The organism is Ruegeria sp. AA3, assembly GCF_056542905.1.
This window is the reverse complement of record NZ_JBQGAQ010000009.1, coordinates 114,288-171,958: the sequence shown is the minus strand read 5'-3', so window position 1 is coordinate 171,958 and position 57,671 is coordinate 114,288. Positions and strand designations below refer to the sequence as shown.

The 57,671-nt window shown below is 56.3% G+C and carries 50 protein-coding genes and 1 tRNA gene (2 of these 51 cut by a window edge); 23 read left to right on the top strand and 28 right to left on the bottom strand.

Features of this window, described 5'->3' with window-relative positions; all coding sequences use genetic code 11:
- The 6 genes from ade to msrA all read left to right on the top strand — a co-directional run.
- On the top strand, positions 1 to 854 hold the final stretch of the coding sequence (gene ade / locus ACR0JR_RS16175) for an adenine deaminase (RefSeq protein ID WP_480457015.1). It extends 949 nt beyond the left edge of the window; only the last 854 of its 1,803 coding nucleotides appear in the window; its start codon lies beyond the left edge, outside the window; it ends in the stop codon at positions 852 to 854.
- Positions 851 to 2,314, top strand: a complete 1,464-nt coding sequence (locus ACR0JR_RS16170) for an AMP nucleosidase (protein ID WP_480457014.1) — start codon at positions 851 to 853, stop codon at positions 2,312 to 2,314. The genes ade and ACR0JR_RS16170 overlap by 4 nt, the downstream gene beginning before the upstream one ends.
- A 130-nt stretch (positions 2,315 to 2,444) precedes the next feature.
- Positions 2,445 to 2,732 (top strand): HU family DNA-binding protein, encoded by a 288-nt coding sequence (locus ACR0JR_RS16165; RefSeq protein WP_010442901.1) that lies wholly within the window; start codon positions 2,445 to 2,447, stop codon positions 2,730 to 2,732.
- Positions 2,733 to 2,843: 111 nt separating this feature from the next.
- A complete protein-coding gene (locus ACR0JR_RS16160) occupies positions 2,844 to 3,722 on the top strand; it encodes a DMT family transporter (protein WP_480457013.1) in 879 nt (292 codons plus the stop codon).
- 94 nt (positions 3,723 to 3,816) lie between these two features.
- The gene (gene msrB, locus ACR0JR_RS16155; RefSeq protein WP_170542641.1) at positions 3,817 to 4,266 is read left to right on the top strand and encodes a peptide-methionine (R)-S-oxide reductase MsrB; all 450 of its coding nucleotides are present in this window, start codon (positions 3,817 to 3,819) and stop codon (positions 4,264 to 4,266) included.
- Positions 4,263 to 4,775, top strand: a complete 513-nt coding sequence (gene msrA, locus ACR0JR_RS16150; protein WP_480457012.1) for a peptide-methionine (S)-S-oxide reductase MsrA — start codon at positions 4,263 to 4,265, stop codon at positions 4,773 to 4,775. The genes msrB and msrA overlap by 4 nt, the downstream gene beginning before the upstream one ends.
- 24 nt (positions 4,776 to 4,799) lie before the next feature.
- Here the strand turns inward: msrA and ACR0JR_RS16145 are convergent, their stop codons facing one another.
- The 7 genes from ACR0JR_RS16145 to ACR0JR_RS16115 all read right to left on the bottom strand — a co-directional run bounded on the left by ACR0JR_RS16145 (position 4,800) and on the right by ACR0JR_RS16115 (position 16,680).
- The gene (locus ACR0JR_RS16145; RefSeq protein ID WP_480457011.1) at positions 4,800 to 6,803 is read right to left on the bottom strand and encodes a hydantoinase/oxoprolinase family protein; all 2,004 of its coding nucleotides are present in this window, start codon (positions 6,801 to 6,803) and stop codon (positions 4,800 to 4,802) included.
- Between the two features lie 62 nt (positions 6,804 to 6,865).
- A complete protein-coding gene (queG, locus tag ACR0JR_RS16140) occupies positions 6,866 to 7,903 on the bottom strand; it encodes a tRNA epoxyqueuosine(34) reductase QueG (protein ID WP_170780005.1) in 1,038 nt (345 codons plus the stop codon).
- Positions 7,904 to 7,979: 76 nt separating this feature from the next.
- Positions 7,980 to 8,645 carry an FtsZ-binding protein FzlA gene (gene fzlA, locus ACR0JR_RS16135; protein WP_170780006.1) on the bottom strand — a complete coding sequence of 222 codons (666 nt, stop codon included), beginning with the start codon at positions 8,643 to 8,645 and terminating at the stop codon, positions 7,980 to 7,982.
- 58 nt (positions 8,646 to 8,703) lie between these two features.
- Complete coding sequence (gene mtgA, locus ACR0JR_RS16130) at positions 8,704 to 9,444, bottom strand: monofunctional biosynthetic peptidoglycan transglycosylase (protein WP_480457010.1); 741 nt, start codon at positions 9,442 to 9,444, stop codon at positions 8,704 to 8,706.
- Positions 9,445 to 9,482: 38 nt separating this feature from the next.
- Positions 9,483 to 10,403, bottom strand: a complete 921-nt coding sequence (locus tag ACR0JR_RS16125) for a Hint domain-containing protein (protein ID WP_480457009.1) — start codon at positions 10,401 to 10,403, stop codon at positions 9,483 to 9,485.
- A gap of 186 nt (positions 10,404 to 10,589) precedes the next feature.
- Positions 10,590 to 15,122, bottom strand: a complete 4,533-nt coding sequence (gltB, locus tag ACR0JR_RS16120) for a glutamate synthase large subunit (RefSeq protein WP_480457008.1) — start codon at positions 15,120 to 15,122, stop codon at positions 10,590 to 10,592.
- Positions 15,123 to 15,246: 124 nt separating this feature from the next.
- A complete protein-coding gene (locus ACR0JR_RS16115; protein ID WP_480457007.1) occupies positions 15,247 to 16,680 on the bottom strand; it encodes an NAD(P)-dependent oxidoreductase in 1,434 nt (477 codons plus the stop codon).
- Positions 16,681 to 16,909: 229 nt separating this feature from the next.
- Here ACR0JR_RS16115 and ACR0JR_RS16110 point away from each other — a divergent pair, with 229 nt between their 5' ends.
- Positions 16,910 to 17,713, top strand: a complete 804-nt coding sequence (locus ACR0JR_RS16110) for an undecaprenyl-diphosphate phosphatase (protein ID WP_480457006.1) — start codon at positions 16,910 to 16,912, stop codon at positions 17,711 to 17,713.
- On the opposite strand, the gene ACR0JR_RS16105 is transcribed toward ACR0JR_RS16110, so the two are convergent.
- Positions 17,714 to 18,697, bottom strand: a complete 984-nt coding sequence (locus tag ACR0JR_RS16105; protein ID WP_480457005.1) for a complex I NDUFA9 subunit family protein — start codon at positions 18,695 to 18,697, stop codon at positions 17,714 to 17,716.
- A 198-nt stretch (positions 18,698 to 18,895) separates the two neighbouring features.
- On the opposite strand from ACR0JR_RS16105, the gene ACR0JR_RS16100 reads away from it, so the two are divergent.
- Positions 18,896 to 18,982 (top strand) — tRNA-Leu (locus ACR0JR_RS16100).
- A 321-nt stretch (positions 18,983 to 19,303) separates the two neighbouring features.
- Here ACR0JR_RS16100 and ACR0JR_RS16095 read toward each other — a convergent pair.
- A complete protein-coding gene (locus ACR0JR_RS16095) occupies positions 19,304 to 19,834 on the bottom strand; it encodes an SRPBCC family protein (protein ID WP_480457004.1) in 531 nt (176 codons plus the stop codon).
- A 104-nt stretch (positions 19,835 to 19,938) separates the two neighbouring features.
- Entirely contained in the window at positions 19,939 to 20,589 is a 651-nt protein-coding gene (locus ACR0JR_RS16090) for a carbonic anhydrase (protein WP_010442915.1), read from the bottom strand.
- Positions 20,590 to 20,732: 143 nt separating this feature from the next.
- Here ACR0JR_RS16090 and ACR0JR_RS16085 point away from each other — a divergent pair, with 143 nt between their 5' ends.
- From ACR0JR_RS16085 to ACR0JR_RS16075, 3 genes are all read left to right on the top strand, one after another.
- Positions 20,733 to 21,122: a hypothetical protein gene (locus ACR0JR_RS16085; protein ID WP_480457003.1), complete on the top strand. Its 390-nt coding sequence runs from the start codon at positions 20,733 to 20,735 to the stop codon at positions 21,120 to 21,122.
- A 63-nt stretch (positions 21,123 to 21,185) separates the two neighbouring features.
- The gene (locus ACR0JR_RS16080; protein ID WP_480457002.1) at positions 21,186 to 22,568 is read left to right on the top strand and encodes a leucyl aminopeptidase family protein; all 1,383 of its coding nucleotides are present in this window, start codon (positions 21,186 to 21,188) and stop codon (positions 22,566 to 22,568) included.
- A complete protein-coding gene (locus ACR0JR_RS16075; RefSeq protein WP_480457001.1) occupies positions 22,565 to 23,302 on the top strand; it encodes a C40 family peptidase in 738 nt (245 codons plus the stop codon). Before ACR0JR_RS16080 ends, ACR0JR_RS16075 begins: the two co-directional genes overlap by 4 nt.
- Here the strand turns inward: ACR0JR_RS16075 and ACR0JR_RS16070 are convergent.
- The 10 genes from ACR0JR_RS16070 to ACR0JR_RS16025 all read right to left on the bottom strand — a co-directional run bounded on the left by ACR0JR_RS16070 (position 23,299) and on the right by ACR0JR_RS16025 (position 34,211).
- Complete coding sequence (locus ACR0JR_RS16070; protein ID WP_260023624.1) at positions 23,299 to 23,649, bottom strand: DUF2794 domain-containing protein; 351 nt, start codon at positions 23,647 to 23,649, stop codon at positions 23,299 to 23,301. The two genes, ACR0JR_RS16075 and ACR0JR_RS16070, sit on opposite strands and share 4 nt — an antisense overlap.
- A 78-nt stretch (positions 23,650 to 23,727) precedes the next feature.
- Positions 23,728 to 25,392: an ABC transporter permease gene (locus ACR0JR_RS16065; protein WP_480457000.1), complete on the bottom strand. Its 1,665-nt coding sequence runs from the start codon at positions 25,390 to 25,392 to the stop codon at positions 23,728 to 23,730.
- A 105-nt stretch (positions 25,393 to 25,497) separates the two neighbouring features.
- Positions 25,498 to 26,715 (bottom strand): phenylacetate--CoA ligase family protein, encoded by a 1,218-nt coding sequence (locus ACR0JR_RS16060; protein ID WP_480456999.1) that lies wholly within the window; start codon positions 26,713 to 26,715, stop codon positions 25,498 to 25,500.
- A gap of 19 nt (positions 26,716 to 26,734) precedes the next feature.
- Positions 26,735 to 27,568 (bottom strand): ABC transporter ATP-binding protein, encoded by an 834-nt coding sequence (locus tag ACR0JR_RS16055; RefSeq protein ID WP_029622175.1) that lies wholly within the window; start codon positions 27,566 to 27,568, stop codon positions 26,735 to 26,737.
- Between the two features lie 88 nt (positions 27,569 to 27,656).
- On the bottom strand, positions 27,657 to 28,940 hold the full coding sequence (locus tag ACR0JR_RS16050; RefSeq protein ID WP_170471016.1) for an ABC transporter substrate-binding protein: 1,284 nt from the start codon (positions 28,938 to 28,940) through the stop codon (positions 27,657 to 27,659).
- 76 nt (positions 28,941 to 29,016) lie between these two features.
- Positions 29,017 to 30,093 (bottom strand): branched-chain amino acid ABC transporter permease, encoded by a 1,077-nt coding sequence (locus ACR0JR_RS16045; RefSeq protein WP_480456998.1) that lies wholly within the window; start codon positions 30,091 to 30,093, stop codon positions 29,017 to 29,019.
- Positions 30,094 to 30,096: 3 nt separating this feature from the next.
- Positions 30,097 to 30,354 carry a hypothetical protein gene (locus tag ACR0JR_RS16040; protein WP_010442925.1) on the bottom strand — a complete coding sequence of 86 codons (258 nt, stop codon included), beginning with the start codon at positions 30,352 to 30,354 and terminating at the stop codon, positions 30,097 to 30,099.
- A 3-nt stretch (positions 30,355 to 30,357) separates the two neighbouring features.
- Positions 30,358 to 31,344: a branched-chain amino acid ABC transporter permease gene (locus tag ACR0JR_RS16035; protein ID WP_010442926.1), complete on the bottom strand. Its 987-nt coding sequence runs from the start codon at positions 31,342 to 31,344 to the stop codon at positions 30,358 to 30,360.
- 29 nt (positions 31,345 to 31,373) lie between these two features.
- Positions 31,374 to 32,192: an ABC transporter ATP-binding protein gene (locus ACR0JR_RS16030; RefSeq protein WP_170399285.1), complete on the bottom strand. Its 819-nt coding sequence runs from the start codon at positions 32,190 to 32,192 to the stop codon at positions 31,374 to 31,376.
- A gap of 75 nt (positions 32,193 to 32,267) precedes the next feature.
- A complete protein-coding gene (locus ACR0JR_RS16025; RefSeq protein ID WP_170780349.1) occupies positions 32,268 to 34,211 on the bottom strand; it encodes an AMP-binding protein in 1,944 nt (647 codons plus the stop codon).
- Between the two features lie 368 nt (positions 34,212 to 34,579).
- Between ACR0JR_RS16025 and ACR0JR_RS16020 the strand changes: the two genes are divergently transcribed.
- Positions 34,580 to 35,521 carry a sterol desaturase family protein gene (locus ACR0JR_RS16020; protein WP_480456997.1) on the top strand — a complete coding sequence of 314 codons (942 nt, stop codon included), beginning with the start codon at positions 34,580 to 34,582 and terminating at the stop codon, positions 35,519 to 35,521.
- 57 nt (positions 35,522 to 35,578) lie between these two features.
- Here the strand turns inward: ACR0JR_RS16020 and mutT are convergent, their stop codons facing one another.
- The 3 genes from mutT to ACR0JR_RS16005 are packed head-to-tail and all read right to left on the bottom strand — an operon-like array spanning position 35,579 to position 38,054.
- Positions 35,579 to 35,977, bottom strand: a complete 399-nt coding sequence (gene mutT / locus ACR0JR_RS16015) for an 8-oxo-dGTP diphosphatase MutT (protein WP_170471024.1) — start codon at positions 35,975 to 35,977, stop codon at positions 35,579 to 35,581.
- Positions 35,974 to 37,200 carry a bifunctional glutamate N-acetyltransferase/amino-acid acetyltransferase ArgJ gene (gene argJ, locus ACR0JR_RS16010; RefSeq protein ID WP_480456996.1) on the bottom strand — a complete coding sequence of 409 codons (1,227 nt, stop codon included), beginning with the start codon at positions 37,198 to 37,200 and terminating at the stop codon, positions 35,974 to 35,976. The genes mutT and argJ overlap by 4 nt, the downstream gene beginning before the upstream one ends.
- 5 nt (positions 37,201 to 37,205) lie before the next feature.
- A complete protein-coding gene (locus ACR0JR_RS16005) occupies positions 37,206 to 38,054 on the bottom strand; it encodes a peptidylprolyl isomerase (protein ID WP_170780038.1) in 849 nt (282 codons plus the stop codon).
- A gap of 176 nt (positions 38,055 to 38,230) precedes the next feature.
- Between ACR0JR_RS16005 and secA the strand changes: the two genes are divergently transcribed.
- The 3 genes from secA to ACR0JR_RS15990 all read left to right on the top strand — a co-directional run bounded on the left by secA (position 38,231) and on the right by ACR0JR_RS15990 (position 43,551).
- The gene (gene secA / locus ACR0JR_RS16000) at positions 38,231 to 40,948 is read left to right on the top strand and encodes a preprotein translocase subunit SecA (protein ID WP_480456995.1); all 2,718 of its coding nucleotides are present in this window, start codon (positions 38,231 to 38,233) and stop codon (positions 40,946 to 40,948) included.
- A 100-nt stretch (positions 40,949 to 41,048) separates the two neighbouring features.
- Positions 41,049 to 41,969 carry a hypothetical protein gene (locus ACR0JR_RS15995; RefSeq protein ID WP_480456994.1) on the top strand — a complete coding sequence of 307 codons (921 nt, stop codon included), beginning with the start codon at positions 41,049 to 41,051 and terminating at the stop codon, positions 41,967 to 41,969.
- 25 nt (positions 41,970 to 41,994) lie between these two features.
- Entirely contained in the window at positions 41,995 to 43,551 is a 1,557-nt protein-coding gene (locus ACR0JR_RS15990) for a phosphate ABC transporter substrate-binding/OmpA family protein (protein WP_480456993.1), read from the top strand.
- A 3-nt stretch (positions 43,552 to 43,554) separates the two neighbouring features.
- Here the strand turns inward: ACR0JR_RS15990 and radC are convergent, their stop codons facing one another.
- The 3 genes from radC to dnaK all read right to left on the bottom strand — a co-directional run bounded on the left by radC (position 43,555) and on the right by dnaK (position 47,603).
- Positions 43,555 to 44,310, bottom strand: a complete 756-nt coding sequence (gene radC / locus ACR0JR_RS15985; protein WP_170471034.1) for a RadC family protein — start codon at positions 44,308 to 44,310, stop codon at positions 43,555 to 43,557.
- A gap of 159 nt (positions 44,311 to 44,469) precedes the next feature.
- Complete coding sequence (dnaJ, locus tag ACR0JR_RS15980; RefSeq protein WP_010442938.1) at positions 44,470 to 45,621, bottom strand: molecular chaperone DnaJ; 1,152 nt, start codon at positions 45,619 to 45,621, stop codon at positions 44,470 to 44,472.
- A 74-nt stretch (positions 45,622 to 45,695) separates the two neighbouring features.
- Positions 45,696 to 47,603, bottom strand: coding sequence for a molecular chaperone DnaK (gene dnaK / locus ACR0JR_RS15975; RefSeq protein WP_170471036.1), 1,908 nt, complete (start codon positions 47,601 to 47,603; stop codon positions 45,696 to 45,698).
- A 214-nt stretch (positions 47,604 to 47,817) separates the two neighbouring features.
- Here dnaK and ACR0JR_RS15970 point away from each other — a divergent pair, with 214 nt between their 5' ends.
- Complete coding sequence (locus ACR0JR_RS15970; protein ID WP_480456992.1) at positions 47,818 to 48,420, top strand: alpha-ketoglutarate-dependent dioxygenase AlkB family protein; 603 nt, start codon at positions 47,818 to 47,820, stop codon at positions 48,418 to 48,420.
- Here ACR0JR_RS15970 and ACR0JR_RS15965 read toward each other — a convergent pair.
- On the bottom strand, positions 48,417 to 49,244 hold the full coding sequence (locus ACR0JR_RS15965; RefSeq protein ID WP_480456991.1) for an ABC transporter permease: 828 nt from the start codon (positions 49,242 to 49,244) through the stop codon (positions 48,417 to 48,419). The two genes, ACR0JR_RS15970 and ACR0JR_RS15965, sit on opposite strands and share 4 nt — an antisense overlap.
- 122 nt (positions 49,245 to 49,366) lie before the next feature.
- Here ACR0JR_RS15965 and cysQ point away from each other — a divergent pair, with 122 nt between their 5' ends.
- The 7 genes from cysQ (at position 49,367) to ACR0JR_RS15930 (ending at position 57,260) form a co-directional block, all read left to right on the top strand.
- Positions 49,367 to 50,164 (top strand): 3'(2'),5'-bisphosphate nucleotidase CysQ, encoded by a 798-nt coding sequence (gene cysQ, locus ACR0JR_RS15960; RefSeq protein WP_480456990.1) that lies wholly within the window; start codon positions 49,367 to 49,369, stop codon positions 50,162 to 50,164.
- The gene (locus ACR0JR_RS15955) at positions 50,164 to 50,964 is read left to right on the top strand and encodes a 3-deoxy-manno-octulosonate cytidylyltransferase family protein (RefSeq protein WP_170542589.1); all 801 of its coding nucleotides are present in this window, start codon (positions 50,164 to 50,166) and stop codon (positions 50,962 to 50,964) included. The genes cysQ and ACR0JR_RS15955 overlap by 1 nt, the downstream gene beginning before the upstream one ends.
- Positions 50,961 to 51,944: a UDP-glucose 4-epimerase GalE gene (galE, locus tag ACR0JR_RS15950; protein ID WP_480456989.1), complete on the top strand. Its 984-nt coding sequence runs from the start codon at positions 50,961 to 50,963 to the stop codon at positions 51,942 to 51,944. Before ACR0JR_RS15955 ends, galE begins: the two co-directional genes overlap by 4 nt.
- The gene (locus tag ACR0JR_RS15945; protein ID WP_480456988.1) at positions 51,941 to 52,987 is read left to right on the top strand and encodes a glycosyltransferase family 2 protein; all 1,047 of its coding nucleotides are present in this window, start codon (positions 51,941 to 51,943) and stop codon (positions 52,985 to 52,987) included. Before galE ends, ACR0JR_RS15945 begins: the two co-directional genes overlap by 4 nt.
- 149 nt (positions 52,988 to 53,136) lie before the next feature.
- Positions 53,137 to 54,123, top strand: coding sequence for a glycosyltransferase family 2 protein (locus ACR0JR_RS15940; protein ID WP_480456987.1), 987 nt, complete (start codon positions 53,137 to 53,139; stop codon positions 54,121 to 54,123).
- Positions 54,120 to 55,820 carry a DUF5927 domain-containing protein gene (locus ACR0JR_RS15935; RefSeq protein ID WP_480456986.1) on the top strand — a complete coding sequence of 567 codons (1,701 nt, stop codon included), beginning with the start codon at positions 54,120 to 54,122 and terminating at the stop codon, positions 55,818 to 55,820. The genes ACR0JR_RS15940 and ACR0JR_RS15935 overlap by 4 nt, the downstream gene beginning before the upstream one ends.
- Before the next feature lie 6 nt (positions 55,821 to 55,826).
- Positions 55,827 to 57,260 carry a nodulation protein NodH gene (locus tag ACR0JR_RS15930; protein WP_480456985.1) on the top strand — a complete coding sequence of 478 codons (1,434 nt, stop codon included), beginning with the start codon at positions 55,827 to 55,829 and terminating at the stop codon, positions 57,258 to 57,260.
- A 1-nt stretch (position 57,261) separates the two neighbouring features.
- Here ACR0JR_RS15930 and ACR0JR_RS15925 read toward each other — a convergent pair whose 3' ends face one another.
- A protein-coding gene (locus tag ACR0JR_RS15925) for a L,D-transpeptidase family protein (RefSeq protein WP_170542577.1) crosses the window boundary here: on the bottom strand, positions 57,262 to 57,671 show its 3' portion. Its footprint extends 109 nt past the window's final position; only the last 410 of its 519 coding nucleotides appear in the window; the start codon falls outside the window, past its right edge; it ends in the stop codon at positions 57,262 to 57,264.

The window sequence follows — 57,671 nt, the reverse complement described above, 5'->3', positions numbered from 1 at the left end:
TCGCGCTTCAAATGGCTACCATTAACACCGCGACTCACTTTGGGTTGGAACGTGAGATCGGCTCGATAACACCGGGTCGGCTAGCCGACATTATTCTGAGTTCTGACCTGACCAGTTTGCCAATCGAAACGGTTATTGCGCGGGGCCAGGTCGTGGCTGAAAACGGAACGGTGACAGTCGACTGTCCGCATCTGGATTGGCCTGCCAAGGCACGGAACACTGTCCATCTGGGACATGAGCTGTCTTCGACCGATTTTGAGATCAACGCCCCCGCTGGCGCCAACCGCGTCATGGCCAATGTGATCGGCGTCGTCGAGAATCAAGCCCCAACCCAGGCGCTGAAGTCAGAATTGCCCATTATCGAAGGGCTTGTTGAGGGCGAAGGCGAGGTTTGCCAGATCGCGTTGGTTGAACGCCACCGCGCCACGGGCGGGGTGACCAACGCCTTTGTGTCAGGTTTTGGGTATCAGGGCAAAATGGCCATGGCCTCGACCGTGGCGCATGACAGCCACCATATGATCGTTGTCGGCACTGACCGCGAGCAGATGGCTCTGGCTGCAAACCGACTGGCGGAAGTGGGCGGCGGCATCACAATCTTTCGGGACGGTGAAGAACTGGCGCTGGTTGAATTGCCCATAGCGGGCCTGATGTCCGACAACCCAGCCGCAGAAGTTGCAGCCAAAGCCGAAAAGATGGTCGAGGCGATGAAAGCCTGTGGCTGTGAACTCAACAACGCATATATGCAGCATTCTTTGTTAGCCCTAGTCGTGATCCCTGAACTGCGGATCTCAGACCTTGGGCTGGTAGACGTACGCACATTTGAAAAGATCGACCTTCTGGAACCCCTTGCATGACAACTATCCAAACCCCTGACGTTCCCAACCCCGAGAAATTTACAGACCCGCTGGCCGCTGTCGCGCGCTTGGAAGAGCTTTATGAACAAGCGACAAAGTTCCTGTGCGACAAGTTTGCTGACACGCTCAAAAATGGCGCTCCTACCGAAAGATTCCGGGCGTTCTACCCTGAAATCCGGATCAGGACCTCTTCCTACGCACAGGTCGACAGCCGACTAAGCTTCGGTCATGTATCCGAACCGGGCACGCATGCGACAACGGTCACCCGGCCCGATCTGTTCCGGTCATATCTGGCCCAGCAAATCGCACTATTGATCAAGAATCACGATCAGCCGGTAACAATTGGAGCCTCTGAGACCCCGATCCCGGTGCATTTCGCCGTGGCCAACAACCCGGATCTGGTGGTTCCGCACCAAGGCGCAGCCGGTTTCACGTTGCGTGATGCGTTTGATGTGCCCGATCTGAACACAACCAATGACGACATCGTAAATGGCATCAACGAGACTGAGAACGAGGCCGAGCCTCTGGCGCTATTCACCGCCCAGCGCGTAGATTACTCTCTTGCGCGGCTGTCGCATTACACCGCAACGGACCCGAGCCATTTCCAGAACCACGTTCTGTTCACAAACTATCAGTTCTACGTCTCTGAATTCGAAAACTATGCGCGCGCGCAATTGTCCGATCCCGACAGCGGCTATACCAGCTTTGTCTCGACTGGAAATGCCGAGATCGCTGATCCAGAAGCGGCAATCGAACAGCCGTTGAAACTGCCGCAAATGCCAACCTACCACCTGAAACGCGCGGATGGGTCTGGGATCACGCTGGTCAATATCGGCGTCGGACCATCGAATGCCAAAACGGCCACCGACCACATAGCGGTTCTGCGCCCGCACGCCTGGTTGATGGTTGGTCACTGCGCCGGTCTGCGCAACACGCAGGCACTGGGAGATTTCGTACTGGCACATGCCTACCTGCGCGAGGACAAGGTGCTGGACGACGACCTGCCCGTCTGGGTGCCGATCCCACCGCTGGCCGAAGTCCAGGTCGCTCTGGAACAGGCTGTGGCCGAGGTAACTGAGTTGGAAGGCTACGAGCTGAAACGCATCATGCGGACAGGCACCGTCGCCTCCGTCGATAACCGCAACTGGGAGCTTCGCGATCAGTCCGGGCCGGTGCAACGGCTCAGCCAGTCCCGTGCGATTGCGCTAGATATGGAAAGCGCGACTATTGCTGCAAATGGCTACCGGTTCCGGGTGCCTTACGGCACATTGCTCTGTGTCTCGGACAAACCTCTGCACGGTGAATTAAAGCTTCCCGGCATGGCTTCGGCATTCTATACAACTCAGGTCAGCCGCCATCTGGCTATTGGAATCCGGGCGATGGAACACTTACGCGGCATGCCGCTAGAACGCTTGCACAGCCGGAAATTGCGTTCGTTCGACGAAACGGCCTTTCTCTGAAGCAAAAAAGCAACGAATTCCCCCTATTTTTGGGGTTTCTGGTGCTACTATTCGTTGTGTTCGGCCACAATATCCCGTTACAGTTACGCGGTGAGGCCCTATAGATCGGGCACGTTAAGGAGACCAAGAAATGGCAAAGCCTATGACAAAGACTCAGCTGGTGGCTGCTCTCGCTGAGGAAATGGGAACTGACAAGAAATCCGCAAATGCCGCGCTGGAGGCCATGACCGGCCTGATCACCCGCGAAGTTTCGGCCGGTGGCGCCGTCACCCTGCCCGGCGTTGGCAAAATCTACTGCCGCGAGCGCCCCGAGCGCATGGTGCGCAACCCTGCGACCGGTGAGCAGTTCAAGAAAGAGGCTGACAAAGTGGTCAAGATGACCATCGCGAAAGCCCTGAAGGACAGCGTCAACGGCTAAATCACCGTAGACAGATCACAAGATCGAAGGGGTCGCCACCGGGCGGCCCCTTTTCCTTGCGGTTGTCACGAAAACCGGTGACAGTCGCCCCGAATTTCCAAGGAGGCCGAAATGGATCTGCGCGCCATCGCTATGGGGCTTGTGTTTGCCCTGATCTGGTCATCGGCCTTTACCTCGGCACGGATCATTGTTGCCGATGCCTCACCCCTGTTCTCGCTTGCGCTGCGGTTTCTCATTTCCGGAATGCTCGGCGTGGCGATCGCGCGCGCCATGGGACAGAGCTGGAATCTGACGCCTGCCCAATGGCGCGCCACAATCCTATTCGGAATCTGTCAAAATGCCCTTTATTTGGGTCTGAATTTCTTCGCCATGCAGACCGTCGAAGCATCGATGGCCGCGATCATAGCATCAACCATGCCGTTGCTTGTCGCCTTGGCTGGATGGCTGCTGCTAGGCGAAAAACTGCGTCCGGTGGGTGTCATCGGTTTGTTTGCAGGCTTTGCCGGTGTTGCCTTGATCATGGGCAGCCGGATCGGAGCTGGCATCGACCTGTTTGGGGTCATGCTCTGCGGGTTCGGGGCACTTGCACTCACTTTTGCTACGCTGGCGGTGCGCGGAGCGACATCTGGCGGCAATTTCATGATGGTGGTGGGGCTGCAAATGCTTGTGGGTGCAGCGGCGCTGTTCGCCGCCGCCCCGATCTTTGAAATCATCCACATCCACCCAACCGTTCCGTTTATACTGGCTTTTACTTACACCACGCTGTTCCCCGGCCTTTTGGCCACGCTGATCTGGTTCCTGCTGCTGGACCGGATCGGCCCGATCCGTGCTGCAACCTTCCATTTTCTCAACCCGGTCTTCGGTGTTGCCATAGCGGCCCTCCTGCTGGGTGAAAAATTGGGGCCACTTGATGCGATCGGTGTACTGATCACCACATTGGGTATTTTGGCCGTGCAATTGTCACGCCAACCCGTCGCCAAGCTGGCCTAAGATCGCGCACGACTGCGCGAGCCGATGTAACAAGTCTTTGCTTTCCCCGTTAGAACCCCAATTATTGGTCGAAACCAATAGAATCGGAGGAGCCATGTCTCGATTCACCAAGGACCCCGAGGCCATCGCCGCCCTTTCGCCGGAGGAGTTCCACGTCACTCAACGCAGCGGGACCGAACGCCCGGGCACAGGCAAACTGTTGAACAACAAGGAACCCGGCATCTATGTGGATATCGTCTCGGGGGAGCCATTGTTCGCGTCGACCCATAAGTACGAATCCGGCTGTGGCTGGCCCAGCTTTACCAAACCCATCGTACATGAACATGTCGAAGAGTTTCGCGACACCACCCATGGCATGATCCGGACCGAGGTCCGCTCGAAGCACGGCGATAGCCACCTGGGCCATGTCTTCCCCGATGGCCCGCGCGAACATGGTGGGCTACGCTATTGCATCAATTCCGCCTCGCTGCGGTTCATCCATCGCGACGATATGGAGGACGAGGGCTATGGCGAATTCCTGATCCATGTGGAGGAAATCAGATGACCGATGAACGCGCCGTTCTGGCCGGAGGCTGCTTTTGGGGCATGCAGGACCTGATCCGCAAATTGCCGGGCGTGTCCCGCACCCGTGTCGGATACACCGGCGGTGACGTACCCAACGCCACCTATCGAAACCATGGCACCCATGCAGAGGGAATCGAGATTTGGTTCGACCCGGCACAGATCACCTATCGTGAAATGTTGGAGTTCTTCTTCCAGATTCACGACCCCACCACCTTGAACCGTCAGGGCAATGATCGCGGCATGAGCTATCGCTCAGCGATCTATTATGTTGACGAACCCCAGAAACAGGTAGCCGAAGACACGATTGCCGATGTGGATGCCAGCGGTATCTGGCCCGGCAAAGTCGTGACCGAGATCGAGCCTGTCGGAGATTTCTGGGAAGCCGAGCCCGAACATCAGGATTATCTGGAACGTATCCCGAACGGATACACTTGCCACTTCCCGCGCCCGGATTGGGTGCTGCCAAAACGCTCCAGCGCGGCTGAATAAGGACGCCGGTAGCCCCTGCCGGGGCTACCCCACCGCCACCCGAGGCCGTCCGCTGGCCTCGACCGTGACCGACGCCTCGACAAACACCTCCTGCGCCTCAATTTTTGCGGTGCGAATGTCGCGCTCGACCGTCACTCGAATATCCTCGGCCCCTGCTTCGCGCACAGCACCTTCAGCCTCACCACGCAAAGCTGTTTCAAGTACCTTCAGGGCAGCGCTTGAATCCGAGAAATCTTGTGGCCCTTCTTCCAGATGCACCCGATAGCGGCCTTCAGCGGGAGACGTGACAGTGCCTGACCGGCGCAGGGTCATCCGACCAACGACCGCTCCGATAGCGTTCGCAACACCAGCGTGTTCAGGCAGGATCATATTGCAATGCAACCGCTCACCTACGGCAGGGTAATAGCTGGGTGCCGAGGCCCCTAGGCCCACCACATCGACATTCATTGCGGTATCCAGCGCGATCAATCCTCGGTGTTTGGCAAGACCACGATGGGTTAGTACGTGCCGCGCGAGTTCCTGCGGTGCAAGACCAAAACCGTCGACCTCTTCCGCAAAAGCAGCCTCTAACAAAGTCAATGAGGTTTGTTCGGTCAATTGATCAACGATCATCTGCGCCAGCGCCTCAGGTGATCTCGCCAGCGTTTCTCCAGATCCAACCCGCTTGCGTGTCATTAGCTCCAGTGCCTTGTGTGCCGCCTTAGCATCCCAGTCGTCCAGACGACCCAGAACATGGCTCGCGTCTGAGGGCGTGACACCGGAAACCTGAACAATCCCACGATCGACCAAACGCGTCAGCGCGCCATGTTCCATCCGTGTCTGCAGCAGTTTACTCAGCGCCTGCACCCCATCGCCCAGCCGGTCCAGCAAGACAGCTTCACGCGGGCCCACGCCTTCAGCCGGGATACCCGCCACCCGCCGCGCAAAACGGGTATCGTGTTCACCCACCGTTGTAGCGCGCAATTGTTCATCCAACTCTGCGTGAACAACCTCTGGTGCTTCGGCAGCGATCAACGAGACCGGAAGCACACGCCGCGGGCCAAGAAAGACACCACCCTGCAATCCTTCGGTCAAAACATGTACTTGGCTGTCCCCACCCAGACCGTGGGTACGCATCGCAACGGCTTCGACCATAGTACGGAAACCGCCAACTTGCGCACCTGCGGGATCAATCGCGGGCTTTCCATCCCGTATCAACGCGACGTCGGTAGTAGTTCCACCGATATCGGAAACCAACGCGTTATCGGCATTCGTCAACCAACGCGCGCCCACAATCGATGCCGCCGGACCGCTAAGGATCGTCTCGATCGGGCGTTCACGCGCCTGTTCGGCACTCATTAAAGCCCCGTCCCCACGCACGACCATCATAGGCGCTGAAATACCTTGTTCTTTCAGTTGGTCCTGCGCCCGCCCGATCAAACGATCAATCATGCCTATCAACCGGGCGTTCAAAACCGCAGTCACAGCCCGTTTTGGTCCATTCAATTTGGCTGACAAATGGTGCGAGCAAGTCACCGGAATACCGGTTCTTTCCGCAACCATCCGTGCAACTTCAAGCTCATGCGCCGGGTTTCGGGTGGCAAATTGTGCCGCAACTGCGTAACCAGATATGCCTTCGTGAGACTTCAAGAAGGCCTCAAGTGCCTCTGTATCCAACGGCTCTTTCTCACCGCCTGCGTGATTGTGCCCACCGGACAGAACCAACGCCGGGTCGCCTTTCAGCGCATCCCGCAACCCATGCTTTTCCAGATCACTTTCCCGAAACCCAACATAAATCAGCGCGATACGCCCCCCCTGGCCTTCGACCAGCGCATTGGTGGCCAGAGTCGTCGAAAGCGATGCCAATCCGATCTGATCTGGCGCGATCTCGGCTTCTGCAAGCACCGCCGAGATGGCCCGACCAACTCCTATCGCCAAATCTGCGCGTGTGGTCAAAGACTTAGCCGAGGCAATCACCTCACGCTCATCCCGAACCAGCACCGCATCTGTATAGGTTCCGCCCGTATCCACACCCAAAGCCAGCGCCATCGGGTCCTCCTTCTGTTCGCCAGAATCGGGTGTAGCGTTTTCCTACGGCGCGTCCAGCCTGTTTACGACAACCTAGACGCCGCCCAGCGCGCAGCATCAGCCACCGTCGGATCAGGATCATCGGTCAGCGTCTGAGCAACCCGCAGCAACGCCGGTACCGCCGAGTTCCCAATCGCATAAAGCACATTCCGCACAAACCGGTCCCGCCCGATCCGCTTGATCGGTGAGCCCGAAAACATCGCTCTGAAAGCCGTGTCATCCAACATCGCCAACTCTGCCAACGACGGCGCCTTCAATTCCTCACGCGCTGCATATCTAATATCGCTGGCAGCGACTGCGAACTTGTTCCAGGGGCAGGCTGCAAGACAATCATCGCAGCCATATATCCGGTTCCCCAGTAGCCCCCGCAATTCTTCATCCACCGGCCCCTTATGCTCGATGGTTAGATACGAAATACAACGACGCGCATCCAGTTGATACGGCGCTGGAAAAGCGTTTGTTGGACATGCATTCAAACAAGCCCTGCACGACCCGCAATGGTCGATCTCAGCCACGTCCGAAGGCAGGTTCAATGTCGTGAATACAGACCCTAAGAAGGCCCAATTGCCCCAATCCTGGCTTACCAGATTGGTGTGTTTACCCTGCCAACCTAACCCAGCTGCCTCTCCCAAAGATTTCTCAGGCACTGGCGCCGTGTCGACAAACACCTTCACTTCACCCCCGCCCTCAGCAATCAGCCAGCGCGCCAATCGCTTCAGGCGTTTCTTGACCAGATCATGATAATCCTTGTTCTGTGCATAAACCGAAATTGCACCCAATTCGGGATACGACAGCACTTCTGCGGGATCATGCTCAGGCGTATAACTCTCGGCCAGCATGATCACGGATCGCGCCTCGGGCCAGAGCGCCGACGGATCCCCGCGCCAATGGCTCCGCTCGGCCATCCACCCCATCTGACCATGATATCCGGCCTGCAGAAATGCCTCTAACCGCTCTGGCACCTGCGGCACGTCCCAAGGACGGCAAACCCGGCAGGCCACAAACCCCTCGGCAAGGGCCTGCTCCACCAATCGTGCCTTCAATTCCGATACGTTCTTCATCTGGCCCTAATTTTCTTCGGGGGTGAATTGGCCCAATGGGCCAAGAGGGGGCAGACAGCCCCCCTTCCCCAACCTATCAGAAATCCAGATCGGCGTAATGCGGCGGCGGCCGGAACCCCGGAACCTGATCCGCCAGAATCGAACGGAACGCCGGTCGGGATTTGATCTTGGCGTACCAGTCCTTCACCGCAGAGCTTCGGTTCCAATCTACGTCCGAAATGTAATCCAGCGCCGACAGATGCGCCGCCGCGGCGAAATCGGCCAATGTCATCTGATCTCCGGCCAGCCAGCGACGGTGATCCAGCAGCCAGGCCATGTAATCCAAATGATACTTGATCGCTTTTGCACCTTCCTTGACGTTCTTGCTGTCCGGATAACCCTGCCCAGTGACCTTCTTGTTCACCCGTTCATAAAGCAGTTTTGAGGTTACCTCGTGATGAAACTTGTCATCGAACCAGCCAACAAGACGCCTGACTTCGTAACGCGCCTCGGGCTTTTTAGGCATCAGGGGCGGCTCAGGACGAGTCTCTTCGATATATTCACAAATCGCGGCACTCTCGGCCATGATCTGACCATCCAATCGCAACACGGGGACCTTGCCCGCCGGATTGCGGCGCAAAAAGTCCGGGTCTTGTTCCCAATATCGTTCTTCGACCAGCTCAACCTCGATCTTCTTTTCAGCCAGGGATAAGCGGACTTTGCGGCAGTAGGGAGAGAGGGGAACGTGAAACAGACGCGCCATGAGCTTCCAATCGAACCAGAGAATACACCACAGCTTTAGCCTCTGACCGGCTTGAGATTCAATCCTCGAAACACTTGGCGCGTCCATCTGCGCGGATGGTGGCCGCTCCATCAAGAATGGACGCTGCACGCCTGCGGGTTCGAACCGAAGGATCGGTAACTGATCTGTTTCGCGGCGAGGGCAGAATTGCTGCAATACGCGCGGCTTGGACCGGCGACATCTTTGCCGCACTCACCCCATAGTATTTCTGTGCCGCCGCTTCGACACCAAACACACCGGTCCCGGTTTCGGCGACGTTCAGATAGACCTCTAGAATGCGCTGCTTGCTCCAGACCATTTCGACTACCGGAGTTATCGAAGTCTCAAGGGCCTTGCGCACCCAACTGCGCCCTTGCCAAAGGAAGACATTCTTCACCACTTGCTGCGTTATGGTCGATGCGCCTCGATTGCCCCCATCTTCCAACGCGTCCCGAATGGCCTCAACATCGAAACCCCAATGCAGGCAAAAATTTGCATCTTCAGCAGCCACTGCAGATCGGGACATGACGGGTGAAATTTCTTCGATGGCGACCCAGTCACGGTCAACCTTTCCCAACCGGCGCCATTCCGACCAGATCGTATGTGTGATCGGAGGGTTCACGACCGAATAAACCAGGATCAACGCAAAAAACGCGACAGCAATACCTAAGACGATTCGCAGCCCCCACCGCCGCATCCGCGCGATGAGGCCTTGCGATTTCTTTGAGCCTGATGCCTTTTTATTCTTACCGCGTGACTTGCGCGCTGCTTTCTTTGCCATGCTTTGCTATACGCCGCAGAGGACGCATTTGAAACGGATTAATTCGACAACATTTGCCCGTCCCGCGGACGAACAACCGGGCGCGCCGTATTGACTGATGCAACACCGCGCACACTCAACTCAGGGAACAGCGCCAGAACTTCACCTTGTGTTCGTTGTTCGGCCTGGGTCAGCGCATGTCCCGGATAGTAACTTTCGCTTTTGGCCCCATTGGCGAACACGATCTCATGCCGGCGGAACAAGAGATGGATATAGTCGACCTCGCCCCCTTCCACCCTTGTCACAGTATCACCGTTCACAAGACAATGCGCTGCGATCAGAACTTCATCATGTCCAAACAGGTATTGCGCACGCCAATCGTCAATAAGCATTCGGTGTTGAGGAGAAACAACCAGCGGCTCGACAAGGCCAAACATCCCGGCCTCAAACCGAACCGGTGCCAGATTACCCTCTGCCGCTACCGTCGTCTGGCCAACCCAAAGCACCGGTTCTGCACCGCTGTCTGCTGTTGTAACAAGATCTCCGGGTTTCAGGTCTTCAGCCAGACGCGGCCCATCTGGCGTATCGATCAGTGTTCCAGGCGTAAAACAAGGTGGGCCAAGTTCGCCCGGGACAATCAGGGGGCCTTCAACATTCACAAATGTCGTCGATACCAGCGTGCCTGCCTGAAGAACCTGACCGTCTGTAGGTGTGAAAACCCGCGTGACGCCGTCCGAAAGATAGAATGTAATACCCACATAGGTGACGTCTCCGACACCGGGAACATTTATCGTCACGGTGTCTCCGGGCCAGGAATCTGAAACCGTTTGCCCGGCGACAGTGTCACCGCCAAAGTCCTCAATCTCGCCATTTTCGTCCTGATCAACCAGATCAAATGTATCGACCGTGATCGCGGAACCGACGGGGGGTGGGTTTGCCGGATCGAAGGAATAAAACTGGTCTGTATAGGTTATCGGCACACCAAAACTCCGCCTCTTTCACATCATTGATTTAGGATCATGCCCGCATTTCCCGAACAAACAATGACCAAAGCTAGGCGTTCCAGACCGAATTGCACAAGAATTAGAAGCCCTGCGCATATGCAAAAGAGAACCCGGCGTGTTGGATTCGACACGCCGGGTAAACCGTTTTCGATATCGCAGATCCTATTCTGCAGGAACCGCTGCGACTTCGGTGGTCAGGGGATGGCTTAGCTTGTTCAGCATCTCCTTGGGGCAGACCTGCAGGAAATGCGTCTTTTCCACTTCCCAGTGCTGCAAAATGTCTGCAGCCTTGCGGCTATTGGTTTCGTCGACATGGCGTTGGATCAGCGTTTTCAGTTGATCCAACCAATGCTCTACCGTGACTGGACAGGTGACCAGGGTCTCGTTGTTCAACAGCGCTTCGGTCTTGCCTTCGGGATTGTACAGATAGGCCATGCCGCCTGTCATACCCGCGCCAAAGTTCGCTCCAATGTCACCCAGGATTACCGCAACACCGCCGGTCATGTATTCACACCCGTTCGAGCCACAGCCTTCGACCACAACAGTTGCGCCCGAGTTCCGAACCGCGAACCGCTCACCCGCGCGACCTGCCGCGAACAGATGTCCGTCGGTCGCACCATACAGGACGGTATTGCCAACGATGGTGTTGTCATCCGCCTTCAACGGGCTGACCTGCGGTGGACGCACGACGATTGTGCCACCCGAAAGGCCTTTGCCTACATAATCATTGGCATCACCTGAGACTTCCAGCTTCAATCCCGGAGCAGCAAAGGCCCCAAGCGATTGACCGGCCGAACCTTGCAGTTTGACATGCAAGTGGTCGTCCTGGAACGTGTTCCGCATCCCAAAGTTCTGGACGATATGGCTGGAGACACGGGTTCCCACGGTCCGATGCGTGTTCTGGACGGCATATGACAGCTGCATCTTTTCACCGTCTTTCAAGAACCGGGCGGCATCGCGCACGATCTCAGCGTCCAGCGTATCAGGCACCGCATTTCGATCCTTATCGCGGTTGTACACGATGTTATGCGCTCCATCGACGGTGATCAGCAGCGGATTGAGGTCCAGATCGTCCAGATGCGCAGAGCCCCGGCTTACCTGAGCCAGCAGGTCTGCGCGACCGATAATCTCATCAACCGAACGCGCCCCTAGGCTGGCCAGAAGTTCGCGCACTTCCTGCGCGTAGAAGGTGATCAGGTTTACGACCTTGTCCGCGTTGCCCGTGAACTTTGCACGCAGGGATCCGTCTTGCGTACAGACACCCACAGGGCAGGTGTTCGACTGGCACTGACGTACCATGATACAGCCCATCGCGATCAATGCAGCGGTGCCGATACCGTATTCCTCGGCCCCCATCATCGCGGCCATGACGATGTCACGCCCGGTGCGCAGGCCGCCATCGGTGCGCAGAGTGACGCGGTCGCGCAGGTTGTTCATGGCCAAAACCTGGTGCGCCTCGGTCAGGCCCATTTCCCATGGCAGACCAGCATATTTGATTGATGTCGCGGGCGAGGCACCTGTACCGCCATTGTGGCCCGAAATAAGGATAATATCCGCTTTCGCCTTGGCCACACCGGCAGCAATTGTGCCAACGCCCGACGACGCAACAAGCTTCACCGTCACCTTACAACGCGGGTTGATCTGCTTGAGGTCATAGATCAGCTGCGCCAGATCCTCGATCGAGTAGATGTCGTGGTGCGGCGGCGGTGAGATCAGAGTCACACCCTTAGTCGAGTGCCGCAGACGCGCGATCAGGTCGGTGACCTTCATACCCGGAAGCTGACCACCCTCACCCGGCTTCGCACCCTGAGCGACCTTGATCTCAAGCTCTTCACATTGGTTCAGATACTCGGCGGTCACGCCAAACCGCCCCGAAGCCACCTGTTTGATCTTGGCCGAGGGGTTATCGCCATTGGGCTCCGGCACGAAGTGTGCAGGGTCTTCACCACCCTCACCCGAGTCGGATTTCGCACCGATCCGGTTCATCGCCACATTCAGCGTCTTATGCGCCTCTGGTGACAGCGCCCCCAGCGACATACCCGGGGTGACAAAACGCTTGCGGATCGATGTGATCGACTCGACCTCTTCAATTGGCACCGGCTTGCCCAGCGGTTTGAAGTCCATCAGGTCGCGCAAATGGATCGGCGGGTTCGACTGCATCTTGGCCGAGTACTGCTTCCACAGCTCATATGAGGCTCTATTACAGGCCATTTGCATCATGTGCATCGAGGTCGCTTCCCACGCATGGGTCTCACCCGATTTACGCGCCTTGTAGAAACCACCGATGGGCAGCACGTCCAGGCCGCTTGCCCAGCCCTTGGCGTGAATCTCTTCGACCTTGACTCGAATGCCGTGGATACCAATGCCGGAAATCCGGCTCGTCATACCGGGGAAATACTCGGCCACCATGGCGCGGCTCAGGCCGACGGCCTCGAAATTCAGGCCGCCGCGATAAGAAGACACGACAGAAATACCCATCTTTGCCATGATCTTGAGCAGGCCCTGATCGATGGCTTCGCGATATCGCGCCACATTCTCGGTCAAGGTGCCATCCAACAGGCCCCGTTCGATCCGGTCTGCCAGAGAATCCTCGGCCAGATATGCGTTCACAACGGTTGCACCGCACCCGATCAGCACCGCGAAATAGTGCGGATCGACGCATTCTGCCGACCGCACGTTGAGCGAGCAGAAGGTCCGTAGCCCCTGCCGTGTCAGATGACTGTGTACGGCGCTGGTGGCCAGAATCATCGGCATCGCCACCTTGTCTGGCCCGGAATGCTGATCGGTCAGCACCAAATGTCCTGCACCCGAACGCACCGCTTCTTCCGCCTCGGCGCGGATGCGGTCCAGAGCCAAGTCCAACTGACCCTCACCCGGGGCAAAACTGCAATCGATCTCGGCCAAAGGAGAGTTGAACTGCCCGACCAGCAACTCCCATTGCGCATTGCCGACAAAGGGGCTTTCCAGAACCACAATCTCAGTCTGGCTGCTATCTTCGTCCAGAACGTTCTTCAGGTTACCAAATCTAGTTTTCAGCGACATGACGCGATACTCGCGCAAACTGTCGATTGGCGGGTTTGTTACCTGGCTAAAGTTCTGACGGAAGAAATGGCTGAGCGGGCGATACTGTTTCGACAGAACAGCCGAAGGCGTGTCATCCCCCATCGAAGCAAGCGCTTCTTTGCCATCTTCCGCCATAGGGGCCAGGATCTGTTCGAGGTCTTCAACCGAGTATCCCGCCGCAATCTGGCGCTTACGCAGTTCTTCGCCCGAGAACATGGGCGCTTCGGTTACGCCTGCAAGCGTTGTATCTAGATCGTTGATCTTGCTGACCCAATCGCCAAACGGCAAGGCGCGCGATAGCTTGTCCTTGATCTGGGTGTCACGGTACAGCTTGCCTTTTTTCATATCCACGGCCAGCAACTGCCCCGGTCCAAGCGCGCCTTTTTCTTTCGCCGACGCCTCATCAATTGGGACCATCCCGGCCTCGGAACCCGCTATGACCAGACCGTCACCCGTTACAACATATCGCATTGGGCGCAGGCCATTCCGGTCCAGTCCGGCACATACCCAACGTCCATCGGTCATCGCCAACGCGGCGGGTCCGTCCCACGGCTCCATGACTGAGTTGCAATAAGAATACATGTCGCGCCAAGCCTGAGGCAGCTCGACTGCCTGCTTTGACCAGCTTTCCGGCACCAGCATGGTTTTCGCCATCGGGGCTGAACGTCCGGCGCGCACCAAAACCTCAAACACCGAGTCTAATGCGGCCGAATCCGACGATCCACCTGCGATGATCGGCTTGATATCCTCGGCATGGTCACCAAAGGTCGCGCTGGCCATGCGAATCTCATGGCTTTTCATCCAATTGACGTTGCCCTTGAGTGTGTTGATTTCACCGTTATGGGCCAGCATACGGAACGGCTGGGCCAGCCACCATTGCGGGAATGTGTTGGTCGAATAGCGCTGATGGTAGATTGCGAACGCGGATTCAAAGCGTTCGTCCATCAGGTCGGGGTAGAACACCGCCACTTGTTCGGCCAGCATCATACCCTTGTAGATGATCGACCGGCAGGACAGCGAAGCCAGATACAACCCTGAGATCCCCGCGGCGGCTGCGGCCTTTTCGATACGGCGGCGGATGACGTAAAGCTCACGCTCGAAGGTCTCTTCATCCACGCCTTTGGAGTTCGAGATCAGGATTTGTTCAATCTCTGGCCGGGTTGCGTTGGCCTTATCACCCAGACAGGTCACATCGACCGGCACATGCCGCCAGCCGTAGATATAGTACCCCATGCGCAGAACTTCGGTCTCTACGATGGTCCGGCAGCTTTCCTGCGCACCAAAATCAGTCCGGGGCAAGAACACCTGACCAACCGCGATCAGTTCGTCCATGTTTGGCTCATGCCCGGTGCGACGAATCTGGTCATAGAAAAACGGAACGGGGATTTGCACATGGATGCCTGCTCCGTCACCGGTTTTGCCGTCAGCATCCACAGCCCCCCGGTGCCAGATCGCCTTGAGCGCATCGATCCCTGCGTCAACAACTTTGCGACTTTTCTTACCGTCAACAGAAACAACCAGACCCACGCCGCAGGATGAATGTTCCTCTTCTTCGGAATAAAGACCATTCTCAGCCATCCACTGACGTTTGGTTTCTTCGGCCTGCACCCAATCTGCGTCAAACTTGGTCATTGGCTGTCTCCTTCTTCCGTCGGCACTCCAAGGTTTCTGAACCTTCGTGGGCGTTCATTTGGCAACGCCTGTCCGTCGAGTATTTAATATTGTGATTGCAGCAGGTGATCTGCCGCCGTTTGTGTCATTCGGCCGCGACGGCAGCTTTGGCGTTGAACCGGTCGATAATCGCGTCAGCACAATCGCGCCCATCGCGGATTGCCCAAACCACAAGCGATGCACCACGCACGATGTCTCCGATCGCGTAAACGCCTTCCATTTCGGTCTCACCAGTCTCGAATGCGGCCTTGATAGTGCCCCACCGAGTCACGGGCAGGTCGGGCTGACCAAACAGAGTGGGTAGGTCTTCGGGTTCAAAACCCAGCGCCTTGATGACAAGATCGGCGTCTTCGACATAATCCGCACCTTCGATCACTTCTGGCGATTGGCGCCCCGATGCGTCGGGCTGACCCAGGCGCATCTTCTGCACCATGACACCTGAAACCTTGTCGTCGCCGGTAAAGCCTTTGGGCGCACTGAGCCATTCAAAGATGACACCTTCTTCCTCGGCATTTTGGGTTTCACGCTGTGACCCCGGCATATTCGCCCGGTCACGGCGATAGAGACATTTGACCGAAGTTGCCCCCTGCCGGATTGACGTCCGTACACAGTCCATCGCGGTATCACCGCCGCCAATGACGACAACTTTCTTACCTTCAGCGTTTAGGCGGCCACTATCAAAATCTTCAACGGCATCTCCAAAACTCTTACGGTTCGAGGCGGTCAGGAAATCGATTGCCTTTTCGATCCCGGTCAGACCGCTGCCCGGCATGGACAAATCGCGGGATTTGTAGACACCTGTCGCAATAATTACCGCATCATGTTTTGCTCGGATTTCTTCGAACTTGGCAGCATCCACATTGCAATTCAGAACAAATTCTACGCCGCCTTCGGCCAGCAAATCATTGCGACGCTGGACAATGTCTTTTTCCAGTTTGAAGCCCGGAATACCATACATCAGCAGCCCCCCTGCGCGGTCATAGCGATCATAGACCGTGACCTGGATGCCCGCCTGACGCAGCATATCGGCCGCGGCCAGTCCGCCGGGGCCGCTACCAATGATGCCAACGCTTTCGCCACGCTCCGCCGCTGGTGCGACGGGCTTCACCCAACCTTTGTCCCAGGCGGTATCGGCTATGTATTTCTCGATCGTTCCAATGGTGACCGTCCCGTGACCCGATAGTTCGATTACGCAGTTACCTTCACAAAGTCGGTCCTGCGGACAAATACGACCACAGATCTCGGGGAACGTGTTGGTCGCCTGGCTGGTCACATAGGCCTCTTCCAACCGTCCTGTAGCGGTCAGGCGCAGCCAGTCCGGAATGTTGTTGTGTAGTGGGCAATGCGATTGGCAATAAGGCACACCACACTGGCTGCAACGACTCGCTTGCTCGGCCGCTTTTTCGGCGGCAAACTCCGCATAGATTTCATCAAAGTCCTCTTTGCGGTCACCAGCGGCACGCTTTTCAGGCATGACGCGTTCGATCTGCACAAATTTCAGCATCGGTTGCTTGGCCACGGGTCAGGCTCCATGAATTGGCTTGCTTGGGTCTCTTTAAGGGAAGTCATTGGGGATGAAAAGTCAAATGTACTGACCTATTATTAGAAAATTTTGGTGATTTGGCGTGTTGGGGCGAAATTTTGTCCGGAAAATAGTCCCGATTCGGACCTATCTATGCGCTTTCCTTTCTCGCAACACGCTTATACCCATTGATCACAACAAGCAGACCACAACACCGGCAGAGCAGATGAGTCTTTTTCACTTGATTCTTGTGGCGATTATCCAAGGCGTCACCGAGTTCTTGCCGGTCTCATCCTCGGGCCATCTGATCCTGCTTCCGGGCCTGTCCGGCGCAAGTGACCAAGGCCTGGCGATCGATGTCGCTGTTCATCTGGGTACGCTTGGTGCCGTGGTTCTGTATTTCTGGTCAGATGTGAGGCAGGCGTTGGCCGGTCTGCCAGAAGTTTTGACCGGGCGAATTGATACTCCCAGGGCACAGCTGGCCTTCGGATTAATCGTGGCCACCATTCCAACCGTTATTGTCGGCGCGATTCTGTACCTGTCGGAGCTTCAGCAATCCCTGCGCTCAATCGCGGTCATCGGCTGGACGATGCTGGGATTCGGATTGCTGCTGTACTGGATGGATCAGAAAGGCGCGCAAACCAAACATGCCTCTGATTGGGGCATAAGAGATGCAGTGATAATGGGGCTATGGCAGGTGCTGGCGCTGGTCCCGGGGACCTCACGGTCTGGGATTACCATCACGGGTGCACGACAACTCGGGTATACACGGGAAGATGGGGCCAGGATTGCGATGCTGATGTCTATTCCAACAATATTGGCCTCGGGAGCCCTTTTGTCGGTTGACGTCATCCAGGATGCTAACTGGGATTTGGCGAAGGACGGAGTCATCGCGGCAGCGTTTGCATTTGTTGCCGCACTGCTGGCGTTGAGCCTGATGATGCGCCTGTTGCGCAGCGTCAGTTTCACACCTTATGTAATCTATCGCGTGATCCTTGGGGCGATCCTGTTAGTTATCGCCTATTCCTGATCAGATACGCAGATTCTTGGCTGAGTTCTGAATATCGTCATATTGACCCGATGGGCGGAATTTCCAGAGATATTCCGGCAATATCGAATCCAGTGTTGCGGGCTCAATCCCAAGATCCACAAACCCCTTGGCATCTTCTGCCACGACGTTATCGCGCCGCAGGTTTCTAACCTGGTCGCGGGTTAGGATATTGTTTGGGAACAACTGGAAACTAACAAACTTTACGATATCCAGTACGCCCGCCATGATTTTGGCTGCGAGGAATGGCATGCCTATGATGATCCGACGACGATGGATCACTTCGAGCATCTGCTGCATCAAGCCACGAAAGCTCTTAACCTCAGGACCGCCAAGCTCATAAACCCCTGCAGTGGCCTTACCCAAAACACCCTGAACAGCGGCCTGTGCAACATCATCCACATAGACCGGCTGAAACTTGGTGTCGGCTCCGACAAGAGGCAGGAATGGGCTCATGCGCGTCATTCCTGCAAATCGGTTAAAGAACTGATCCTCGGTCCCGAAGATTATCGAAGGGCGCAGAATAACAGCCCCCGGCATGTGTTGCAGAACATTCGCCTCGCCCTGGGCTTTGGTGCGTGCGTATTCGCTATCAGAATCCAGATCGGCGCCAATGGCGGAGATATGAACCATGCGATCGACATCGTTCGACGCAGCCAGGCGGGCGATCCGTTCGGCCCCGTCGGCCTGCACCGCGTCAAACGCATTTTTGCCTAGCTCATTCAGGACACCGACGCAGTTGACCACAGCATCGACACCATGCATCGCCGAAGCAACCGAAGCATCGTCGCGGATATTGCACAGTATGGGCTCAACTTGCCCGACCGCGCCATACGGTCGCACAAACATCGCCTCATTGGGTCGCCGTACAGCGACCCGAACACGCCAGCCTTCGGCTGCCATGCGCCGAGCGATATATCGGCCGACAAAGCCCGATCCACCGAAAATCGTGACCAGTTTGGACATGATGGCGCTCCTGCTGTCTGGTTCTGATCTGATCTACCGCCCAACCGCTCGACGGACAAGGCGCAATAACGCCGCGCATCCGCGAAAATCCAATGCGTGTATCCCCGTCAGGGCGAGACACTAAAAAACTTTCAAAAAACGCCCCGAATCCGGTTGACGCCTACCGCCAGTCGGCTTAAACGCCCCTCCACGACACCTGCCCAGGTGGCGGAATTGGTAGACGCGCTAGCTTCAGGTGCTAGTGTCCGTATGGACGTGGAGGTTCGAGTCCTCTCCTGGGCACCAAATCTTTCCCACATGGATGTTCACAAAAACTCAATTTGATTGAGGTTTTGATCATTATTCAGGTGCTCTCCCGAACAAAAGTCACGACTGAAGCCAATGCCGGACATCTGTAAATATACTCGTTCCCCGTTTTGAGACGAACCCGCATTGTGAGCGGGTCGGTTGAGCAGCCGGTTGTCATCTCAACCTTTTCAAAGTTGCCTGGTCATCGCCGAAATTCTGATTGCTGATAACACAATGAATCCAAAAGGTGTTTTTGCCGCAATGCCGCTGAATTCACGAGAACCAATCTCGCGCTCGATTCAACGTCTCGATTTAGCGCTATCCCTCAACCAGTGCCTTAAGGTTCTCAAGCCCGCGCTCGTAATCGCCACCGACCCAGTTATCCATCATCAGGCCCATCCAGCGGGAGATAGGGTTCATTCCCAACTCAGACACGAAACCCCAGGTAACCTGCGTACCTGCACCTTCGGATTGCAATGCGAATGTAGCCGTCGCAGTCCCCATCGGGCCAAAGTCGAGGGCGGTTTTGACGGACTGATCGGGGGTGCTTTCAATAATTTCCTGTGATCCAGTGCCCACCTGCGGATTGTCTGAGCTCCAGTTCAATGTATTGCCAACCCCAGCATCCGGGCCGCTGTAACTGAGCTTGGTTTCGGGATCACGCGACAGCCACGGCGACCATTTCTCGGTCTCCTGCATCGAATTAACATAAGGGAATATCATGGCGGCCGGGGCGTCGATCGTGATGCTGCGCGACACCTCGGCTTTACCTGGCAGCAGGTAGGAAACCCCAACCAGTGCCAGAATGATAAGAAGAAAGGCGACGAGGATACGTTTAATCAATCTCATAGAAATGGTCCGAATCCAATTGAACTGGATGGACTATATCAAAAAACAGCGCAGAATCAGAGGACCGATCTGCGCTGTTTAGCGTCAAGCAATGAATGACGTGCCTATACCACGACGAATTTCTTTTCCTGCGGATCATAACTCTGCAACCCGCCTTCTCCGATATCGGTCCAGAGCCCATGCAGGCTGAGTGAGCCTTCTTCGACGGCGGAAGATACAAAAGGGAAGGTCATCAGGTTTTCCAGCGAGGCGACCACGGCCTGACGCTCGAATTGCCGGGCTTGTTCGGTGCTGTCTTCGACATCGGCAACCAGCTCGTATTTAGGCTTGAGGATATCCATCCAACGTCCGACGAAGCTGTCTTTCGCCTCAAGCTGCGGAGCCTGCCCCTTGCACATGTCGATACAGCCCTGCACGCCGCCACATTGAGAATGACCCAGAACTATCAGATGCGCGACCTTCAGCGCCGTTACCGCATATTCAATTGCCGCGCTGGTGCCGTGGTGATCCCCGTCCGGTGCGTAAGGTGGCACCAAGTTGGCGATGTTACGGTGAATGAAAAACTCACCCTGATCGGCACCGAAGATCGAGGTCACATGCACCCGGCTGTCGCAGCACGAAATGACCATTGCGCGCGGGCGCTGTCCCTCCGTCGCCAATCGCCGATACCAGACCTGATTCTCGGAATAGGTGGTCGCCTTCCAGCCGTGATACCGTTTCACCAGATAGGTCGGCAAAGGTTTGGCAAATTTCATTCTGATGCCCCTGTTGTTTTGACTGGATCGCTCTGTACCCTGAATTCTCACAAAATTCGAGACATTATCCCGCTGCTCTGCAAGGAATTGCAAAGGTATTTCAAAGCAGAATTGTAGCGTGCCGTGGGGGCATATCAACTGGGGTGAATGTGGTGGACAAGATTATCACGCTTGAACAGAAAGAATCCGTGCGTCTGGACCCGGACCGCCTGAACAGCCTGTATCATCAACTTGGTGACAGCAATGCGATGGATGTGCTGTGCAGAACAGTAGAAGAACTCGCTCTGCGCCTGTCCAATTGCGAAAGGTTCTGGCGGAAACACGATTGGACTGGGCTGCGCAAATGCGCCAAATCATTGGTGGCCATATCCGAACAGATCGGCATGACAGCATTGGCCCGTGTCGCGGGTGACGTCGTGCAATCGGTTGATGTCGGCGATGCTTTAGCAACAGGTGCCACGCTATGCCGTCTGATCCGGGTTGGCGAGCGTTCGCTAACCGCCATCTGGGATCAGCAGGATCTATCGGTCTGAGAGGGGTTGCGGGGACGCCGCAGACAGATAGTCTGTGCGGAACTTCAACCAGCCGAGGCCCGTATGACCCTGTCCTTTGCCCCCGCTACTGACCCGTCTCTGCCTCTATATGTTCTGCAGCAATCCGAATTGGCGGGCTGGCTGGAAAATCAGCCGGATCACGTGCACTCATGGGTTTCGGCGGATGGTTTTTCTGCCGCACTTGGTCAAACGGTTTTGGTACCCGGCCCAGATGGTAAGCCTGAATTTGCCCTTGCGGGATATGGCAGCGCGGCAAAACGAGCGCGCAAACGGTTTCCCTTGGCCGCAGCGGCGGAATCGTTACCAAAAGGAACCTATCGCATAGCCTCGGGCATTCCGGCGAACGTGCTTGAAGCTGAATGCTTTGGCTGGCTGATGACCGGGTACGCGTTTGATCGCTACGCCGCGCAAAGCGCTGCAAATGCCGCGTTGGTTGCACCCGAAGGTTTGGATGCCAAACGGATCGAGATCATGGCAAAATCCGAGGCCTTAATACGGAATTTGGTCAACACTCCCGCTGCGGATATGGGCCCCACGCAATTGCAACAAGCCATTGAGGACCTGGCGCAGGAGTTCGATGCAGATGTATCGGTCATCAGTGGCGAGGCGCTGTTGGACCAGAACCTTCCAATGATCCACGCGGTCGGACGCGCAGCGGAACAGGCGCCTCGGCTACTGGAGATGAATTGGGGTGACAGCGGCCCGAAACTGACATTGGTTGGCAAAGGGGTTTGTTTCGATACCGGAGGGCTGAACCTGAAACCAGGTGCCTCGATGGGGTTGATGAAGAAAGATATGGGTGGAGCAGCCAATGTGCTGGGTTTGGCCCGTATGATCATGGCGCTCGGGTTGGAATTGCAGCTGAGGGTGTTGATCCCAGCTGTCGAGAACTCGGTTGCGGGCAACGCATTCCGTCCCGGTGATATATTAACCGCGCGAAATGGAATGACCGTAGAAATCAACAACACCGATGCCGAAGGACGGTTGGTTCTAGCCGATGCGCTGGCGCTGGCACATGAGGGCGCGCCCAATCTGCTGATATCGATGGCCACGTTAACCGGTGCAGCAAGGGTAGCGTTAGGGCCCGATTTGGCACCGTATTATACCGATGACAACAAGGCAGCCGAAACGCTGGCACGGGCAGCAGAAACTGTCGCAGATCCGGTCTGGCGCATGCCATTCCATGAGCCCTACGAAGCTATGATTGAGCCTGGCATCGCCGACCTCGACAACGCGCCATCCGGTGGGTTTGCGGGGTCGATCACCGCAGCGCTATTCCTGCGCCGGTTTGCTGATGATAGTCGTTACATGCATTTTGACATCTATTCCTGGCAACGTAGTAAGGAACCCGGCCGCAGCAAGGGCGGGTTGGGTCAAGGGCCACGTGCCCTTCTGGCGGCCCTTCCGGAGCTTCTTGGCCTATGACCCAAGCGCGTATTATCCGTCCCGTCGTCGATTTGCTACGTCAACCTGATGGCTCGCGCGACCGGCAATTGCTGTTCGGTGACTCTGTGACCATCGAAGAAGAGCTTGATGGCTGGAGCAAGATCAAAGCTAGCAAGGATGGTTATGAGGGATGGCTGCCCACCGATCGGTTGGGCCCAATTGAGCCCCAGACTCACTGGATCGTTGCGGGCTCGACCCACGCATACGAGAAGCCTGACATTAAAAGCCGCGACCTAACCTCATTAAGTTTCGGCAGCAGAATTCGCGTTTTGTCGGAGGAAGACAGATTTATGGAGACCGCACTGGGCTTTATTCCAGCGGTCCACGCTGTGCCTGCCTACTCTCAGCTCGCCGATCCTGTTGCCGCTGCCGAACTGTTTCTTGGCACGCCATATCTATGGGGAGGCAATAGCCGGTTCGGACTGGATTGCTCGGGTTTGGTACAGGCTGCCCTGCTAGCCTGCGGCATCCCCTGTCCCGGAGACAGCGGCGATCAGGAACGTGAAGTCGGAGAACTTGTGCCTGCAGGGGAACCTGCGCGTCGCGGCGATCTGCTATTCTGGAAGGGCCATGTGGCTTGGGTGGCGGCCGGGAATTTGCTGCTCCACGCCAATGCCTATCACATGGCTGTCGCGCTTGAGCCTATGGATCAGGCGATTGCCCGAATTGCAGCGCAAGGCGATGGGCCAGTTACGGCGCATAAAAGGCTCTAATCAGAGTCAACCGCCCGGATCAATTTGCGTTCCAGAACTCTCAAAACAGAGCGTAGATCGTGCCCACGTTTCAGAATGCGCCCATCCATACCCACCACCGAATACATACCTTGCCGCATTCGCAGGCGGGGGTGTTTTTCCACCCGGTAAATCGGATGTTCGGCAGTTCGCCTGAAAATTGAAAACACGGCTGTCTCGCGTAAATTGGAAATTCCGTAGTCACGCCATTCACCGGCGGCGACCATTCGGCCATAGACAGACAGGATTTGAGACATCTCACGCCGGTCAAACGCGACCGGCAACTGGGCAGAGCCGGACCCGAACCGGCTGGGAGGCTGCATGTTCATAAAACAAGCCTTGCCGGAAATCGTCATTGAATCAAGCCCAGTGCAATCGCGACACGAATTTTTAGAACCGACCGTGTGCTACCTGCGTCCAACCTGACGGCAAATCAGGATCACCGGCAACAGCCCCACTGCGAGGATAACCAGTGACGGCACCGCTGCACCTTCCAACCGCTCGTCCGACGCCAGCCGGTAAGCCTGTACCGCCAATGTGTCAAAGTTAAAGGGCCGCATGATAAGAGTTGCGGGCAATTCTTTCATGACATCGACAAAGACGATCAGCAACGCCGTTAATAGCGAAGGGGTCAGGATCGGCAAATGCACCCGGCGCAATGTGCCCAGCGGTGTCTGCCCCAGCGATCGCGCGGCAGCGTCCATATTCGAGTGCACTGTACTTTGGCCACCTTCATATGCGCTGAGCGCAGCGGCAAGGAAGCGCACCATATAGGCCGCGACCAGCAACCAGATCGAACCTGTAACCAGCAGTCCCGTTGAAACATCAAAGGTTTTACGCATCCAGGCATCCAGCGCATTGTCTAGCCCGGCAAAGGGTACGATCAGCCCGACAGCGATCACTCCACCGGGCACCGCATAACCCAGCCGCGCCAGATAAGCCGCCGTGGCAGAACCACGCCCGGGTCTGAGGCGCTGATAGAACCCGACCGAGATGGCGGCGCAAACAGTGATCACGGCTGCAGTTCCGGCCAGCGTTAGCGAGTTCTGAATGAATCCGGCATATCTGCGTGACAGAAGGTTTTGTTCGGATTCCAGACCCATCTGCACGAGGATCACAACAGGCAGAAGAAATCCGAACAGAACTGGAATTGCGCAAAGCAGAAAAGCGGCAAACGCCCTTGTGCCCTTCAGATTCGCGGCAGGTTGGGCAGCATGTTGTTTGCCGGTTTGGTAGTATTTGGCCTTACCACGCTGTGTCCGTTCAGCCATAGCCATCACAAGTGCAAATCCCAAAAGGCACAAAGCAAGCTGAGCTGCAGCGGCACGGTCGGCCATGGAAAACCAGCTTGTGTAGATCCCGGTGGCAAATGTCTGGACACCGAAATAGGCGACGGTTCCAAAATCGGCGATGGTCTCCATCACAGCCAACAGCACTCCCCCCGCAATGGCGGGACGTGCCATAGGTAGAGAAACACGCCAGAAGGCGGGCCAGGGTCCGTTCCCCAAGGCGCGGGCGGCCAAAAAGGCGGTGGCACTTTGCTGCAAAAACGCGGCCCGTGCCAGCAGATAGACATAAGGATAGAGCACAAGGATCAACATCACCGCCGCGCCCTCGGTCGAACGAATTTCGGGGAACCAATAGTCGCGCGGCCCCCAGCCCGTCACATCGCGCAGTGTGGATTGCACGATACCTGGGTGGTCAAGGATGAAGGTATAGGCATAGGCCAGAACGTAGGCCGGAAAGGCCAACGGCAGCACCAATGCAATTTCGAGAAATCTCACCCCCGGGAAACGGGTCATGGTCACCAGCCAGGCTGCCCCGACCCCGATTGAAAATGTCCCCGCTGCAACCAGCGCGACAAGGATGATTGTTGTCAGAGCGTAACTGGGTAGTACAGTCTCTAACAAGTGGGAAACGGTGTCCGTTCCGCCGGTCACCGCTGCCAGAACCACGGCCACCATCGGCAACAGACAAGCTGCTGCTACAATACATGCGATAGCTCCCACGAAACGCGTGCTCAAGGCGCCGCGATTGCGTGTTCCGTGTTCTGAATATTCGATTTCGGCCATGATGCCTGACTGAGAATCCCGAAGGTTCCGTCTTTAATCGACCAAATTGCTAAGAAACACCAGTGTGACGGGAAACAAATCTGCGGCACATACTGCCGCAGACCCTTATTCGTAGACGCGCTGATCCTCGATCACCAACCCATCCTTGGGCAATGAACCGGGGGCCACGACCTCAATCGCGCCTTTGAGTTTCAGCACCTCGGCAACCGATTTGGCATAGGCACCGTCATTCTCGCAGGGACTTTCAATCTGTACGGTCATCGTGTCCATCTCGCCCTGACGGGCTGCGATAACCCGGGCTTTGACGATCTCGTCATGTTTATCCACCAGTGCGGCCACCTGTTCGGGACGCACAAACATACCCTTGATTTTGGTGGTCTGATCAGCGCGCCCCATCCAGCCTTTGATGCGCATATTGGTGCGCCCACACGGAGAGGCTCCGGGCATGATAGCCGACAGATCGCCTGTGGCGAACCGGATCAGAGGATAGTCGGGGTTGAGAGTGGTTACGACGACTTCACCAACCTCACCGGGGGCAACGGGTGTGCCAGTGCCCGGCGTGACAATCTCGACGATGACGTGTTCGTCGATGATCATCCCTTCCATGGCCGGGCTTTCATAGGCGATATTGCCCAGATCCGCTGTAGCATAACATTGCAGGCAAGCTATGCCCCGATCCGCGTACTCTTGACGCAAGGAAGGAAATAACGCACCCCCGCCCACGACCGCCTTCGAAAACTGCAGAGCAACACCCATCGCGTCAGCCTTTTCGAGGATGATCTTGAGATAATCCGGGGTTCCGGCATAGGCAGTGCAACCCACATCGCGCGCAGCGGTTACCTGCAGTTCAGTCTGCCCAGTACCGGCTGGCAGAACCGACGCGCCCACAGCCTGGGCACCGCTTTCGAAAATCATACCTGCAGGGGTCAGGTGGTATCCGAAACAATTCTGCACGATATCGCCCGGGCCCACGCCTGCGGCATTCAGAAAGCGGCCCATGCGCCACCAGTCGTGATCGGTGCTGCCCGGTTCATAAATTGGGCCCGGTGACTGGAACACATGCTGGAAGCTCCGCGCAGGTTTCACTGTAAACCCACCAAATGGTGGCCGCCCAGCCTGTGCCTTGGTCAGGTCAGATTTCCGCAGCACCGGCAATTGCGCCAGCGCCTGCATATCAGTCACTGCGTCTGACTGCACATCAGAAAGGATATCCTTGTATCCGGGTGCTGCCTGCGCGCGGTTGATCTGTTCAGGCAAAGCGCGCGCATGATCCGCTGCGCGTTCATCTGCTGATCGGGTTTCAAGCTTATCGAAATAGGTCATCGAAATATCCTCTGCCCGCTTACAGCCATCTCTTGCGACGGCGGTATGAGCGCACGTCGCGAAAGCTCTTTCGGCCCTCGTCTGACATGCCGAGATAAAACTCCTTAACGTCAGGATTCTCGCGCAATTCGGCAGCAGGTCCGTCCATCACAACGCGACCCGATTCCAGAATATAGCCGTAATGGGCAAACCTTAGAGCCACATTTGTGTTCTGTTCGGCCAACAGAAAGGACACGCCTTCCTTCTCGTTCAGGTCTTTTACAATGCCGAAAATCTCTTCGACCAACTGCGGGGCCAAACCCATCGAGGGTTCATCCAACAGGATCGTCTCGGGGCGTGACATCAGCGCCCGGCCCATCGCCACCATTTGCTGTTCGCCGCCCGAAGTATATCCGGCCTGCGACCGGCGGCGTTCCTTCAAACGTGGAAAGTAATTGTAAACCAGTTCCAGATCCTGCTGGATGGCAGCCGAGCCGTCTTTGCGTGTATAGGCGCCGGTCAGAAGGTTTTCTTCGACAGTCAGATGTTCAAAACAATGGCGGCCTTCCATTACCTGGATCACGCCCTTTTCAACCAGAACAGCCGGATCACTTTCATGCACGCTGGTCCCGCGATATTTGATCGAGCCTTTGGTAACCTCGCCCCGTTCGGAATGCAGAAGGTTCGACACCGCCTTAAGTGTCGTGGTCTTACCTGCGCCGTTTCCGCCCAATAGGGCAGTAATACCGCCTTTCGGCACAGTCAGGCTAACGCCTTTCAGCACGAGGATCACATGATTATAGATCACCTCGATATTGTTGACTTCAAGCAATGTTTCGGCTTGTACATCAGTGGTTTGTGCAGCATCCAGCATCAGCGCATATCCTCATGCCTGCCCCGTGGGACCGTTTAATCGGGGCGGCAGCTTACCGCCGCCCCTAAGTTTATGGTCGAAGCAGGCCTTAGTTGCAGCGTGTTTCGACGTTGTTTTCGGCTGCATATGCGCTCGAGTCTTCTTCAACCAGCGCACCGATCACCTCACCATCGGTTGGCTTGAAGTCCGAGATCAGGTTCCATGTTTGTGTACCTGCATCCCACTGAGAGACGCCGACCAAGCCTGGGCCGCCATGGTTATCGCACGATACCTGGAAGGTCGGACCAAAGTTCGGCATGCCCAGGGAGGCCATGCGCTCTTCGGTGATGTTCAGCTGCTCCATCGCGTCCCGAACCATACCCGGTGTGACATCCCCGGTTCCATTTGCTTCCTGCGCGTCCTTGATCGCTTCGGCGGCGAGCATCGCTGAGTAGAGGCCACGGTTGTACAGAACGGTACCAACCTGATCGCCCGCGCCTGCGGCCTTTCCGGCATCCACGACATGCGTCTTGATGTCGTCAAATACAGGAAAGTCATCACCAACGGCATGGAAGGTTACGGCCTTGTAACCGTTCGCCTTGTCGCCAGCAGGCAGTACGTCATGCTGCGCGCCCGACCACCAAACGCCGATGAAGTTTTCCATCGGGAAGCGAATATTGGCAGCCTCCTGAATGGCAACCTGGTTCATTACGCCCCAGCCCCACATCAGGACAAAGTCTGGCTTTTCACGACGGATCTGCAGCCACTGGGATTTTTGCTCTTGTCCAGGATGATCGACCGGCAGCAACGACAGTTCGAAGCCGTGCTTTTTCGACAGCTCTTCCAACGTTCTGATCGGTTCCTTGCCATAGGCTGAATTGTGATAGACCAGAGCGATTTTTTTGCCGTTCAGATCGCCTCCATTTTCGTCGAGCAGGTAGTTGATCGCGCCCGAGGCACCGTCCCAGTAATTCGCGGGATAGTTGAAGACGTGGCTGAACACCTTGCCGTTGCGAGCCGAAGTCCGGCCATAACCCATTGTATGCAACGGGATGTCATCCGCCGTTACTTTGGGGATCAATTGATATGTAATACCGGTCGACAAGGGCTGATAAATCAGCGCACCTTCGCCTTTGGTTGATTCATAGCACTCCACACCTTTTTCGGTGTTATAGCCGGTCTCACATTCGATCACGTTGACAGGAACACCGCCAATACCCCCGTCTCGTTCGTTGAGCAGGGTGAAATAGTCAGCATAGCCATCAGCAAACGGAATACCGCCTGCAGCGTATGGGCCCGTACGATAGCTGAGCGATGGGATCACGAGATCTGCGAGCGCAGGTCCTGCTGCCATCAGCGCGCCCAGCGCCAGGGTAGCCATTTTCTTTTTCATCGGGTGTCTCCTCCCTTAGTTGATCCGATGTTGGGTTTCGGGCTTCAGCCGCCCGTCTTTTCATTGGGCCTGCCCACTAGTGCGGGAACGGCCAGAGTCTGAGTTTCTCTTTCGCGACGCGCCAAAGCTGCGCCAGCCCATGGGGTTCAAGAACAAGGAATATGATGATGAGAGCACCCACGATCACGAGGTTCAGGTGCGCAACGATATCGGTGGGCCAACCCAGCAGATCGACACCCAGCAGCTTTAGGACAACTGGCAGCAAAACCAGAAATGCCGCCCCCGCGAAGGACCCAAAAATAGACCCTAATCCGCCGATTATTACCATGAACAGCACCAGGAATGATTTCTGAATACCGAACACTTCACCCACTTCGACCGCGCCCAGATAGACAGCAAAGAAAAGTGCGCCTGCAATGCCTACGAAAAACGAACTGATGGCAAAGGCGGTAAGCTTTGCCTTGAGTGGGTTCACTCCGATGATCTCGGCTGCGATATCCATGTCGCGGATCGCCATCCATGTTCTGCCCGTAGTGCCGCGCGTCAGGTTACGCGCGATGATCGCACTGAAGGTCAAAAAGATCAGGCAAAACAGATAGGTCGCCCAGGCAGGCGCGTTCGGACCGGTGATGATGATGCCAAACACGTCCCGTTCGGGCGAGTTGATCTGGCCAGAGGCCGAGTAGTTGTAGAACCATGGCACCCGGTTGAAAAGCCATACAAGGAAGAACTGTGCTGCCAGCGTGGCCACCGCAAGGTAGAACCCTTTGATCCGCAAAGAGGGCAGACCAAACAGCACGCCCACCAGCGCAGTGACACCGCCAGCCAACAGAACATGGATGAACATGCTGACATCCGGAAACGCCGTCATCAGCTTGTAGCAAGCATAGGCCCCCACAGCCATGAAACCACCCGTTCCCAGCGAGACTTGCCCGCAATAACCAACGAGGATATTCAACCCGATTGCAGCGATCGCGTAGATCAGGAAGGGCAGCAGCAGTGCGTTGGCCCAATAGTCGTTGATAATGAACGGAATGACCCCGAACGCCACTGCCAACACCACGTAGTACCGATACCGGTCAAACTTGATCGGGAAAGTCTGGCTGTCCGCTATGTAGGAGGTTTTGAAGTCTCCGGCCTCACGATAGAACATATCTTACTTTCCCCATTCTTCCTGCGCCCGATTGCGGGCTGCGGCATCCAGTTGATTGGAGCCCTTGGCGTATCCGGTCGCCTCAGAGGCGCGCACCAGTTTCATGTAGGCGAGAACACCCATAACAAGCCCGGCAAAAGCCAGAAGCACAGCGATCACAAGCTGGCCTTCACTTAGATCACTGGACGTCAGAGCGATGTAGCCAAAGGCCCAGAACCCGGCCCATGCAATCACGTTGACGATGGCGATCAGCTTGGTCATCCCCTACACTCTCTCAATGATCTTCTCGCCGAACAGGCCCTGTGGCCGGAACACCAGAAAGATCAGCGCCAGTACATAGGCAAACCAGTTCTCGGTCGCACCACCGACCAACGGGCCGATGGCAAACTCGAACAGTTTTTCGCCAACACCGATAATCAACCCACCGACGATTGCTCCGGGGATCGACGTGAACCCGCCCAGCATCAGCACCGGCAGCGCCTTGAGTGCGATGAGTGACAGTGAGAACTGAACGCCCGATTTGGTGCCCCACATGATCCCTGCGACCAGGGCCACGAACCCGGCCACCGACCAGACCATCACCCAGATGAAATTCAGCGAAATCCCGACCGACAGCGCGGCCTGATGATCATCCGCCACCGCACGCATCGCTCGGCCCTGTTTGGTGTACTGGCTGAACGCGACCAAGGCCGCCACCAGCAGCGCCGCGATGATCGTCGCCACGATGTCCAGATTGTCGATGAAGAAGCCATAATCGAAGATGTTGAAGGTCGTCTCGTCAATCCACAGGTTGATGCCCTGCGGCAGACCTACATCCAGCGTCTTGATCTCAGACCCCCACATCAGGTCCGCCACGCCCTCAAGGAAATAGGCCAGGCCGATGGTCGCCATGAACAGGATGATCGGTTCCTGCCCAACCAGATGGCGCATCACGAACCGCTGCACGGCCCAGGCCAGCAGTACCATCACCGCCATGGTCAGAATGATCGCCAGCAGCGCGGGGACGTTCCAACCAAAGTAATGAACATGCGTGCCAAAGATGGCGTTGATCAGATGCGCAAAAGGTACCTGCCCATTCATGATTCCGACTAGCGTCATCGCCGCGAACAAAGCCATAACCCCCTGCGCGTAATTGAAAATCCCCGACGCCTTGTAGATCAGAACAAAGCCCAGCGCGACCAGCGCATACAGCACCCCGGCCATCAGACCGTTAAGGATGACCTCCATCGCAAATACGAGTTGTTCAGGCATGCCAGCCCCTCCCCAATTCTGCCCGAGCGTCAGTCATGACTGACCCCCAGATAGGCGTCGATGACTTCCTGATTGTTGCGCACCTCATCCGGCGTGCCGTCACCGATCTTCTTGCCATAATCCATCACAACCACACGGTCGCTCAGGTCCATCACCACGCCCATGTCGTGCTCGATCAAGGCGATGGTGGTGCCGAATTCATCATTCACGTCGAGGATAAAGCGGCTCATGTCCTCTTTCTCCTCGACATTCATCCCGGCCATCGGTTCATCTAGCAGCAGCAGCTTAGGCTCCGCCGCCAGCGCACGCGCCAGCTCAACCCGCTTCTTCAGTCCGTAGGGCAAACGGGACACAGGCGTTTTGCGGATGTGCTGAATTTCGAGGAAATCGATGATCTTCTCGACCGCCTCCCGGTTCTCGGTCTCCTCCGCCTCGGCCTTACCCTTCCATAAGGCCTGCTGCAGGATGTTCGTCTTCATAAAGCCAAGGCGTCCGGTCATCACGTTGTCGAGAACGCTCATACCTTCGAAAAGGGCAATGTTTTGAAACGTCCGCGCAATGCCTTGTTGCGCCACCTCGAAGGGCCGCATCGGCGGGCGCTTGGACCCGTGGAACCAGACCTCGCCCTCTTGCGGGACATAGAAGCCCGAGATCACATTCAGCATCGAGGACTTACCCGCCCCGTTCGGTCCAATGATCGCGCGAATTTCGCCTTCGCGAATGTCGAACGAGATATCCTTGATCGCCACCACACCGCCAAAGCGCAGGGTGATGTTCTTCATCTCCATCACCACACCGCCGATCTTGCGGCCGTCTTCGGTGACATATCCTTCGGAGTTATCCAGCATCAGAACCTCCCTGACACAAAAACGGGACGGCGGGCGGGGCGATGACCGCAGGTCGAGCGGCGCACGTCAGCCCCCTCATTCCGCCGCCACCTTGTGCTGCACGACCGGCACAACCGGTGCATCGACAATCTCCAACGTCGCAGAAATCGAACCCTTGCGACCATCTTCATAGGTCACCTCGGTGGTGGTCGACACTTGACCAGACCCGTCATAAAGCGCAGCGATGATGTCGTGGAACTTCTCCTCGACAAAGCCACGGCGCACCTTCCGAGTCCGGGTCATTTCTCCATCGTCGGCATCCAGTTCCTTGTGCAGAACCACAAAGCGATGCACCTGACAGCCCGACAGCATTTCGTCCGCCGCAACCGACTTGTTCACCGCTTCCACATGGCCGCGAATCGTCTCTAACACACGGGGATGGCCTGCCAATTCCTGATAGGACGCATATGCCACGTTGTTGCGTTCGGCCCAGTTTCCAACCGCGGTCAGATCGATATTGATGAAGGCGACACAACGATCCTTGCCATTGCCAAACAGCACGACTTCGAGAATGTCAGGATAGAACTTCAGCTTGTTCTCAACATATTTCGGCGCGAACATCGATCCGTCGGCCATTTTGCCAACATCCTTGGCGCGATCGATGATCCGCAAATGGCCCGAGCTTTCTTCGATGAACCCGGCATCACCGGTCGCAACCCAGCCCTCGGCATCTTTGGTTGAAGCCGTGGAGTCCGGATTGTTGTAGTACTCAACAAACACACCGGGCGAGCGATAGTGGATCTCGCCGCTGTCATCGATCTTCAGCTCGACATCTGGCGCGGGCACACCAACCGTATCGGCACGCACCTCACCATCCGGCTGCACGGTGATGAACACAGTTGCTTCGGTCTGGCCATAGAGTTGTTTCAAGTTTATGCCCAAAGAGCGATAGAAATCAAAGATTTCCGGCCCAATTGCCTCACCCGCTGTGTAGCCCACCCGAAAGCGGCCATAACCCAACGTATCCTTGAGCGGGCCATAAACCAGCAGGTTGCCCAGCGCGTATTTCAATTTGTCGCCAAAGCCCACAGGCTTGCCGTCCAACAGCAACCCGCCAACCTTTTTGGCATGGGCCATGAAATGATGGAACATACGCTGCTTCAGCTTGCCTGCATCCTCCATCCGGATCATCACATTGGTCAGCTGGGTTTCGAACACGCGCGGCGGTGCAAAGAAATAGGTCGGCCCGATCTCGCGAAGGTCGGTCATCATCGTGTCGGCGCTTTCGGGGCAGTTCACACAGAAGCCGCACCAATAGGCCTGACCGATGGAGAAGATGAAATCGCCCACCCAGGCCATCGGCAGATAAGACAGGATGTCCTCATTCCGGGTCAGATGATCGAAGTCCGCCGAGTTCTTGGCGCTTTCGATCACATTCCGGTTCGACAGCACCACTCCCTTGGGCTTGCCCGTCGTTCCGCTGGTGTAGAGCATCACGCAGGTGTCGTCATAGGTGATCTCGGCGATGCGCTTGTCGAGTTCCGCATCAAACCGCGCGTGGCCCGCACTGCCCTCGGCCATGATGTCCTCAAGCGCGTTCATCTGGCTGTGGTCATACTTCCGCATCCCGCGTTTATCGGTATACAAAATGTGCTTGATCTGATGCACTTTTTCCTGAATTTCGATGACCTTATCAACCTGCTCCTGATCACCGCAGACGACATATTTTGCGCCGCAATGCTCCATCACATAGGTCATCTCTTCGGCAACCGCGTCTTGGTAGAGCGGCACGGGGATCGCGCCCACCATCTGTGCCGCGACCATCGACCAATAATGCGCCGGGCGATTACGGCCTATGACAGCAATATGATCGCCTTTTTCGACGCCAATCTCCAGAAAACCCAATGCAATGGCGCGGATTTCTTTGGCGGTTTCGGCCCAGGACCAGCATTGCCAGATCCCGAATTCCTTTTCGCGGTAAGCCGGGGCATCCCCGAACTGGGTCACATTGCGGTGTAACAGCGCCGGAAGGGACTGCATCCCACCAGCGCCCGACTGCGTCTGAGCCAATCTTTCTCTCCTCCCCATCCGACCCCTCCTCGGGCCGGAAACGACAAGCCGGGAACACGCCCCGGGCGCCGATGCCCCGATAAGGGACGCGGAAAAGATCAGCGTCAAGTTTTGCCTGATGTTTTCTCAATTCTTACGAATTGTAACAGGGCACCGTGTCGGCATGTCGAGATCCGGGATCCGACCAAATCTGCTCAGGCCAAGCCCATTGGTGTATCGAATTTAGATAAAGCACTCCGAACAGCTGAAGAAGGGGAGGGCTGCGCCACATTTCCGCCGGTATTAAGTGAGATTACATCTATGCAGTTATGCAGTGAATTTGGTACAGGCACCGCGGAATGGACTTTTCAGAACTTGCTCAGATAGCCATATCCAAAATTTCGGGCTTTGCGGATAACGCAAACCTGCGGCATTTTTGGGTGTATGTCCTGTGTGGTATGAGCATCGCAATCGTCGCCCATCGATTGGGAGGAGATGACCGCAGATTTCATTCGGTTTTCTTCAAGAAAGAAGTCTGGGGATCCCGCTCGGCCTTCATTGATTATGTAATCCTTCTTCTCAATCCGATCATCTTTGTGTTTGCCCTCGATTGGATCGTCAACACACTCTGGAAACTGACCCCTGTCGTCGCAGATGGTATCCGGTCTTTGGGTGCAGACCTTCAAAGCGAGGGTGGCTCGGTCTGGGTCGCCATCGCGCTGACCGTCACGCTGTATGTCGTGAATGATTTTATGCGCTGGTGGATGCACTATCTGCAGCACAAAGTTCCGTTTCTTTGGGAATTCCACAAGATACATCACTCGGCAGAGCATCTGAACTTTGCAACCGCCGAGCGACACCATCCATTCGACGCGGTATTTTACGGTTTCGGTGCAGTAGGTGCGGCGGCCATCGTGAATGGTGTCTTTATAGGTCTGTTTGGTGATCATCTGACCGCCTATCAGATCGGTGGCGCAAATGTCATATTCTTCGGGTCCAACCTCATCGGTGGTGTTTTGCGCCACAGTCCCATCTGGGTCAGCTATGGCCCGCGTATTGAGAAATGGCTGATATCACCCGCCATGCACCAGATCCATCATTCGAGCGACCCCAAACATTGGGACAAAAACATGGGCGGTGGATTGGCGGTTTGGGACCGGATGGGCGGTACGCTCTATGTTCCCAAAGGCCGAGAAGATTTACAGTTTGGCATCGGGCCGGAAACCGAAGACTATCAGACACTCTACGGCGTGTATGTCGAGCCACTGATGAAAGCGGCTCGGATATTTCAACGCAGTTGAACAAACTTGAGAGGTGAGCCCCAGTAGCCCTCTGGAACAATGGCTCTCACCCTTTGCCTACAGCCAATCCCGCAAAATCGGGATCAACGGAACATCCGCCGCAGGCATCGAGTAATTTCTCAGATCATTCGCGCGTACCCACTTTAGCGCCTGCCCTTCCTTCGATTGCGGGATACCTTCCCATTTGCGGCAGGCAAACAGCGGCATCAGCAGGTGGAAATCGTCATAGCTGTGGCTGGCGAAAGTCAGGGGCGCGAGGCACGACGCCCAGGTGTCGATGCCCAGCTCCTCGTGCAATTCGCGGATCAGCGCAGCCTCAGGGGTTTCGCCGGGTTCGATTTTTCCCCCTGGGAATTCCCAAAGACCAGCCATAGATTTGCCTTCGGGGCGTTGGGCCAGCAGGACGCGGCCCTCGATGTCGATCAGAGCCACCGCAGACACTAAGATTGTTTTCATGAACGGTAATCCGCATTAATCTCGATATAGCCGTGGGTCAGGTCGCAAGTCCAAACGGTGGACTTACCTTCACCCAATCCCAGATCGACTGCGATCACGAGGTCTTGGCCTTTCATGTAAGCGGCGGCGTCTTCCTCGCGGTAATCGGGACTAACCCAGCCTTTTTCGGCGACAAGGATGTCCCCGAAAGAAATGCTCAGAAGGTCGCGGTCAGCAGCAGCGCCGGATTTACCGATGGCCATGACGATACGACCCCAGTTCGGGTCTTCGCCTGCAATGGCGGTTTTGACCAGAGGCGAGTTGGCAATGGCCAGCCCATGGATTTTGGCGTCAGCGTCCGTTGCAGCTCCGGTCACACGAATTTCTACGAATTTTGTGGCCCCCTCACCGTCGCGCACCACTTGCTGCGCAAGGTCCAACATCACAGTTTCAAGTGCCTGCGCAAACGCCTCATTCCCCGTGGCATCAACGCCCGAGGCTCCGGTCGCACACAGAAGCAGGCTGTCAGAGGTCGAGGTATCACTGTCGACGGTGATGCAGTTGAAGGTCCGATCTGTCTGTGCGCCCAACATCGCTTGCAGGGCGGATTGTTCGACATGGGCGTCGGTGAAGATATAGACCAGCATCGTCGCCATATCAGGTGCTATCATGCCGGAGCCCTTCGCAATCCCTGCGATAGAGACTGTTTTGTCATCGATCTCAGCCTGCGCGGATGCCCCTTTTGGGAAGGTATCCGTGGTCATGATCGCCCGCGCCGCGTCTTCGATGGCGTGCCGATTGAGGCCGGATTTCAAGGCCTCAAGCTGGGCGACGATGCGGTCATGGGGTAGCGGCTCGCCGATGACTCCGGTGGAAGAGGTGAAGACCCGTTCCACCGCAACGCCGGTGGCTTTGGCGACGGCTTGCGTCACCTCGGCCACCGATGTTTGTCCATAATGACCAGTAAATGCGTTGGCATTGCCTGAATTCACCAGGATTGCCGCAGGCCCGTCATACGGCCCGCCGATCTTGTCCTGACAGTCCAGAACTGGCGCCGCGCGCGTGGCTGAACGGGTGAAAACACCAGCCACCGATGTGCCCGGATCCAGCACCGCCATCATGACGTCAGTGCGGCCCTGATAGCGTACGCCAGCCTCAACCGTGGCAAAACGTACGCCGTCGATGGCAGGCAACTCAGGAAAGGCCTCTGGGGCCAATAGTGATACCTTGGTGATCGTCGCCACGCGCGTTACTCCTGCAGCAGCTCGATCTGGCGCATGACCTCGGGTCCAACTCCTTCCAGCGCTGGACGTTCGATCGTTGCCTGCTGGGTCAACTCGTCGACCTTGGCTTGGATCGCGTCCTGCCGGATGGTTTGGGCCAGTTCATCACGCACGACGGCCAGTTCCGGGGCCTGCGTTTTGCGTTTGTCATTCAGAGCAACCAAATGCCATCCGAATTGCGTCTGGACGGGTTCCGAAACACTGCCTTTTTCCAAAGCTACAACCGCGTTTTCGAACTCGGGCACCATCTGACCTTTACCGAACCATCCCAGCGAACCGCCATTGGGTCCCGAGGGGCCGGTGGACTTCTCTTTCGCCAATTCGGCGAAATCCGCGCCCTCGTCCAACTGGGCCTTGATGGCTTTGGCTTCGTCTTCGCTTTCAACCAGAATATGGCTGGCGTTGAATTCGTCCTCGCCCTCGAATTCGGCAAACTGCGCATCATAGGCGGCCTGGATTGCTTCATCCGTAACCTCGGCAGCGGTGATCGCCTCAACCGTCTGTACCGCACGCAGGGACCGCGTTTCGTTTTCCAGACGCAATGCGTTCAGAGGGTTCAGAGCATCCTGTTGCTGACCCAACAGGTGTTGCTGGACCAGTTGTTCAAGGATGAAGTCATAAAGAACGCCGTCTTCCAACTGCTGATACTGCGCGGGCAGAGCAGACGCGGTGGCGATGACGTGACCTAATGTGATCTCATCACCATTCACGCGCGCCACGACGGTCGATGCATCGGGCTTGGTTTCGGCGGCCAACGGCAGGGCCATCACGGCAGCAAGCGCCAGCGATGGCAGAAAAGTGAGGCCTTTGGGCATGGAATCATCCTATTTCTTTGCCGCGACAGGGCGCAGCGTTGACACTTTAGAACCTGCCGCTTACATCGCTTTGAAGCCTTGGACAGGGCCGCCTTTCACCCCCCGTATCTATGGGTTGCGCGCAAGGTGGGCAAGCCTGTCGCAACCACGATAAGAACAGATCCGCTGGAGTGAACATGCTGGGACTCGGAACGCTCGCCAAAAAGGTGTTCGGAACACCGAACGACCGCAAGATCAAGGCGACCCGCCCCCTGATCGAAAAGATCAACGCGATGGAGCCCGAGTTCGAGAAACTGACCGACGAAGGCCTGATCGAGAAGACCGCTGAGCTGCGCAAACGGGCGCTGGACGGTGAAAATCTGGATGACCTGCTGCCTGAGGCCTTTGCCAATGTCCGCGAAGGGGCCAAGCGCGCGCTGGGTCTTCGGGCCTTTGACGTGCAGTTGATGGGGGGCATCTTCCTGCATCAAGGCAATATCTCGGAAATGAAGACGGGTGAGGGAAAGACTCTGGTCGCCACTCTCCCCGCTTATCTGAACGCACTGACCGGCAAGGGCGTGCATGTGGTTACAGTGAACGAATACCTGGCCAAGCGCGACTCGGAATGGATGGGCAAGGTGTTCGCGTCCGTGGGCATGACCACAGGCGTGATCTGGACAGGTCAGCCCGATGCCGAGAAAATGGCCGCGTATAACTGCGACATCACGTATGCCACTAACAATGAGCTCGGCTTCGACTATCTGCGCGACAACATGAAGGCAGATCTGGAGCAGGTTTATCAGAAACACCACAATTTCGCGATTGTGGATGAAGTGGATTCGATCCTGATCGACGAGGCTCGGACCCCGCTGATCATCTCGGGGCCTGCGCAGGACCGGTCGGATCTGTATACTGCCATCGATGCGGTGATCCCGACATTGCAGGACGATCATTATTCTCTGGATGAAAAAAGCCGCAACGTGACCTTCACCGATGAAGGCAACGAGTTTCTCGAGCAGCAACTGCTTTCGGCGGGTCTGCTGCCCGAAGGGCATTCGCTGTACGACCCTGAAAGCACCACTGTAGTGCATCACGTCAATCAGGGCCTGCGCGCGCATAAACTGTTCCAACGCGACAAGGACTATATCGTCCGGGATGGGAATGTCGTGCTGATCGACGAATTCACCGGTCGGATGATGCCGGGTCGTCGCCTGTCCGAAGGCCTGCATCAGGCCATCGAAGCCAAGGAAGGCGTGCAGATTCAGCCCGAGAACGTGACGCTGGCCAGCGTGACTTTCCAGAACTATTTCCGCCTTTACGACAAGCTGTCGGGCATGACCGGCACCGCGCTGACCGAGGCGGAAGAATTTCAGGAAATCTATGGTCTGGGCGTAGTCGAGGTTCCGACCAACAAGCCGATTGCGCGTGAGGACAAGGACGATCAGGTTTATCGCACCACGGGTGAGAAATACGGCGCCATCATCGAACAGGTCAAAAAGGCCGGTGAAAAAGGTCAACCGGTTCTGGTCGGCACCACGTCGATCGAAAAGTCCGAAGTGATTAGCCAGATGCTGGACAAAGAGGGAATCGAACACAACGTTCTGAACGCCCGCCAGCATGAACAGGAAGCCCAGATTGTGGCCGATGCAGGCCGTCTGGGCGCGGTGACCATCGCCACCAACATGGCGGGCCGCGGCACCGATATTCAGCTGGGCGGCAATGTCGAGATGAAGGTTCTCCAGGCGCTGGCCGAAAACCCCGAGGCTGACCCGGTCGAGTTGCGTGCGGCAGAAGAAGCCAAGCACGCGGAAGAAAAGGAAAAGGTGCTAGAGGCTGGCGGTCTTTATGTGATGGCGTCCGAACGCCATGAAAGCCGCCGGATCGACAACCAGCTTCGCGGACGTTCGGGACGTCAGGGTGACCCGGGCCGCACGGTGTTTTACCTCAGCCTCGAAGATGACCTGATGCGCATCTTCGGCTCGGAACGTCTGGACAAGGTCCTGACCACGCTGGGCATGAAAGAGGGCGAGGCGATCATTCACCCTTGGGTGAACAAATCGCTTGAACGGGCGCAGTCCAAGGTCGAAGGTCGCAACTTCGACATGCGCAAGAACGTTCTGAAGTTTGACGACGTGATGAATGACCAGCGTAAGGTGGTGTTTAGCCAGCGACGCGAGATCATGTCAGCAGACGATCTGTCGGATGTGGTTTCGGATATGCGCGAGCAGGTAATCGACGATATGATCGACGAATACATGCCGCCGAAAACCTATGCCGATCAATGGAATACCGAGGGGCTGCATGAGGCCGTCAAGGACAAACTTACCATTGATGCACCGGTTCAGGACTGGGCCGCCGAAGAGGGGGTGGATGACGAACAGATCCGCGAACGCCTGATCAAGGCAGCCGATGAAATGATGGCACAGAAAGCCGTCGCCTTCGGCCCCGACAATATGCGTAACATCGAAAAGCAGGTTCTGCTGCAAACCATCGACGGCAAATGGCGCGAACATCTTCTGACGCTGGAACATTTGCGCTCGGTCGTGGCTTTCCGAGGCTATGCCCAGCGTGATCCGCTGAACGAATACAAGAACGAAAGCTTCCAGTTGTTCGAAGGGATGCTCGATTCGTTGCGTGAAACCGTGACCCAGCAATTGTCGCGCGTTCGCCCGCTGAGCGAAGAGGAACAGAAGGAAATGCTGGCACAGATGGCCGCGCAGCAGGCCCAGGCCCAGCAGGCAGTGGATAAGGCGGCGGGACAGGCCGAAGCAGTGGCCGAGGCGCAAGCTTCGGGCGATGCCCGCCCAGGCTTTGTCGAAGATGACCCTACAACCTGGGGAAATCCGTCGCGCAATGATCCCTGCCCCTGTGGTTCAGGCAAAAAGTTCAAACATTGCCACGGTAGATTGACCTAACGTCATCCACTTTCAAACACAATGAGTCCGCCTCAAGGCCACATATTGGCCTTGATTCAGAGGCAAGTTACGAGTCGCTCCTTCAACTGGGGAGGGTGTCTTGTTTGTAATAAAGAACTATGTGACCACGGGCGGAACTGTTGCCTGCGCCCTGGCCATCGGATATCTGATGCAAAGCGGATCAGCGCAGCAACCCAGCGCTGAACCAAACGGCGCGCGTGTCGCGTCGATCTCTGAGCAGGGCGCGGACCTTGCCGGGTTGCAAAGCGTTGTTCTGACTTCTTCCTCCCCCACCGAAGCGCACAATGAGATTCAACCAAAATCCTCGCATCCAGCTCCCGAACAAAGCCGTTTGCCATCCAACTGTGATCTAAGCGCGCGCGCTTTGGCTGTACCCGGTGCGAATGCACGGTTGCGAGTCAAGGCCCCGTGCCATGCAAATGCAACCATCGAAGTTCATCATAACGGGCTGGTATTCAGCACCGAAACCGATGCGCTTGGTGGCTTGAACCTGACTGTTCCGGCGCTGTCCGAATACGCCATATTCCTGATCTCACTGCCCGACGGCAAAGGTACAGTTGCAACAACGCATGTGCCAGAGATCAACGACTTCAACCGGATCGCCCTACAATGGCAGGGTAAGACAGAACTGCAGTTGCACGCATTGGAATTCGGCGCAGGCTACGGAGAAAAAGGCCACGTATGGACTGGCTCTGAGGCCGGCGGTGAGGGTTCGGTGATCCATCTTGGACAGGGCGGCTCTGACATTGCACGCAATATTGAAGTCTATTCCTTCCCGATACAATCCGCGACCGAGACGGGCTCGATCACCCTATCAGTCGAAACTGAGGTCACCGAGGCCAATTGCGGCAAACCTCTGAACGTGCAATCGCTGGAATGGCGCGCGGATCAACGCCTGAGATCCCGCGATCTGACATTGGATATGCCGGGTTGCGAAACAGCTGGTGATTTTCTGGTGTTGAATAATCTGTTCACAGACCTGACAATCGCTGCCAAATAGGCAGCAGGCAATTCAACGGTCCAAAATGAAAATCCTTCGTGCGGCATTTGTCGCGCTTTTGCCCTTGTCCTTGGCACAGGGAGCCTCCGCGCAAGACATCACTCTGACCTCACACGACGGCAAGATTGAAGTCGTCGGCACATTGCTTGGGTATGACGGTGAGTTTTACCGCGTCGATACGCAGTTTGGCGAACTGACGATCGATGGCTCAGGCGTAACATGTGATGGACCAGCCTGCCCCAATCTGACCAATTTTGTCGCTGAAGTGCGATTTTCAGGTTCATCCGTAATGGCAGAAACTTTGATGCCGGCACTCGTGCAGGGTTTTGCCGTACAAGAAGGTCTGTCGGTATCTGTTTCCGAGACTGCCGTAACCCAACGTGAGTATACATTGCATCATCCTGACCGCTTTGCACCTTTGGCCAGGTTTACCTTCTCCGTGACCGGCACCTCTCAGGGGTTTGCCGATCTTGCAAAGGGCGCGGCGGATATCGTTCTTGCCCAACGCGAGATTCGGCCGGGCGAGGCTAAGTTGAACCGCGACGCTGGATTGGGTGATCTGACTCAGGCACGCCGGTCGCGGGTCTTGGCACTGGATGCGATTGTTCCGATTGTATCTGACGACAATCCCATACGTCAGATATCCCCCGCAGACTTAGCCAAAATCTTCACGGGACAAAATACAAACTGGTCCGATCTTGGCGGTCCCGATGCACCCATTTCTCTGTACCTGCCGAAAGCCGGATCTGGCCTCACGCAGGCCATAGAGGATCTGTTGCTGGCACCGGTCGATGCGCCGATCTCAGCAGACGTTACATTTCATGCTCGCAACAGCGATCTTGTTCGCGCGATCTCGGGCGATCCTTTCGCAATTGGTATCGCCAGCCTCGCTGAGACGGGCGAAGCGCGAGCGCTGCCACTGACCGGTGGCTGCGGTCATACCCTCTCGGCGACGAGGCAATCAGTAAAGACCGAGGACTACCCGCTCACCGCACCGATGTTTATCTACCTGCCGCAAAGAAGATTGCCGCGGCTCGCCCGGCAATTTCTGGCCTACACCCAAAGTGGCGTTGCACAAATGGTGATCCGGCAAGTCGGATTTGTCGATCAATCACCCGAGACCATCGGGATGGCGTTACAAGGCGAGCGGCTGGTCAATGCCGTCAGCACCGGCGGAACCGAAGTTGGACTGGAAGAACTACAGCGCATGATCGAAACCCTCCGCCCTCTATCCCGGTTATCTTTGTCCTTCCGCTTCGAGCCCGGCTCGTCGCGACCCGATGCGCAATCCCGCTCAAATATCCTGCACCTGGCGCAGGTGTTGGAAAGCGGTAGGCTGGATGCGCGACAGGTGACTTTTGTAGGGTTTAGCGATGGCGACGGGGCTGCCACATCCAACACGCGCATTGCTCTGCAACGGGCCAAAACCGTTCGTAACGCGGTGCTGGCGGCCATCGAAACGAGTATTCCTGCGAGTCTCGAGATCGCGGTTGAGGGCTTTGGCGAAGCGATGCCAATGGCCTGCGATGACACCGAATGGGGCCGCAAGGTGAACCGCCGGGTCGAAGTCTGGATTCGATAGCGGTCAAAGATATCCTTGTGCGCGAAAGCTCAATTCTGTCGATTTGCCGATAATCAAATGATCGTGCAAGGTCAGCCCCAGCGCCGTGCAAGCATCCTGAATCCGGTTGGTCATGTCGATGTCAGATTGTGAAGGCGTCGGGTCACCTGAGGGATGGTTGTGCACCAATATCAACGCTGACGCATTCAGCTCCAGCGCGCGTTTCGCCACCTCACGCGGATAAACCGGTACGTGATCTACTGTGCCCTTCGCCTGCTCTTCATCTGCGATCAGTACATTCTTCCGGTCCAGATAAAACACCCGAAACTGCTCGGTCTCGCGATGGGCCATCGTCGTGTGGCAATAATCCAGCAGCGCATCCCAGCCCGAAATCACATGCCGCTGAATCACCCGCGCTCGTGCCATCCGATGAGCGCAGGCCTCAAGAATTTTCAGATCGGTAATCACCGTGTCCCCGATCCCCTTTATCTGACGCAGCCGTTCCTCAGGCGCCGTCAACACGCGGTTGAAGTCGCCAAACGCATCCATCAGAGCACGCGCCAGCGGTTTCACGTCCTGACGCGGGATGGATCGGAACAAAGCCAGCTCCAGCAGTTCATAATCCGGCATCGCTGCTGATCCGCCAGACATGAACCTTTCGCGCAGCCGCTTGCGATGGTCTTTTATGTAGGAGGGTAACCGACCAACGGGCAGCGGCTGCGCCGGTGCTTCATCCGTATCGAACAGCATGGGGGCTTCGGCAAAGGCGTCTTGGGTCATAACCCCACTCTGACGCAGAATCGGTTTCCGAAAAGTTAACGCGCCTTATCCCTGCCCGTCGGAACGGCAACACACGGGTCCCCCGCTTCATCTGGCCATAAATATCTCGGGGGAGTCGCCCAAAGGGCGATGGGGGCAGAGCCCCCCTGCTTAACCGGTTTAACCCTTCATGCCATCCCAGAAGGACTTCACAGAAGAGAAAAAGCTTTTCGATTCCGGGTGATTGTCTTCACCCAAATCGTCAAACTCACGCAGTAGCTCTTTCTGGCGGCTGGTCAGATTGACCGGAGTTTCCACGGCCAGTTCGATGAACATGTCGCCGATACCACCACCACGCAACGCGGGCATGCCTTTGCCGCGCAAACGCATCTGACGCCCGGATTGGCTGCCTGCCGGAATCTGAACGCGGCCGCGACCACCATCAATTGTAGGAACTTCGATCGAGCCACCAAGCGCCGCTTTACCCATACTGACCGGAACGCGACAATATAGGTTCACGCTGTCACGCTCGAACAGTTTATGATCCGAAACCTCGACAAAGATATATAGGTCGCCCGGAGGGCCACCGCGCATGCCAGCCTCGCCTTCACCGGCAAGACGGATGCGGGTACCGGTTTCAACGCCCGCTGGAATGTTCACCGATAGCGCGCGATCTTTTTCAACACGACCAGCACCGCCACACGATTTACAGGGATTCTTGATAATCTGACCCAAACCGGAGCAGGTCGGACAAGTGCGTTCAACGGTGAAGAAGCCCTGTTGCGCGCGCACCTTGCCCATACCGGAACAGGTTGGACAGGTGGTGGGTTCAACCCCACCCTCAGCCCCAGTACCCTCACATGAAGAGCAGGCCACGGCGGTCGGTACATTTATAGTTTTCTGCAGACCCGCATAAGCCTCTTCCAGCGAAACCCGAAGGTTATAGCGCAGGTCCGATCCGCGGGCTGCACGACGTCCACCGCCGCCGCCACGTTGGCCGCCCATGAAGTCGCCGAACAAGTCGTCGAAAACGTCTGAGAACGCGCTGGAGAAATCGCCCTGGCCGCCAAAACCGCCACCGGGACGACCTCCGCCACCCATACCGTTTTCAAACGCAGCGTGGCCAAAGCGGTCATAGGCCGCCTTTTTGTCGCCATCGCGCAGCACATCATAGGCTTCGTTGGCCTCTTTGAACTGCGCTTCGGCATCAGGATTGTCCTTGTTGCGATCGGGATGCAGTTCTTTGGCTTTCTTGCGAAAACCTTTCTTGATCTCATCCGCCGAAGCGCCCTTGGACACGCCGAGCACTTCGTAATAGTCGCGTTTGGACATCAGTTCTTCCTTCTGCCTCAACGTAATTGGGCCGGCCCGGCAACCGGACCGGCCCATATTGGCCCGGTTACCCGTTAGTTACGCTTGTCGTCGTCCAGATCTTCGAACTCGGCGTCGACAATGTCGTCTTCACCCGGTGCCTCATCGGCTGCCGCCGGCGCATCCTCACCCTCTTCGGCTTGCGCCTTGTAGATGGCTTCGCCCAGCTTCATGGCGGCTTCGGTTACGTTCTGGATGCCGGATTTGATCTTGTCGGCATTCTCGGTTTCCAGCTCGTCCTTCAGCGCGGCAATCGCCAGCTCGATGGCTTCGATGGTGGTCGGGTCAACCTTGTCGGCATGCTCTTCCATCGACTTTTCGGTCGAGTGGATGAGGCTTTCCGCCTGGTTCTTGGCGTCGACCAGCTCGCGACGTTCCTTGTCGGCTTCCGCGTTCTCTTCGGCGTCCTTGACCATCTTTTCGATGTCCTCATCGGACAGACCGCCCGAGGCCTGGATGGTGATCTTCTGCTCTTTGCCGGTGCCTTTGTCTTTAGCCGAAACCGAGACAATGCCGTTGGCGTCGATGTCAAAAGTAACCTCAATCTGAGGCATACCGCGCGGTGCGGGCGGGATGTCTTCGAGGTTGAACTGACCCAGGATCTTGTTGTCAGCAGCCATTTCACGCTCACCCTGGAACACGCGGATGGTTACGGCGTTCTGGTTGTCTTCGGCGGTCGAGAAGACCTGAGACTTTTTGGTCGGGATCGTGGTGTTGCGGTCGATCAGACGGGTGAACACGCCACCCAGCGTCTCGATGCCCAGCGACAGCGGGGTCACGTCCAGCAGAACCACGTCTTTGACGTCGCCCTGCAGAACACCGGCCTGAATGGCGGCGCCCATGGCAACCACTTCGTCCGGGTTCACACCCTTGTGCGGCTCTTTACCGAAGAACTTAGTGACCTCTTCGATCACTTTCGGCATCCGGGTCATACCACCGACCAGAACAACCTCGTCCACGTCAGCAGCCGACAGACCGGCGTCTTTCAGAGCAGCCTGGCACGGCTTCATCGACTTCTTGATCAGGTCCGCAACCAGCGATTCCAGCTTGGCACGGGTCAGTTTCATGACCATGTGCAGCGGCTGACCGTTCGAACCCATCGAGATGAACGGCTGGTTGATTTCGGTCTGCGAGGTCGAGCTGAGTTCGATCTTGGCTTTTTCAGCGGCTTCTTTCAGACGCTGCAGGGCCATCTTGTCAGCGGACAGATCGACACCGTGTTCCTTTTTGAACTCGTCTGCCAAGTAGTTGACGATGCGCATGTCAAAGTCTTCACCACCCAGGAAGGTGTCACCGTTGGTCGACTTCACTTCGAACAGGCCGTCGTCGATTTCCAGAATGGTCACGTCGAAGGTACCGCCACCAAGGTCATAAACCGCGATGGTTTGGGTTTCTTCTTTGTCCAGACCATAGGCCAGCGCAGCCGCTGTCGGTTCGTTGATGATCCGCAGCACTTCCAGACCGGCGATTTTACCGGCGTCTTTGGTGGCCTGACGCTGGGCGTCGTTGAAATATGCCGGAACGGTGATAACTGCCTGCGTGACTTCCTCACCCAGATAGCTCTCGGCGGTTTCCTTCATCTTACCCAGAGTGAAGGCCGAGATCTGGCTTGGGGAGTACTTTTCACCGCGGGCTTCAACCCACGCGTCGCCATTGCCGCCATCAACGATGGCGTACGGCACCATTTTCTTATCTTTTTCAACTTCGGCATCATCCACGCGACGACCGATCAGGCGCTTGACGCCAAAGATCGTGTTGTCGGGGTTGGTGACCGCCTGACGTTTTGCAGGCTGACCGACCAGGCGCTCATCTTCAGTGAAGGCGACGATCGAGGGCGTGGTCCGCGCCCCTTCGGCGTTTTCGATGACCTTCGGCTGCGAGCCATCCATGATGGCCACGCACGAGTTGGTGGTTCCGAGGTCAATCCCGATTACTTTTCCCATAATTTTGATCCCTTTCAATTTAAGGCGATGTCCCGAGGCCTGAACCCGTTACGGCATCCCGGCCCCGATCTGATGTGCGCGACAGCACTACACCATCGCGCGTCGAGGCGTATATAAGGGCGCAGACTGGGGCCTGCAAGCGGTCAGAAACGCAGGTTTTCGGGATTTTGTGGCCTTTTTTGGCAAGGTTCTGGCAAGGTTTGGGGATTCTTCCATGGCGCGGCTTCTTTTGCGCGGATTTGATATCCGCAAAGGCTATCTGGATGCGGTGTCGCAAACCCGCCTGGTTGACCTGTTGCGCCCGATTCTGAAGGCCGCGCCGCTCTATCGGCCCATCACCCCATCGGGCAAAGAAATGTCGGTACGCATGACCTCGGCCGGAGCATTGGGCTGGGTTACGGATCGGGCTGGCTATCGGTATCAGGATACCCATCCCAAAGGCATGACCTGGCCTGCAATCCCGGATGATATTCTGACGATCTGGCAAGACCTGACCGGTTCGGAACGTCAGCCCGATTGCTGCCTGATCAACTACTACGGCGAAGGCACCAAGATGGGCCTGCATCAAGACAAGGACGAGGCTGATTTCTCTTGGCCGGTGCTGTCGATTTCACTGGGCGATGACGCGTTATTCCGCATCGGCAATACGACTCGCGGGGGCAAGACCGAGTCAATTTGGCTGAACTCGGGCGATGTGGTGATAATGGGCGGACCTGCCCGGCTGACATATCACGGGATTGACCGCATCCGATTTGGATCATCCAAACTGCTGCCGAAGGGCGGGCGTATTAATCTGACGCTTCGGGTCGCCACCTAGCGGCGCGCCTCCCAGCTTTTTGACACGTGTTTGCGCGTGTAGAATTCAGCCAGCAACCCGATCATGGTCAGGACAATCCCCACCCAAAGCGCATATTCCCAACTAGTGTTGCGAGGAAAATAATTCCGGAACACAAAGCCACGGCATTGGTCGATTATGTGAAATAGCGGGTTCCAGGCAAACATGGCTAGTGCGAACCCGCCGAGCGCATTGCCGACGAACATTTTGCCCGAGAAAACCATATTCATTCGGCGGTATACATTTTTCAGGATTTCGACGGTTCTTGGGAACCATGGGTTGAGAGCCAATAGCACCAACCCAACTGAGCATCCTGTGAACCAGGACAGCACGAGCATGGCAAACGCTCCGCCGGGCTCTTGGATTTCAATCGGGTTTACAGCCACGCTATAGACAAACAGGATCACGACAATCGAAACCAGCTGAGTATATAATACTCCGAAAGCGGCAGCTGCCAGCATCACCATCATCGTCATTGGCGAATGTAATGTCATCGGATTATTGCCGGGTCCGACTCCGGCGATGGCAGTGACCGATTTAATGTTGGTCAGGAACAAAAAAACACCGGAAAGAAGGAACAGAACCTGCTCTCCCCGAATTTTTGCCACACCAGTAAAACGGCCCAGCAGCGACATAAGAAAATAAAATGCCGAGACGAGCAGAACAATTTGAACAATGTTGATAACTATGGCCAGAACGGCATTAGAATGCTGCGATCGAATATTGCGTACTACCGCGTGAAAGATCAGTTCGGCCGTTGTGAAGGCCCCACCTAAAAGTGACTGATTTCGTCTATAGTGAAACACCTGACTGATCTTTCCTGTTGTGTCGCCTGCAATATGGCACGAAATTCTTGCTGTTCCGTATCCAGCGCATCATAAGTCCGTAAGAAACTTGGATCAACAAACCTCAAGAACGGAGCTTTTTTGTGACCTATGACGCCCTGATACCCGTCATCCGGCGGCTGGCCCTTCAGGCAGGCGACAAGATCATGCAGATCTACGAGTCGGATGATTTCGACGTCAAAGTCAAATCCGATTCCAGCCCGGTGACCGAGGCGGATGAGGCCGCAGATGCGCTGATCTCGACCGGGCTGCGCGAAGCTTTTCCCGAAATTATACTAGTGACTGAAGAACAGGCGGACTCGCACTCGGAAAAAGGTGAGACCTTTCTGATCGTCGATCCGCTGGACGGCACTAAGGAATTCATCAACCGTCGAGGCGATTTCACGGTGAACATCGCGCTGGTCGAGAACGGTGTGCCAACACGTGGAGTGGTTTATGCGCCTGCCAGAGGCCGGATGTTCTATACTCAAGCCAATGGGCAATCGGTTGAAGAGACAGGTGATCTGGACGAGGATAATGCAGGCGAGACAGCTCTGATTTCAGTCTCTAAACCAGACAATTCAGCTCTGATGATCGTTGCCTCGAAATCGCACCGCGATCAGGCGACTGAGGATTACATCAACAAATATCAGGTGCGCGACAGCAAAAGCGCCGGGTCATCGCTGAAGTTCTGTCTGGTCGCAACGGGTGAGGCTGACCTTTACCCCCGCGTGGGCCGCACAATGGAATGGGACACCGCAGCGGGCCATGCAGTACTGGCCGGTGCTGGTGGAGTTGTCGTACGATTTGACGACCATACGCCGCTAACTTACGGCAAAGACGGCTATGCCAACCCGTTTTTCATCGCCTATGCTCCGGGCGTCGACCTGAAGGAAGCCTGATGTCTGTTCTGATCGTCATTCCCGCCCGCTACGCGTCGACCCGCTATCCGGGCAAACCTCTGGTGCCGCTGACCGGGGTCAATGGTACAGCCATGACACTGATCGAACGGTCCTGGCGCGCCGCCATTTCGGTCGCGGGTGTCGATCGCGTCGTCGTGGCGACAGACGATGACCGCATTCGCGAAGTATCCGAGGGGTTCGGGGCCGAAGTGATCATGACCTCGGATACCTGTCGCAATGGCACCGAACGCTGCGCCGAGGCACATACGGCGCTGGGCAGCGGTTATGAGATCGTAGTGAACCTGCAGGGCGATGCACCATTGACGCCGCACTGGTTTGTCGAAGACCTGATTTCAGGCTTGCGCGATGCCCCTGAGGCCGGTGTGGCCACCCCGGTTCTGCGCTGCGATGGCGACGCTCTGAACGGGTTGTTGAATGACCGCAAACACGACCGCGTTGGCGGTACGACAGCAGTGTTCGGCAATGATCACAGTGCGCTCTACTTCTCGAAAGAGGTAATCCCATTCACCTCTGAGACCTATGCCAACGATGATCCAACTCCGGTCTTTCATCATGTCGGAGTCTACGCTTATCGGCCAGATGCACTGGCAGACTATCCCTCCTGGCGGACCGGCCCGCTGGAAACTTTGGAGGGCCTTGAACAACTGCGTTTCATGGAAAACGGTCGCAAGGTTCTGTGCGTCGAGGTGGAAGCCAAGGGCCGTCAGTTTTGGGAACTGAACAACCCCCAGGATGTCGCCAAGATCGAAGAAATGATGGCCGCGATGGGGCTGGAATGAACCATATTCTGGTCACCGGCGGCGCTGGCTATATTGGTTCGCACGCCTGCAAGGCGCTTGCAAAGGCGGGCTATATTCCGGTGACCTATGACAATCTGGTCACCGGTTGGCAGGATGCGGTGAAATTTGGTCCGTTCGAGCGGGGCGACCTACTGGATCGCGCGCATCTGGACGCCGTCTTTGCCAAATACCAGCCAGCCGCCGTGATGCATTTCGCAGCCCTCAGCCAAGTGGGTGAGGCAATGTCCGAGCCTGGCAGGTACTGGTCGAACAATGTGACCGGCTCTTTGACGTTAATCCAAGCGGCAGTCGACGCGGGCTGTTTGAATTTCGTCTTTTCATCGACCTGCGCCACTTATGGCGAACACGACAATGTGGTGCTCGATGAAACCTCACCTCAACAACCGCTGAACGCCTATGGCGCCTCAAAACGCGCGATCGAAGATATCCTGCGTGATTTCGAATTCGCCTACGGGCTAAACCATGTGATCTTCCGATATTTCAACGTCGCCGGGGCCGACCCGGATGCCGAAATTGGTGAATTCCATCAACCCGAGACCCATCTGGTGCCGCTGATGCTGGACGCTGTCGCCGGTAAGCGCGATGGTCTTACAGTTTTTGGCATCGATTATGACACGCCCGACGGCACCTGTATTCGCGATTATGTGCACGTCTGCGATCTGGTCGCTGCGCATGTTCTTGGTCTGAAGTGGCTGGAACAAGGCAAAGAGAGCCGTGTGTTCAATCTGGGTACCGGATCGGGATTTTCGGTTATGGAGGTGATCGAGCATTCGAAGGCCGTCACCAATCGAGCGGTGCCCTACAGCATCGGCCCACGCCGGGCAGGGGACTGTACACGTCTGGTATCAGGTTCAACCCGCGCAGAACAAGAGCTGGGCTGGATGCCAAAAAAATCAACGTTAGAGACGATGATCACCGATGCGTGGCGCTGGCATCAGAATGGCAGCTACAAAAAGTGAGCACAAAAGATCAGCCGCTAAGCTGGGCGCAGCGATACAAGTTGCGCCTAAAGCGTAAGCGGCTTTTATGGCGGTCTTTTCGTAGCCGCCATCAGCTAACTTCGCGTGCAGACAAAACGCAACAAATCGCGCCGGGAGCAATCCTTGCCTTTACCACTCTACGGAACGAGATCAGCCGATTGCCGTGGTTTTTTCACCACTACCGGACGCTGGGTGTAGATCATTTTCTGATTGTGGATAACGGCAGCGACGACGGATCGACCCAGTACCTGCTTGATCAGCCGGATGTATCTCTGTGGCAGACAACTGCTAGCTATCGTGCGTCCCGGTTCGGATTGGATTGGCTGACATATCTGCAGTGGAAATTTGGCCACAGGCATTGGACGCTTATGGTCGATGCCGATGAATTGCTTGTCTATGCCCATCACGACACGCATTCGTTAAACGATTTGACGGGCTGGCTGGACGCGCGTGGGCAGTCCGCCTTTGGCGCATTGATGCTGGATCTGTTTCCCAAAGGCCCAGTGGGCACACAGTACTATGACCCGCAATCCGATCCTACGGATGTTCTGAACGGGTTCGACCCCGGCCCCTACAGATCCCAACGTCAATTTCCATTGGGCAACTTGTGGGTTCAAGGCGGGACGCGCGAGCGAGCTTTCTTTTCGGACCGCCCTGAAAGATCCCCGACTCTGAACAAAATCCCTTTGGTCCACTGGTCGCGACATATGGCTTATGTGAATTCCTGCCACTCCGTCCTGCCGCGAGCCCTGAATTTTGAATATGACGGGCCAGAGGGGCAGGCTCCTTCGGGCGTTTTGCTGCACACGAAATTCCTGCCGGGGGTTGTAGAAAAATCGCAGATCGAAAAACACAGGCGCCAGCATTTCCACGACCCTGAAAAATTCAGCACATATTATGATGGGATTATTAATAAACCCGATCTTTGGGGGTCTGATTCTGTAAAGCTGCGCGATTGGCAACAATTGGAGACTTTGGGGCTGCTGAACGGTGGCAGCTTTCCAGCCACTACGGGGAAGTAAACGGGATATAAACCCATTGCTTCGCAAGGTAGCTAGATGTCATAAAACGATGACGGCTCGGCACCACTCAGGCCTCAGGTGGCCCCGGGCAGACTCGCGTATATCAAAAAAGGTTGGGCAGCCGCGTGAGCCTTTTGGATTCCTATCGCATGAGATTGCGACGCAAGCGTCGCCTTTTGCGTTGCCTGCGCAAAAGACGCGAATTGAAAGCGATACAGAATAACACCCCAGATATTCGCCCGCAGGACATCTTGTTGATGAGCGTCGTGCGAAACGAATGTATCCGCCTGCCCTATTTTCTCGATTACTACCGCAAGCTTGGCATTAACCATTTCCTATTCGTCGACAACAATAGCAGTGACGGAACGCATGAGTTTTTAACCGGCCAGCCAGACGTGTCACTGTGGTGGACGGATGCCAGCTACAAACGGTCGACGTATGGGCTGGATTGGTCAAATTATCTGCTGCGAATCTATGCCCACAAACACTGGGTTTTGACCGTCGATCCTGACGAGTTCTTTGTTTACCCGTTCTGTGATACCCGCCCGATAAAGGCGTTGACCGACTGGCTGGACGACACCAGCGTGCGTAGTTTCGGCACGATGCTGATCGATATGTATCCCGAAGGACCAATCGAAGACACGCCCTATCACGCCGGTCAGGATCCGTTCGAGATCGCCCAGTGGTTTGACTCGGGCAACTACATGATCACGCGGAATCCCACCTATGGAAACCTGTGGATCCAAGGTGGTGCCCGAGCACGGGTTTTCTTTCATGATACGCCCGAAAAAGCCCCTGCACTGAACAAAATCCCTTTGGTGAAATGGCATCGCCGCTACGCCTATGTCAGCTCTACCCATGCGCTGCTGCCCCGTGGCCTCAATCAAGTTTATGAGGAGCGCGGGGGTGAGAAGACCAGCGGCGCACTGCTGCATGCCAAGCTGATCGAAACTCTGGGCGACAAAGCGTACGAGGAGCTAAGCCGCAGCCAGCATTACAGCGGTTCGGAAGAATACAAAGCCTATGCCGAACAGTTACAGAATAAACCTATTTTCTGGAACAACTGGTCCGAGAAATACATTAACTGGCGACAGCTTGAGATCCTCGGCATGATGTCAAAAGGGAACTGGGCATGAGTAGCCTGGGCATCGTCATGCTTGTGCACACCGCACTCGACCGAGTAGAGCAGGTGGCGCGGCATTGGACGGCATCGGGCTGCCCGGTCGTGATCCATGTAGATCGCAAAGTGGCCAACTCGGCCTATTCCACTCTGGTCACTGCGTGCTCAGACAACCCGCTAATCCAGTTCTCGGATCGACATGTCTGTGAATGGGGTGGTTGGGGCATCGTTGCGGCCTCACAATCCGCTGCAAACCAGATGTTGGACAGTTTCCCGAAGGTGCGTCACGTTTATCTTGCCTCGGGTGCTTGTTTGCCGCTTCGCCCTGTGGGCGAGCTGATAGACTATCTGGCTGATCGCCCCCGCGTTGATTTCATCGAAAGCGCCACAACACGCGATGTCAGCTGGACCATGGGGGGGTTGGATCTTGAACGCTTCACGCTGCGTTTTCCGTTCTCATGGCGCAAACAACGGAGATTGTTTGACGCATACGTGCGGCTTCAACGCGCAGCAGGCCTGCGCAGGGCCATCCCTGAAGATCTGGTGCCCCATATGGGCAGCCAATGGTGGTGCCTGACACGGCAAACCCTGTCAGCCATTTTACAGGACCCCAAGCGACCGGACTATGACCGGTATTTTCGGAGGGTCTGGATCCCGGACGAAAGCTATTTCCAAACACTTGCGCGCCTGTATTCCACGCATATCGAAAGCCGGTCGCTGACACTGTCGAAGTTCGACTATCAGGGCCGACCTCATATGTTCTACGATGACCACCTACAATTGCTACGCCGCTCGGATTGCTTTGTGGCGCGGAAAATCTGGCACGGAGCAGACAGGCTGTATCAATCCTTTTTGTCGGATGAAAACAGCGCGATGACACCGGCTGAGCCCAATCCGGGAAAGATCGACCGAGTGTTTTCTAAGGCTGTCGAGCGGCGCATTCGCGGCCGGGACGGATTGTATATGCAGAGCTGTTTTCCGCGCGCGACAAGCGAACGCGGCCTAACCGCTTTTTCTTATTCCGTGCTTCAAGGCTTTTCAGAGCTGTTTGAAGATTTCGAACCCTGGCTTGCAAATGTGACGAGTGCACGGGTGCACGGACACCTGTTTCACCCGGAGAAGGCGCAATTTGCAAACGGTGGCACAATGATGAACGGCGCGCTTCCCGATTGCGCGTCTCTCCGCGACTATAATCCGACTGCATTCCTGTCGAACGTCATCTGGAACACACGGGGCGAGCGCCAATGTTTTCAATTCGGACCGAATGATGCCCAACAGATCAACGAGTTCCTGTTGCGCGATCTGAACGCTAGTATTGCAATGATCACCGGGGCCTGGGCGGTTCCCTTGTTCAGGTCCAACATGAACTTTGCCGATATTCGGTGTGAAGCTGCCCGTTTGCAGCAGCGGGAAACAAAGCAGCTTGAGTTGCTGGATACAGCCCGCGCAAACTCTAGAATACGGGTCTGGACCATGGCTGAGTTCGTGGAATCCCCCATGGAACACCTGCAGACCGTGCTTGAAGATATGGGTGCGCCCCAGCCCACCCACTTGACCGAGGCACCCACGATGGTGGATCTGACGGGGTTTGGTAAGTTTCTGCAGAATCTCAAGAACCAGGGCATGCATCCCTATTTGATGGGTGATTTTCCTGTTAACGATGTATTTGGCGGACAAGCCAAATCATTCAAAAAGCCCTATCTGGTGCAGTAATTAAAAATGACCCGCCGCTTCGATTACTTCATCGTACTGGCCGATATGCGTACTGGCTCGAACCTGTTGGAATTGCAGTTAAATACGCTCGACGGAGTGACCTGTCACGGTGAGGCGTTCAACCCCTACTTCGTCGGCCTGCCAAAACTGGATAGCGTTCTTGGGTTTACTCTAGAAGATCGCGAGAACGATCCTCTGGCTCTGATCAATGCGATCCGAAACGCACCGGGTGAGATGAACGGTTTTCGATTCTTCAGTGATCACGATGCGCGTGCTCTTGGGCCTGCGCTTGATGATCCACGCTGTGCCAAGATCATCCTGATGCGCAATCCTCTGGACAGCTACATCTCTTGGAAAATCGCGTTGAAGACCAAGCAATGGAGATTGGTAAACATCAAGCAGCGCCGCGACGCGCAGGTCACTTTCGACACCGAAGAGTTCTTTGACCAACTTCAACAACGGCAGGCGTTCCAGCAGACCGTTCTCAAGCACTTGCAAACCACAGGGCAAACGCCGTTTTATATAGACTATGACGATCTGAATGATCTGGACGTTTTGAACGGGCTTGCTGCCTGGCTGGGCGTCAGCGCACGGCTTGCCGAGCTGAACCAACATCTCAAGCGCCAGAACCCCGCGCCTGCCTTGTCGAAAGTGACCAATCCAGACGACATGGAGCAGGCACTGTCACAGTATGACCGGTTCAAGTTGCACCAAATCCCAAATTTCGAGCCGCGCCGCGGTCCTGCCGTGTCGCGCTATGTGGGCGCGGCAAACACGCCCCTGATGTATCTACCCGTGCGCGGGGGCCCCGAGGCGGAAATTGCGCAATGGCTTGCCGATCTCGATGGAGTCACAACCGATGACCTGATCACTGGCCGCAATCAGAAACAGACGCGTCATTGGATGCAAAGCCATCCCGGTCACCGCAAATTCACAGTGCTACGGCATCCGTTGGCGCGCGCGCACGCGGTATTCTGTGACCGTATCCTACACACCGGCCCCGGCGCCTATGTCAGTATCCGCAATATGCTGAGCCGGCGGTACAATGTGCCGCTACCTGCCAAAGGTGATTTAGGTGCTTATTCACTTGACCAACACTACGAAGCTTTCTCGGCATATCTGGGCATGTTGCGCAGTATTCTTGCCGGTCAGACCCCGATCCGCGTCGATGGAGAATGGTGCGGGCAGGTGCAAACACTGGAAGGCATGGCTGGATTCACTCTACCCGATCTGATTCTGCGTGAGGATGAGATGGCAATCAAATTGCCCGAGCTTGCCCGTCAAGTGGGACACGAAGCACCGCCAACTCCGATGAAAGCAAAGCCTGATGTACCCTTCTTGTTGGATCAAATTTACGATGCACGGCTTGAAGCGCTGGCAGCCGAAGCCTACCAGCGCGACTATGTGCAGTTCGGGTTTGGTGCTTGGAAACCGCTTTGAGTCAGGGACGCAGAGTGATGACCGTTCCCTCGTTCACCATCGCGTAAATCTCTTCGATCTCATCGTTTTTCACAGCGATGCAGCCCGCTGTCCAATCAGGCGTCTTCTTCGCACGCTTGAACTCGGACCTTAGGTTCGGCTGTCCGTGAATGAAGATATCACCACCCGGATCAACGCCAGCGGCCTTGGCCTTCGCCCGATCTTCCGAGTTCGGATACGAGATGCCCAGCGACAGGTGATACCGACTACGTGGGTTGCGGCGGTCGATCAGATAAGTGCCCTCAGGCGTGCGGCCGTCGCCTTTTTTGGTTTTTGTGCCTCTGGGCGCAAATCCCAGATCGACATCATATTCCCGTAAAATCTGCTCGTTATGAAGAAGATACATCTTGCGTGCGCCCTTGTTGATGACCA

What these genes read in the sequence shown, in the direction of transcription:
- ACR0JR_RS16160 (WP_480457013.1), top strand. Translation starts at nt 2,844, where the DNA reads ATGGATCTGCGCGCCATCGCTATGGGGCTTGTGTTTGCCCTGATCTGG.
- ACR0JR_RS15990 (WP_480456993.1), top strand. Translation starts at nt 41,995, where the DNA reads ATGAAAATCCTTCGTGCGGCATTTGTCGCGCTTTTGCCCTTGTCCTTG.
- ACR0JR_RS16045 (WP_480456998.1), bottom strand. Translation starts at nt 30,093, where the DNA reads ATGTTCTATCGTGAGGCCGGAGACTTCAAAACCTCCTACATAGCGGAC.
- gltB (WP_480457008.1), bottom strand. Translation starts at nt 15,122, where the DNA reads ATGACCAAGTTTGACGCAGATTGGGTGCAGGCCGAAGAAACCAAACGT.
- ACR0JR_RS16065 (WP_480457000.1), bottom strand. Translation starts at nt 25,392, where the DNA reads ATGGCCGAAATCGAATATTCAGAACACGGAACACGCAATCGCGGCGCC.
- ACR0JR_RS15930 (WP_480456985.1), top strand. Translation starts at nt 55,827, where the DNA reads ATGACCCGCCGCTTCGATTACTTCATCGTACTGGCCGATATGCGTACT.
- ACR0JR_RS16145 (WP_480457011.1), bottom strand. Translation starts at nt 6,803, where the DNA reads ATGGCGCTGGCTTTGGGTGTGGATACGGGCGGAACCTATACAGATGCG.
- ACR0JR_RS15970 (WP_480456992.1), top strand. Translation starts at nt 47,818, where the DNA reads ATGGCGCGGCTTCTTTTGCGCGGATTTGATATCCGCAAAGGCTATCTG.
- msrB (WP_170542641.1), top strand. Translation starts at nt 3,817, where the DNA reads ATGTCTCGATTCACCAAGGACCCCGAGGCCATCGCCGCCCTTTCGCCG.
- ACR0JR_RS16035 (WP_010442926.1), bottom strand. Translation starts at nt 31,344, where the DNA reads ATGCCTGAACAACTCGTATTTGCGATGGAGGTCATCCTTAACGGTCTG.
- ACR0JR_RS16165 (WP_010442901.1), top strand. Translation starts at nt 2,445, where the DNA reads ATGGCAAAGCCTATGACAAAGACTCAGCTGGTGGCTGCTCTCGCTGAG.
- ACR0JR_RS16090 (WP_010442915.1), bottom strand. Translation starts at nt 20,589, where the DNA reads ATGAAATTTGCCAAACCTTTGCCGACCTATCTGGTGAAACGGTATCAC.
- ACR0JR_RS16005 (WP_170780038.1), bottom strand. Translation starts at nt 38,054, where the DNA reads ATGCCCAAAGGCCTCACTTTTCTGCCATCGCTGGCGCTTGCTGCCGTG.
- ACR0JR_RS16030 (WP_170399285.1), bottom strand. Translation starts at nt 32,192, where the DNA reads ATGCTGGATAACTCCGAAGGATATGTCACCGAAGACGGCCGCAAGATC.
- ACR0JR_RS16050 (WP_170471016.1), bottom strand. Translation starts at nt 28,940, where the DNA reads ATGAAAAAGAAAATGGCTACCCTGGCGCTGGGCGCGCTGATGGCAGCA.
- ACR0JR_RS15940 (WP_480456987.1), top strand. Translation starts at nt 53,137, where the DNA reads ATGAGATTGCGACGCAAGCGTCGCCTTTTGCGTTGCCTGCGCAAAAGA.
- ACR0JR_RS16020 (WP_480456997.1), top strand. Translation starts at nt 34,580, where the DNA reads ATGGACTTTTCAGAACTTGCTCAGATAGCCATATCCAAAATTTCGGGC.
- fzlA (WP_170780006.1), bottom strand. Translation starts at nt 8,645, where the DNA reads ATGGCGCGTCTGTTTCACGTTCCCCTCTCTCCCTACTGCCGCAAAGTC.
- ACR0JR_RS16080 (WP_480457002.1), top strand. Translation starts at nt 21,186, where the DNA reads ATGACCCTGTCCTTTGCCCCCGCTACTGACCCGTCTCTGCCTCTATAT.
- mutT (WP_170471024.1), bottom strand. Translation starts at nt 35,977, where the DNA reads ATGAAAACAATCTTAGTGTCTGCGGTGGCTCTGATCGACATCGAGGGC.
- ACR0JR_RS16095 (WP_480457004.1), bottom strand. Translation starts at nt 19,834, where the DNA reads ATGAGATTGATTAAACGTATCCTCGTCGCCTTTCTTCTTATCATTCTG.
- ACR0JR_RS15955 (WP_170542589.1), top strand. Translation starts at nt 50,164, where the DNA reads ATGTCTGTTCTGATCGTCATTCCCGCCCGCTACGCGTCGACCCGCTAT.
- ACR0JR_RS16040 (WP_010442925.1), bottom strand. Translation starts at nt 30,354, where the DNA reads ATGACCAAGCTGATCGCCATCGTCAACGTGATTGCATGGGCCGGGTTC.
- ACR0JR_RS16110 (WP_480457006.1), top strand. Translation starts at nt 16,910, where the DNA reads ATGAGTCTTTTTCACTTGATTCTTGTGGCGATTATCCAAGGCGTCACC.
- dnaJ (WP_010442938.1), bottom strand. Translation starts at nt 45,621, where the DNA reads ATGTCCAAACGCGACTATTACGAAGTGCTCGGCGTGTCCAAGGGCGCT.
- ACR0JR_RS16070 (WP_260023624.1), bottom strand. Translation starts at nt 23,649, where the DNA reads ATGAACATGCAGCCTCCCAGCCGGTTCGGGTCCGGCTCTGCCCAGTTG.
- radC (WP_170471034.1), bottom strand. Translation starts at nt 44,310, where the DNA reads ATGACCCAAGACGCCTTTGCCGAAGCCCCCATGCTGTTCGATACGGAT.
- secA (WP_480456995.1), top strand. Translation starts at nt 38,231, where the DNA reads ATGCTGGGACTCGGAACGCTCGCCAAAAAGGTGTTCGGAACACCGAAC.
- ACR0JR_RS16170 (WP_480457014.1), top strand. Translation starts at nt 851, where the DNA reads ATGACAACTATCCAAACCCCTGACGTTCCCAACCCCGAGAAATTTACA.
- ACR0JR_RS15935 (WP_480456986.1), top strand. Translation starts at nt 54,120, where the DNA reads ATGAGTAGCCTGGGCATCGTCATGCTTGTGCACACCGCACTCGACCGA.
- ACR0JR_RS16025 (WP_170780349.1), bottom strand. Translation starts at nt 34,211, where the DNA reads ATGCAGTCCCTTCCGGCGCTGTTACACCGCAATGTGACCCAGTTCGGG.
- galE (WP_480456989.1), top strand. Translation starts at nt 50,961, where the DNA reads ATGAACCATATTCTGGTCACCGGCGGCGCTGGCTATATTGGTTCGCAC.
- msrA (WP_480457012.1), top strand. Translation starts at nt 4,263, where the DNA reads ATGACCGATGAACGCGCCGTTCTGGCCGGAGGCTGCTTTTGGGGCATG.
- mtgA (WP_480457010.1), bottom strand. Translation starts at nt 9,444, where the DNA reads ATGGCAAAGAAAGCAGCGCGCAAGTCACGCGGTAAGAATAAAAAGGCA.
- ACR0JR_RS16055 (WP_029622175.1), bottom strand. Translation starts at nt 27,568, where the DNA reads ATGCTGGATGCTGCACAAACCACTGATGTACAAGCCGAAACATTGCTT.
- queG (WP_170780005.1), bottom strand. Translation starts at nt 7,903, where the DNA reads ATGAAGAACGTATCGGAATTGAAGGCACGATTGGTGGAGCAGGCCCTT.
- dnaK (WP_170471036.1), bottom strand. Translation starts at nt 47,603, where the DNA reads ATGGGAAAAGTAATCGGGATTGACCTCGGAACCACCAACTCGTGCGTG.
- ACR0JR_RS16105 (WP_480457005.1), bottom strand. Translation starts at nt 18,697, where the DNA reads ATGTCCAAACTGGTCACGATTTTCGGTGGATCGGGCTTTGTCGGCCGA.
- ACR0JR_RS16075 (WP_480457001.1), top strand. Translation starts at nt 22,565, where the DNA reads ATGACCCAAGCGCGTATTATCCGTCCCGTCGTCGATTTGCTACGTCAA.
- ACR0JR_RS16060 (WP_480456999.1), bottom strand. Translation starts at nt 26,715, where the DNA reads ATGACCTATTTCGATAAGCTTGAAACCCGATCAGCAGATGAACGCGCA.